Source organism: Streptococcus sp. DFI.7.26 (assembly GCF_022240605.1).
Classification (GTDB): domain Bacteria; phylum Bacillota; class Bacilli; order Lactobacillales; family Streptococcaceae; genus Streptococcus; species Streptococcus xiaochunlingii.
On the sequence record NZ_JAKOGN010000001.1, the window covers coordinates 402,715 to 460,385 of the forward strand.

Here is a 57,671-nt window from a genome sequence, read left to right on the forward strand (position 1 = left end):
GGGCAGTTGATATCGGAAGGAGCTACAAGTACCTCTTTCACTATTTGCCAATTGAGAAGGAGAAGGAGTTCTCAGCTCTGCTAAATCTATCTAGTATAGAGAAGGTCAGCCAGTCCTTATTTGCTACTATGAATGTTTTTGATCGAGAAGCGCAAAGCCTGGCCCAAAAGATGGGATTTGCCTATGATCTGAAAGTGGCTGAGAAGATGATGGCTTATGCTGAAGAGAGGTTAAACTAATATGTTAGAGAATGTATTTGCACTATTTTTTATGGGCTTCCCAGGTATACAAATTTTGCTATTGGTGTCTTCAATCTTTTTAGCTCTTCATAAAAATAAATTACATAAAAGGGTGTATGGATTATTTTTCCCGATTATTATGGTCATGTGTAATAGTTGGCTTATTTCAATAGATCGCACAGAGCTTTTTGATGATGCTTTAAGATTCCAATTCTTTCTAATTTCTTTTTGTTTTCCAATGCTCATCACAGCAGTAGTTTATCAGATTATTCGATTTTATTCTATCTATTCGTTATTCAGGTGGAAGATCATAGTGATTAGCATTTGTTATTTAATTGGTTTAGTCTTCCATATTGTGAATGCCATGTATTGGAATGAAGTTTTTCAAGGGGATCAACAAGTATTCAATGCTTTGCTTATTGGGACTGTCATTATTTCATTTCTTCCTTCCGTATATTTATTCATTGCTCAAAAAAATCAAACCAGCCCCTGCTAACTAAATTCTAATAGATTATAGCTTTAAACTACAGAAAGAATAGTTTAGTTACTTGTAGTAACTGAATTCCTTTTTCTAAAAAAATCTACTCAACATTCTTTGAAAGGAGTTGAACACGCCCTAAATACTGTGTGAAACTCTTGATCCATCATTCGATAACGTATTTAAAACTACAGAAAGGATAGTTTAGTTACTTGTAGTAACTGAACACGGGACTAAACCTTTCTACATCCTTTTATCTTTACACATACTCTACATTCTTTGAAAGGAGTTGAACACGCCCTAAATACTGTGTGAAAAAGATAAATTCTCTTGTGAGCATCGCTCACTGCAAGAATTTCCTATTTTCACTTTGTATTTTACGGGCTTTGTATCCTATATGAGTAATATCCAAAATATGTCTTTAGAGGACATCATGGGAGAGCGCTTTGGTCGCTACTCCAAATACATTATTCAAGAACGGGCTCTTCCTGATATTCGGGATGGCTTGAAACCCGTCCAACGGCGGATTCTTTATTCTATGAATAAGGATGGCAATACCCATGACAAGGGCTACCGCAAGTCTGCCAAGGCTGTCGGAAATATCATGGGGAATTTTCACCCTCACGGGGATTCTTCTATCTATGATGCCATGGTCCGTATGTCTCAAGACTGGAAGAACCGCGAGATCCTAGTCGAAATGCACGGAAACAATGGCTCCATGGACGGTGATCCACCAGCGGCCATGCGTTATACGGAAGCGCGTTTGTCTGAAATTGCGGGCTATCTTTTGCAAGATATCGAAAAGAACACAGTGCCGTTTGCCTGGAACTTTGACGATACAGAAAAAGAGCCAACTGTTTTGCCGGCGGCCTTTCCAAACCTTTTGGTCAATGGAGCTACAGGAATTTCAGCTGGTTACGCGACAGATATTCCGCCACATAATCTCGCTGAAGTCATCGATGCTGTGGTCTACATGATCGACCATCCATCTGCCAATGTAGACAAACTCATGGAGTTTTTACCTGGACCTGATTTCCCAACTGGTGCCATTATCCAGGGACGGGATGAGATCAAGAAAGCCTATGAAACAGGTAAGGGCCGGGTGGTTGTTCGCTCTAAGACAGAAATCGAGCAACTCAAAGGCGGCAAGCAGCAAATCGTCGTTACCGAAATCCCTTATGAGATCAACAAGGCGGTCTTGGTCAAGAAGATCGACGATGTCCGTGTTAACAACAAGGTGGCCGGTATTGCGGAAGTCCGGGATGAGTCTGACCGAGATGGTCTTCGTATTGCCATTGAGTTGAAGAAAGATGCCAATGCTGATCTAATCTTGAACTACTTGTTCAAGTATACAGACTTGCAGGTCAACTACAACTTCAATATGGTGGCGATTGATAACTACACACCACGTCAAGTGGGGATCGTACCGATTCTCTCTAGCTACATTTCTCACCGTCGGGATATCATTGTCGCTCGCTCGCGCTTTGATAAGGAAAAGGCAGAACGACGCCTCCACATCGTAGAGGGCTTGATCCGCGTCATTTCTATCCTTGATGAAGTGATTGCCTTGATCAGAGCTTCTGATAACAAGGCAGATGCTAAGGAAAACCTCAAGGTCAGCTACGATTTCACCGAAGAACAAGCAGAAGCTATTGTCACCTTGCAATTGTACCGCTTGACCAATACGGATATCGTGACTTTGGAAGAAGAGCATGCCAGTCTCAAGGAGCAAATCGCGACCTTGGCAGCCATCATTGGGGATGAACGGACTATGTTTAACCTCATGAAGAAGGAATTGCGTGAAGTCAAGAAACTCTTTGGCAATCCGCGTCGTAGTGAGTTGCAAGACACTGCTAAAACGATTGAGATTGATACAGCCAGTCTGATCGTTGAAGAGGAAACCTTCGTCAGTGTGACCCGTGCTGGTTATATCAAGCGAACCTCTCCTCGTTCCTTCAATGCGTCGACAGTGGAAGAAGTCGGTAAGCGGGACGACGATGAATTGATTTTCGTAGAGCCTGCTAAGACCACCCAGCATCTTTTGCTCTTTACCAACTTGGGAAATGCCATCTATCGACCTGTTCATGAATTGGCAGATACCAAGTGGAAGGATATCGGGGAGCACCTTAGTCAGACCTTGACCAATTTCGAGCAAGAAGAAGAGATTCTTTTTGCGGAGATTGTGGATCAGTTTGAAGGAGTGACCTACTTTGCAGCTACCCAACAAGGCCAAATCAAGCGTTTTGAACGCAAGGAATTGAGCCCATGGCGGACCTATCGTTCTAAATCAACTAAGTACGCTAAACTGAAAGACCAAGAGGACCGTATCGTAGCGGTTGCACCAGTGGTCCTCGAGGACATCATGATCATTACCAAAAATGGTTATGGGTTGCGTTTCAATATTGAAGAGGTTCCAGTCGTAGGGGCCAAGGCAGCAGGAGTTAAAGCCATTAACCTCAAAGATGGAGATCAAGTGGTAGCCGTCTTTAAGTCAAAGACGCCAAGTATGTACATTCTGACCCAGCGAGGCAGCCTCAAACGAATGTCACAAGATGATATTCCTGTGACCAGCCGTGCCAAACGTGGCCTACAGGTCCTGCGTGAACTGAAGTCTAAACCACACCGCGTCTTTAAGGCAGGTCCAGTCTTCACTGACCAGGGCGATTTTGATCTCTTTACGAGTCAAGAAGAAGTGGGAGAGCAGGATCAAATCCTTCAGATTACCTCCACAACAGGTCAGGTGACAGAAGTGGATGTTACCCAACTCAGCTTGTCAGAACGAACTAGCAATGGTTCTTTTGTCAATGATCAAATTTCTGATCAAGAAGTCTTTACTGCTAGAATTAAATAAAAATAAAATTAGCCAGTTTATGGCTAATTTTTTTGCTTGATAAATTTTCTGAAAATTGCAAATTTCACTTGAAATTCTCATGAAATGGTGTAAAATAGAGTACATGAATAAAGTCATCCTTTGTGGTGGCTCTTGCTATTTAGCAAGTCTTGAATGGAAGAAGGAAAACAGACATGACAGTATCACTTGATTGGGAAAATCTTGGATTTTCTTATATGAAATTACCTTACCGCTACATCGCCTATTACCGTAATGGTGCTTGGGAAAAAGGAGAACTATCCGAAGATGCCACTCTTCATATTTCTGAATCTTCTCCGAGTTTGCACTACGGACAGCAAGCTTTCGAGGGTCTGAAAGCCTACCGGACAAAAGATGGCAGCATTCAATTGTTCCGTCCAGATGAAAACGCCAAACGCCTTCAACGGACTGCAGATCGACTTTTGATGCCACAAGTTCCAACGGATATGTTTGTGGAAGCTTGTAAGGCAGTAGTGCGTGCCAATGAAGAATATGTCCCACCATATGGAACAGGTGGAACCCTCTATCTTCGTCCATTGTTGATTGGAGTCGGAGATATCATTGGAGTGAAGCCAGCAGAGGAATACATCTTTACGATCTTTGCTATGCCAGTCGGAAACTACTTCAAGGGTGGCTTGGTTCCAACCAACTTCTTGATCCAAGATGACTATGACCGGGCAGCTCCTCATGGGACAGGTGCAGCGAAAGTCGGTGGAAACTATGCCGCTAGCCTCTTACCTGGTAAATTAGCTAAGTCTAGAAACTTCTCAGATGTGATCTACTTGGATCCTGCAACCCACACCAAGATTGAAGAAGTGGGATCTGCTAACTTTTTTGGGATCACAGCTGATAATGAGTTTGTAACACCACTTAGCCCATCTATTCTGCCATCCATTACCAAGTATTCCTTGCTCTATCTTGCAGAGCACCGTCTTGGTTTGACACCAATCGAAGGGGATGTCCCAATCGATAACTTGGACCGCTTTGTTGAAGCAGGTGCTTGTGGAACTGCCGCAGTTATTTCCCCAATCGGGGGAGTTCAGCACGGAGATGACTTCCATGTCTTCTATTCAGAAACGGAAGTAGGGCCGGTTACCCGCAAGCTTTATGATGAATTAACGGGCATCCAGTTTGGTGATATTGAAGCACCAGAAGGATGGATTTTCAAAGTAAACGATTAAAGGAATGATCAGAGGGATGAGGACTCCCTCTTTTTCTTAGGAAGAAGATACTAGTAAAAAAAATAATTTAATCATGAAACATTTTCGGCTTGCAAGCATGTGAAAATTTTTGTAAAATAAAGGGGTTGAAATGAGGTAGAAGAATGAGTAAGAAAGATAAAAAAATTGAAATCCAAATTTCTGATAGCAAGGTAGTTGTTGGAAAAGATACCTTTGATGGCTACCAATTAGCGATTGGGAAGAAGGCTATTGCTGAGATTGCTGATATGGGAGCTCAGTTCGCTCTAGTGAAAAACGGAGCAGTAGAAAGTCTTTATAAATCCCTGGAAAAAGCAGTGGAAAGTGCCATCGAAAATTATAATTTGAACAAATAAGGGGTTGCATTTTCATGAAATCAATGGTATAATTGTGTCTGTTGATTTGCTTGGAGAGATAGCGAAGAGGCTAAACGCGGCGGACTGTAAATCCGCTCCTTCGGGTTCGGGGGTTCGAATCCCTCTCTCTCCATTAGCGTTCATTGTGACGATGATAAAGTGACTAATGTCAGCGCTCTTTTTGGGGTATAGCCAAGCGGTAAGGCAAGGGACTTTGACTCCCTCATGCGTTGGTTCGAATCCAGCTACCCCAGTTCTAGGTAATATCAGATAAGGTGGTAAAATATCTACTCAGGTATTTTATTTCTTTATATGAAGAAGTCGTTGTAGATCATTTTGATTTCGTTGCGAGTGCTTGCTTAGGAAAAATAATTATAAGTATGTCAAGTTTAGAAAACTTGATTGTTGGAGGATTTTTTAGATGAATGAATTTGAAGATTTGCTAAACAGTGTTAGCCAAGTTGAGCCAGGTGATGTTGTTACTGCTGAAGTTTTGACAGTTGACGCTACACAAGCTAACGTTGCAATCTCTGGAACTGGTGTCGAAGGTGTCTTGACTCTTCGCGAATTGACAAACGATCGTGATGCTGACATCAACGACTTGGTAAAACCAGGTGAAACACTTGAATTGCTTGTTCTTCGTCAAGTAGTTGGTAAAGATACTGATACAGTAACTTACCTTGTATCTAAAAAACGTTTGGAAGCTCGCAAAGCATGGGACAAATTGGTCGGACGTGAAGAAGAAGTTGTTACTGTTAAAGGAACTCGCGCTGTTAAGGGCGGACTTTCAGTAGAATTTGAAGGACTTCGTGGATTTATTCCAGCTTCAATGCTTGATACTCGTTTTGTACGTAACACTGAACGTTTCGTAGGTCAAGAATTTGATGCTAAAATCAAAGAAGTTGACGCAAAAGAAAACCGCTTCATCCTTTCTCGTCGTGAAGTTGTTGAAGCTGCATCAGCTGCAGCTCGCGCTGAAGTATTCGGTAAATTGAACGTTGGTGACGTTGTAACTGGTAAAGTTGCTCGTATCACTAGCTTCGGTGCTTTCATCGACCTTGGTGGTGTTGATGGATTGGTTCACTTGACTGAATTGTCACACGAACGCAACGTTTCACCTAAATCAGTTGTAACTGTTGGTGAAGAAATCGAAGTGAAAGTCCTTGACTTGAACGAAGAAGAAGGTCGCGTATCCCTTTCATTGAAAGCTACAACACCTGGACCATGGGATGGCGTAGAACAAAAATTGGCTGCTGGTGATGTTATCGAAGGTACTGTTAAACGTTTGACTGACTTCGGTGCATTCGTTGAAGTATTGCCAGGTATCGATGGACTTGTTCACATCTCACAAATTTCACACAAACGTGTTGAAAATCCAAAAGATGTGCTTAAAGTTGGACAAGAAGTAACTGTTAAAGTTCTTGAAGTAAATGCTGCTGATGAACGTGTATCACTTTCTATCAAAGCTCTTGAAGAACGTCCAGCTCAAGAAGAAGGCGAAAAACAAGAAAAACGTCAACAACGTCCACGTCGTCCAAAACAAGAAAAACGTGACTTTGAACTTCCAGAAACTCAAACTGGATTCTCAATGGCTGACTTGTTTGGTGATATTGAATTGTAATCAACATAAAAAGCTTGCTTAGGCAAGCTTTTTTTACTTGTAAAATGATCGATTTTTTGATATACTATCATAGTTGCCACCCTTAGTGTAATGGATATCACGTAAGATTCCGGTTCTTGAGATGGGAGTTCGATTCTCTCAGGGTGGATGACGATAGGAGAGCCTTAAGGCTCTCTTTTTTTATTTTTGGATGAAGAAAGATAGCAGTGGGTTTTTAAGAGTAGGATTGGGCTCTCAGGGCTCTCTAGGATGTCATAATAATGAGATCAAGAAAACACCATGTCCTAAGACATGGTGTTTAACGTTTTGTTTAGTTTTTAGAAGCTGCTTGGAATTCTGGGTTCTTCCATGCTTCATCGATAATCGCTTGCAATTCTTTTGCAGATGCTTGCATTTTTTGTGTTTCAGCGTCGTTCAATGGGATGTTTACTGGACGAACGATACCGTGCGCACCAACGATCGCTGGTTGACCGATAAAGACGTTCTCAACTCCGTATTGTCCTTCTTGGAAGACTGAAAGTGGAAGTACAGCATTTTCATCATCAAGGATGGCACGAGTAATACGAGCAAGGGCAACAGCGATACCGTAGTAAGTAGCCCCTTTCTTGTTGATGATTGAGTAAGCAGCATCACGTACTGAGATGAAGAGATCTACAAGGTCAGCTTCGTCCAAGTCACGGTTTGCTTGCAACCATTGTTCCAATTTCACACCGGCAACGTTGGCATGTGACCAAACAGCGAACTCTGAGTCACCGTGTTCACCCATGATGTAGGCATGGACTGAACGAGCGTCAACACCAATCTTTTCAGCAAGTGCTTGACGGAAACGAGCTGAGTCAAGAGAAGTACCTGAACCGATAACACGTTCTTTAGGGAAACCTGAGAATTTCCAAGTAGAGTAAGTCAAGACGTCAACTGGGTTAGCAGCTACAAGGAAGATACCGTTAAAGCCTGAAGCAACAACTTGCTCAACGATTGATTTGTTGATGGCAAGGTTTTTACCAACAAGGTCAAGACGAGTTTCACCTGGTTTTTGAGGAGCACCCGCAGTAATAACAACGAGGTCAGCATCCGCACAGTCTTCGTACTTAGCAGCATAAATCTTCTTAGGAGAAGTGAAGGCAAGAGCGTGGCTAAGGTCTTCAGCATCACCAACCGCTTTTTCAAACAATTGAGGAATTTCGATGATACCTAATTCTTGAGCGATACCTTGAGTAACAAGTGCGAAAGCATAAGATGAACCTACAGCGCCGTCACCAACAAGGATAACTTTTTTATGTTGTTTAGTTAATGTCATTATTCTAAACGTCTCCTTCTATTTTTTGGGGTTTCCCCATTCGCATTTATTCTACCACTTTTACTTTTCTTTGTCACGGTTTTACGCCTATTTTGGACGATGTAAACGTTTTTACTATTGTGTTCCGAAGGAGAAAAAAAGTGCTAAATGTGTTATAATAGTATGGTGAATTAATTAAAGAGAGGCATTGTTTTAATGCAGGATAATAACTTAGTTGATGTTAACTTAACATCTGAAATGAAGACCAGTTTCATCGATTACGCTATGAGTGTTATCGTGTCTCGGGCTCTTCCTGACGTGCGAGATGGTTTAAAGCCAGTTCATCGTCGGATCCTTTATGGAATGAATGAACTTGGGGTTACACCAGATAAACCACATAAGAAATCTGCCCGTATTACTGGGGATGTTATGGGTAAATACCATCCACACGGGGACTCTTCTATTTATGAGGCTATGGTTCGGATGGCTCAGTGGTGGAGCTATCGTTACATGCTTGTAGATGGGCATGGGAACTTTGGTTCTATGGATGGTGATGGAGCCGCGGCCCAACGGTATACGGAAGCTCGTATGAGCAAGATTGCTCTTGAAATGCTTCGGGATATCAACAAGAATACAGTTGATTTCACAGATAACTATGATGCCAGTGAACGCGAACCAAACGTCCTTCCAGCTCGCTTCCCTAACTTATTAGTCAATGGAGCGACAGGGATTGCGGTAGGGATGGCGACAAATATCCCTCCACACAACCTCGGTGAGTCGATTGATGCTGTCAAGCTAATGATGGACAATCCTGACGTGACAACGCGCGAACTGATGGAAGTCCTTCCTGGACCAGATTTCCCTACCGGTGCCTTGGTCATGGGCAAATCGGGTATTCATAAGGCCTATGAAACAGGAAAAGGCTCGATTGTCTTACGGTCTCGGACGGAAATTGAAGAGACCAAGACAGGGCGCGAACGCATTGTCGTTACAGAATTTCCTTATATGGTCAACAAGACCAAGGTGCATGAGCATATCGTTCGTTTGGTTCAAGAAAAACGAATCGATGGGATTACAGCAGTTCGGGATGAGTCTAACCGGGAAGGGGTTCGTTTCGTCATTGAAGTGCGCCGCGATGCTTCAGCAAATGTCATCTTAAACAACCTCTTCAAGATGACCCAAATGCAAACCAACTTTGGTTTCAACATGTTGGCTATCCAAAATGGTGTCCCTAAGATTCTCTCTCTTCGTGAGATTTTAAGATCTTATATTGAGCACCAAAAAGAAGTGGTGACTCGTCGGACTATCTTTGATAAAGAGAAGGCGGAAGCTCGTGCCCATATCTTGGAAGGTCTCTTAATCGCTCTCGATCACATCGATGAAGTGATTAAAATCATCCGTAATAGTCAGACAGATGCAGAAGCACAAGCAGAATTGATGAGTAAATTCAAGCTTTCTGAGCGTCAAAGTCAGGCTATCTTGGATATGCGTCTTCGTCGTTTGACTGGTTTGGAACGTGACAAGATTCAAAGCGAATACGATGATCTCGTTGCCTTGATTGCTGATCTTGCTGATATTTTATCCAAGCCAGAGCGTGTAGTTGCGATTATCAAGGAAGAATTGGACGAGGTCAAACGGAAGTTTGGAGATCCACGTCGGACAGAATTGATGGTAGGAGAAGTTCTATCACTAGAAGACGAAGATTTGATCGAAGAAAGCAATGTTTTGATTACTCTCTCTAACAAGGGTTACATCAAGCGATTGGATCAAGATGAATTTACTGCTCAAAAACGTGGGGGACGTGGTGTTCAAGGTACAGGGGTCAAAGATGATGACTTTGTCCGTGAATTGGTTTCTACCAGCACCCATGATCGTTTGCTCTTCTTTACCAATAAGGGACGGGTTTACCGTCTGAAAGGCTATGAAATCCCTGAATACGGCCGTACAGCTAAGGGACTTCCAATTGTTAACTTGCTCAAGTTAGATGACGGAGAATCCATTCAGACCATTATTAACGTCGCTCAGGATCGTAGTGAAGATGCTTATCTCTTCTTTACAACCCGCTCAGGTTTGGTAAAACGGACCAGTGTAGCTGAGTTTGCCAATATTCGTCAAAATGGCTTGAAAGCTCTTAACCTCAAAGATGAGGATGAGCTGATCAATGTCTTCCTCACAGACGGAAATACAGACGTGATCATCGGGACTAAATTTGGTTATTCTGTCCGCTTCAATGAGTCTGTTGTACGGAACATGGGGCGTTCGGCAACTGGGGTTCGAGGTGTCAACCTTCGTCCAGGTGACCAAGTGGTCGGTGCAAGCGTCATTACAGATCAAGATGAAGTATTGATCATCACTGAAAAGGGATACGGTAAACGTACGCGTGCTGATGAATATCCAACAAAAGGACGTGGTGGTAAAGGGATTAAAACTGCTAATGTGGCTGATAAGAATGGTCCTCTAGCCGGTCTCATGACTGTCAAAGGAGATGAGGATTTGATGATTATCACCAATACAGGTGTCATGATTCGTACCAGCGTTGCCAATATTTCTCAAACTGGACGTTCGACCATGGGTGTGAAAGTGATGCGTCTGGATCAAGATGCCCAAATCGTAACCTTTACAACGGTTCAAGCTGACGAAAAAGATGAGTCAGACACTGAAACTGAAAGTGAAGGGTAGGATAAAAAATGGCTTCAAGAAGAAAAAAGAAGAAAACAAGCTTACGCAATCGCTTGATTAATATCTTTGCTACTTTACTAATCCTTTTGTCTATTGCCTTGATCTTTAATGCTCCGATTCGGAACATGATCATGGTGTGGCATACCAATCAGTATCAAGTCAACAAGGTATCGAAAAAGACCATTGATAAGAATAAAGATGCCAAGACTAGCTTTGATTTTAAAGAAGTCAAATCGCTTTCTACAGAATCTGTTATCAATGCCCAGTGGCAGGCGCAGAAGTTGCCTGTTATTGGGGGGATAGCAATTCCTGAGTTAAAGATGAACCTTCCGATTTTTAAAGGCTTAGATAATGTGGGACTCTATTATGGGGCAGGTACCATGAAAGAGGACCAGGTTATGGGGGAAAGGAATTACTCCTTGGCTAGTCACCATGTCTTTGGTTTGACAGGGGCAAATGAAATGCTCTTTTCCCCGTTAGAACATGCCAAAGCTGGAATGAAAATCTATATCACTGATAAGGAAAAGGTGTATACCTATGTCATCAATTCTGTTGAGACAGTGACACCAGATCGGGTCGATGTCATTGCAGATCGTGAAGGGGTTAATGAAATCACCTTAGTGACTTGTGAGGATGCCGCAGCAACTTATCGTACGATTGTAAAAGGTACTTTGGAAACTTCAGTAGATTACTCAAAAGCACCAAAAGATATACTGGAAGCTTTCACAAAATCTTATAATCAAATGCAATTATAATCAATTTAAAAAGAGGTCCTTGACCTCTTTTTTCTGTTGATTTTCTGCCAACTTGTAAGAGGATAGTCATAAAATGTTACCTGACTGACATATTTTTGCATGCTTTCTATTTTATAATAGAAGAGTGATAGAAAGAAACTTGGAGGAATCGAATGCGCACAGAAGATATCTATACTTTGTTAAGAAACTTCTGTGCCTTACTGGTCAATGATTTCCCTAAAACAGGGCTCATTACCAAGGGGATCTACGAAGTTGAACAGGTCTTCGAAACCATTAAAAACCTTCCTGATGATCAAGAACACTTAGTTCGATACGAAATTCGTCAATTTCTTGCGTCTTTGGAACAAGTGCAAGAGGGCTATCGAATTAACTTCTCAAATGAAGAAACTCGAATTCTTGAAAACTTAAGAGAAGTAGTTTGTCCAATTTAATTTATACAGAATCGTCCTTTTTCCTCCTCAATTGCGAATTATTAATTGAGGAGGTTTTTTATGTATCATATTGTATTTCAAGAATCAGGTCTCTTACCTAGAGAACGTTTGCTAACAGAAGGACCTGATAAGCTCAGTCATCAAGAATTGCTGTCCATCTTATTACGGACGGGGAACAAAAATAAACCAGTCTACGAGATCGCACAGGACCTGCTGGGCTCACTAAAGAGTTTAAAAGAACTGGCTAGTATGAGTTTTCAGGAGTTACAGGAAGTTCCAGGAATTGGGAAAGTTAAAGCCATTGAGCTGTTAGCTGCTATTGAACTAGGGAAACGAATACAGACTTCTGAAGTGATTGAAACGGAACAAATCATGAGTAGTCAGAAGCTGGCAAAAATGATGCAACAAAAAATAGGCCATGAGAAACAGGAACATTTATTGGCCTTGTATCTGAATACCCAAAATCAAATTATCCATCAGCAAGTGATTTTTATCGGAACAGTCAATCGTAGCATTGCAGAACCAAGAGAAATCTTGCACTATGCCATCAAGCATATGGCGACATCCTTAATCTTGGTTCACAACCACCCGTCTGGGATCATTCATCCCAGCAAGAATGATGATGGTGTCACCCAACAAATGATTGAAGCCTGCAATTGTCTAGGAATTGTTTTTCTTGACCATCTGATTGTCTCAACCGATGACTATTATAGCTACAGAGAGGAGACAGACTTATTGGTATAAAAAAAGAGAGTGGGACAGAAATCGGTAATTCGTTAGAATTCGATTTCGTCGTCCCACCTTCGCACAGTTGAGTAGGGCTGTAAAAGCTGATAAAATCAGCGTAGTAGAGCCCACTCAACCACTGCGTCTTGCTCGATCATCCAAAGACAATTGAGAGGCTAGGACTTTTGTCCCAGCCTCTTTGCTTATTATGTATTCTTGCGCATAAAGTAGAGAAGGGTTTGCAATTCACTGGTTAGATCGACATATTGGACTACCACATCTTTTGGAACTGTTAGGTGTACAGGAGAAAAGCTCAGGATTCCCTTGATACCAGCTTCAACCAGTAAATCTGCAACTTCTTGAGATTTTACACTTGGAACGGTTAAAATGGCTGTTTGAATCTCTTGTCCCTCAAGTTTTTCTTTTAGTGTGGAGATGCCGTAAATCGGAATACCATCTTTACTTTTAGTGCCGACTAACTTATGATCATCCGTATCAAATGCCATGACAATTTTCATTTTGTTTCGCTCATGGAAGCGATAGTGAAGAAGGGCACTTCCCATATTTCCAATTCCAACAATAGCTACATTGGTGATGGAGTTATCATTTAAGAGATCAGCAAAGAAGTTCATTAACTTTTTGACATCATAACCAAAACCACGTCGTCCTAGCTCTCCAAAGTAGGAGAAGTCACGACGAACAGTTGCGGAATCAATCCCGATGGCTTCAGCGATCTGTTTTGAATTTGCCCGCTCGATTTTCTCTGCATTAAAGCGTTTAAAAATACGGTAATACAAGGAGAGTCGTTTGGCAGTAGCACGAGGAATTGGATTAGTTTTATCTTGTTTCACAATATCACAACCTTTCAAATCTATTTTATAAAAAGTTTGTGAAAAAAGCAACTATCTTATACTAAAAAAACACCAAAATGGTGCTTTTCTTTGTTAGTTGGAATTTCTTAAACTCTGATCAAACTGAATCAGATAGCGATAGAAGTCACCGATTCTTCCAGTGAAAGGTAAAATTTGCCCCTTGTAGGTCACAGAAACAATCTGATAGGAATCTGGAAGGGTCACACAGCCTGAGAAGGCTAATAGACAGTGATCGATGTTGTCGTAGCTAACCTGACGTTCCTTTTGGTATGCATCCAAATAGGTGAGGACTACAGGACCATTGGTCATTACTTTTCAATCCTTTCAAAGATTTCACGTTCAACTAAACTGTCCATGAGGAAGTAGAATTTTTGTTGGATAATCTTGTTTTCTGGATTTTTGAAAATATTCACCAAACGAAGGCCTGACTTATCAGTAATGTTAATTTTAAATCCTGTTAAATCCTTATTGATGATAATTTTTAACTTAAAGCCATCTCCGCTATTTGGAATAGCTTCTAATAAACGATTTAATTCGTAGTTACCAACCTTTGTTTGTGCAAAAGTATTGTCGCGTAGGGTATATTTCTTGATATTTGGGTGGATTGCGTATGTGTAATCACAGTTTGTTAATGAGACAGATGTTTCAAATGCCATGTAATTCTCCTAAAATTTTATGAATGTTTGTAATAAAAATATCGACTTCATCAGAAGTATTGAATTCAGATAAACTAATGCGAATAGATTCCTTCAAGCGAGGTGAATCTTCGCCATAATAAGCTGCAAGGACGTGACTTGGCTGAACAGTCCCCGCAGTACAAGCAGAGCCAGTTGAGACTGAAATCCCTGCCATATCTAAACGAAGCAGTAAGATATCATTGCTGATACCAGGAAAGCCAATGTTCAAGACGTGAGGAAGTTTGGAATCTGTGCCATTCAGATAGAAATCTAGATCTTTTAAGCCAGTTAGGATTCGTTCAGATAAGCTTTGAATATACAGATAATTTGCGTCTAACTGATCAGTAGACTCTTTGAGGGATTGCGCCATTCCAGCAATTGAAATCAAGTTCTCTGTACTAGCTCGACGCTTGTCTTCTTGGTCACCCCCGTGTAAGAGATTGAAGAAGTCAGGCTTTTTAGCATAGAGAAGACCAACTCCCTTAGGCCCGTGAAATTTATGGGCGGATGCGGTTAGAAAATCAACTCCTAACTCTTCAGGGGCTACAGCAAGTTTACCAACGGCTTGAACAGCATCGACATGAAAAGCTGCAGGATGGTCTTTCAAAAGGTCTGAAATAGCCCTGATGGGTAAGAGATCGCCCGTCTCGTTATTGGCATACATAGTGGAGACCAAAATAGTATCGGGACGAAGAGCAGCTTGAATATCTTCTGGACGAATCATTTGATCGACGGGTTGAATAATGGTGACTTTAAAGCCAAATTCATCGACCAAGTACTCAATCGGTTCAAGAACGGCATGGTGTTCGATAGCCGTGGTAATAATATGCTTCCCTTTCTGTCTATGTTTGAGACAGTAGCCCTTTATAACAGTGTTATTGCTTTCGGTTCCCCCAGAAGTGAAGGTAATCTGTTGACTAGAGGTCTTTAAACAAGTTGCAACGCATTCCCTGGCATCTCTAAGAATCTTTTTTGCTTGGCGACCGTGGGAGTGGAGACTAGATGGATTTCCAAAGCTGGTTTCCATCGTTTCTGTCATCACCTTGATTACTCCTGGGCTTAGGGGAGTGGTTGCCGCATTGTCAAAATAAATCACGCCATCACCTTATTTCTTGTGGTATGCAAAGAGTGGACTAACTGGTTTACGCTCTTGGATACGAACAAGGGCCTCTCCAATTAATTCGCTTGCAGTAATGTATTTTACATTTTTTGGTTTTTGCTCTTTGGTTGCTACAGAGTCTGTAACTAAAATTTCTTTAATCGGTGCTTGGTCTAGTAATTCTGCAGCTCCTTTAACGAAAAGTCCGTGACTAGAAACAGCATAAATCTCAGTAGCGCCATCTCGTTGGACAATTTTTGCAGCTTCAGAGAAGGTTTTTCCTGTATTCAAAATATCATCGATCAGGATTGCTTTTTTACCTTTAACATCCCCAATGATGTAGCCCTCGTCACGGCTAGAGTCGTCTTGGGCGTAGTCGATGATAGCAATTGGGGCATCTAGATATTCTGCAAGATTTCGTGCGCGTTTCACTCCAGAATTTTTAGGGCTGACAACCACTACATCTGAACCGGTTAAACCTTGTTTGATATAGTGATCAGCAAATAGAGGAATCGTGAACAAGTTGTCTACTGGGATATCGAAGAAGCCTTGTACTTGAACCGCATGAAGATCGAGGGTTACAACACGGTCTACCCCTGCCTTGACAAGCATGTTGGCAACTAATTTTGCTGTAATTGGTTCGCGAGGAGCAGCAGTGCGGTCTTGACGAGCATACCCAAAGTATGGAAGGACCACGTTCACGGTATGGGCACTTGCTCGTTGGCAAGCATCTACCATGATTAACAATTCCATCAAGTGATTGTTCACTGGGAAGCTAGTAGATTGGATGATGTAAATATCATATCCACGCACACTTTCTTCGATATTAATTTGGATTTCACCATCTGAGAATTGACGTGAAGAAAGCTTTCCGAGTGGGATGCCAGCAACTTCTGAAATTTTTTGTGCAATTTCTTGGTTGGAGTTGAGTGCGAAGAGCTTCATATTGTTTTTTTCTGACATGTGTTTGATCCTCATTAAGATATTTTTGTCTAGTCTTATTTTAGCAAAAAAATTCAGTAATTTCAGCTTTTTAGCAAACTTTGGGCCAATCTTGCTACTTTACTTTTTGCAGGCTTGTATTCAATTTGTTTTTCCTTGAGAAATTCGTGAAAATAAGTTTCATCTGAGGCGTCATCCACCTCCATTTCTAATTCATAGTCCTCGATAGAGTTATAGCGACTACGGTCAAAAGCTAATAAACCTTTAGGGATTCTTTTCTCCCGTCTCTCTGTTTCTAGATTTCCCCAGACATCTAAAGCGGATAAAGGAATGTTTAAATCAGTGAGAAAGCTGGCAATCTCACCTTGAGGAAGTTTTTTCTTGGAGAGAAAGGCTTCTACTTGATCAAAAGTAAGGGCTTGATTGTATTCAAAATGTCCCGCATCTTGCGGTACTTTAAGGGTTAGCTCAGCCCGATCAGCTAAGGTACGAATTCGCAAGGCCATCCGATGATTCCGGATAGCATGGTCGGGCGTATCAATATAGTGATTGGTTTGTCGGATAGGTGGTTGGTCTTTGAAAAAGTCTTCTAGAGAATGGTACTCTTCCTCGGTTAGTAAGGTTTTAAATTCAATTTCTAAATGATTCATAGCTACGTCCTTTTCTTTCGTTTGCAAGCTCTTTATGATATAATAATAGATGTGTTTATTTTATACAAAAAACTTTGAGATGACAAGGTGATTCAATGGCGATTGATTGGGAAAATTTTTTAGATCCCTATATCCAAGCAGTTGGAGAATTGAAGATTAAACTTCGTGGGATAAGAAAGCAGTACCGCAAACAACAAAAGCATTCCCCAATCGAGTTTGTGACCGGTCGTGTGAAGCCGATTGAGAGTATTCTCGAAAAGATGGAACGCAGAAGTATTTCTGAAGAGAACCTGGCTCAAGATATGCAAGATATTGCTGGTCTGAGGGTCATGGTTCAATTTGTAGACGACGTAGATGAAGTCCTAGAAGTCTTGCGGAAGCGTCAGGATATGCGCGTGGTTCAAGAACGAGACTATATTCGTCACAAGAAATCAAGTGGGTATCGAAGCTATCATGTAGTGGTAGAGTATCCAGTAGATACCATTAATGGCTATGAAACGATTTTGGCAGAGATTCAGATTCGTACCCTGTCTATGAATTTCTGGGCCACCATTGAACACTCATTAAATTACAAATATAAAGGAGATTTTCCGGACGAGATTAAGAAGCGTCTTGAAGTCACCGCGAATTTGGCTTATCAACTCGATGAGGAAATGGGTGCCATTCGTGATGCCATTCAGGAGGCGCAAGCTCTTTTTGATCCAATGCATCGTAAATTAAACGATGGCGTCGGAAATAGTGATGATACAGATGAGGACTACAGGTAAAAAGGTTTCGATTATTCGAAATCGAAAACGCCAGAGCGAAGAGGTTTTTCAACAACTTCGTTATAAATTAAAAAAGAATAATTTTATCTTAACTGAGAAGCATCCGGATATCGTAATCTCTATCGGTGGGGATGGTATGTTGCTCTCTGCTTTTCATAAGTACGAGAGTCAATTGGATCGGGTTCGTTTTGTTGGGGTGCATACGGGGCATCTTGGATTTTATACGGACTATTTAGATGATGAGATTGACAAGTTGGTAGAAAATCTCAAGTTCGATACAGGTGCCAAGGTATCTTACCCAATCCTTAATGTCAAAGTGACTTTTGATAATGGGGATACGAAGATTATGCGAGCCCTTAACGAAGCGACAATCAAACGCAGCGATCGAACCATGGTTGCTGATTTAACCATCAATGGCGTTCATTTTGAGCGATTCAGAGGGGATGGCATTACGGTTTCGACCCCTACAGGTAGCACAGCTTATAACAAATCTTTGGGAGGAGCTGTGCTTCACCCGACGATCGAAGCGCTTCAAATTGCTGAAATTGCTAGTCTGAATAATCGTGTCTATCGAACTTTGGGGTCATCGATTATTGTTCCCAAAAAAGATAAGATTGAAATTACGCCTAGCCGGCCAGGTTTTCACATTCTCTCTGTTGATAATTCAACTTATTCCTATCGAAATATCGCCCATATTGAGTACCAGATTGATAACCACAAGATCAATTTCGTAGCGAGTCCAAGTCATACCAGTTTCTGGAATCGGGTCAAGGATGCCTTTATTGGAGATATTGACGAATGAGGTTCGAGTTTATTGCGGATGAACATGTCAAGGTTAAAACCTTTCTGAAGAAACATCAGGTTTCAAAAGGCTTATTGGCCAAGATCAAGTTTTCTGGAGGCCAGATTTTAGTCAATGGCGTCGAACAAAATGCCATTTATCTACTCGATATAGGAGATAAGGTAACGATTGATATTCCCTCTGAGGAAGGTTATGAAGCCTTGGAGGCCATTGATCGTGATTTGGAAATCTTGTACGAAGACGATCATTTCTTGATTATCAACAAACCTGCAGGAGTGGCATCCATTCCTAGCTCCCTTCATTCCAATACCATTGCGAACTTTGTCAAGGGATACTATGTTCGCCATCAGTATGAAAATCAGCTCGTTCATATTGTCACTCGTTTAGACAAGGATACTAGTGGGATCATGCTTTTTGCAAAACATGGCTATGCCCATGCTCGCTTAGATAAACAACTTCAAGCTAAGACCATTCAAAAACGTTATTTTGCATTGGTAAAGGGAAAAGGCGAGTTGGAAAGCAAGGGGGATATCATTGCCCCCATTGCGCGTGATGAAGACTCCATTATTACCCGAAAGGTAGCGAAAGGTGGCAAGTATGCTCATACTAGCTACCAAGTTGTTCAGTCTTTTGGTGATATTCATCTAGTGGATATCCAGTTGCACACAGGCCGGACCCATCAGATTCGCGTTCATTTTTCTCATATTGGTTTTCCACTTTTGGGAGATGATCTCTATGGAGGTTCGTTAGAAGATGGGATTCTTCGACAAGCCTTGCATTGCCATTCCTTGGCTTTCTATCATCCTTATTTGGAAGAGGAGCTCCGAATTGAAAGCTCGCTGCCAGATGATTTTAGCCAAGTTTTAAAACAGTTATCAAATTTTTAATTTTTTTCAAAGGAGAAACTCATGGAAGTTTTTGAAAGTCTCAAAGCCAACCTTGTTGGTAAGAATGCTCGTATTGTGTTACCAGAAGGGGAAGAGCCTCGTATTCTGCAAGCAGCAAAACGGATTGTAAAAGAAACAGACGTTACACCTGTCTTGCTTGGTAATCCAGATAAGATTCGTATTTACCTTGAAATTGAAGGAGTTTTGGAAGGATACGAAGTTATCGACCCGCATTCTTACGCAGGCTTTGATGAGATGGTAGCTTCTTTGGTAGAACGTCGGAAGGGTAAAATGACAGAAGAAGAAGCGCGTCAAATTTTGCAAGACGATGTCAACTACTTTGGTGTTATGTTGGTACATCTGGGAATCGTTGATGGTATGGTATCAGGTGCGATTCACTCAACAGCTGCAACCGTTCGTCCAGCACTTCAAATTATCAAAACTCGTCCGAATGTCAAACGCACTTCAGGTGCCTTCCTCATGGTTCGTGGATCTGAACGTTACTTGTTTGGAGACTGTGCGATTAACATCAGTCCGGATGCTGAAGGATTGGCAGAAATTGCCATCAACTCTGCTATCACAGCCAAGATGTTTGGCATCGATCCGAAAATCGCCATGTTGAGCTATTCAACTAAAGGTTCTGGTTTCGGTGAAAGTGTTGATAAAGTTGTTGAGGCAACAAAAATCGCTCATGAACTTCGTCCAGATCTAGAAATTGATGGAGAATTGCAATTTGACGCTGCTTTTGTACCAGAAACAGCAGCATTGAAAGCTCCAGGAAGCAAGGTGGCAGGACAAGCCAATGTCTTTATCTTCCCAGGTATTGAAGCAGGAAACATTGGGTACAAGATGGCAGAACGTCTTGGTGGCTTTGCCGCAGTAGGTCCAGTTTTGCAAGGGTTGAACAAACCAGTTAACGACCTTTCTCGCGGATGTAATGCAGATGACGTTTACAAATTGACCTTGATCACAGCAGCTCAAGCAGTGGAACAATAAGAATGATTGAAAGGCTTAGGAGTTTCCTAGGCTTTTATTGTAGAGTCAGAATCTCTAAACTAGAACCCATTCTATGGTATACTAGGAATATGATGGATTTAAAAGACTATGGGATTAATATGTGGGAGGAGGAAAAAATTGCCTCTTTCCGAGAAAAGTTATTAGCCTGGTACGATGCCAATAAACGGGATCTCCCCTGGAGACGGACGCAAGATCCTTATAAAATATGGATCTCAGAGATTATGCTCCAGCAGACACGTGTTGATACGGTTATTCCTTATTATGAGCGTTTTTTAGATTGGTTTCCGACGATTGCGGATCTGGCTCAGGCTCCAGAAGAAAAGCTCTTAAAAGCTTGGGAAGGCTTGGGCTATTACTCACGGGTCCGCAACATGCAGAAAGCTGCTCAGCAAATCATGGAGGTCCATGGGGGTGTTTTCCCATCAAGCTATGAGGCTATCTCTAAACTCAAGGGAATTGGACCTTATACAGCTGGTGCCATTGCTAGTATTGCCTTTAGCTTGCCAAAGCCAGCAGTGGATGGCAATGTCATGCGGGTTTTAGCTCGTTTGTTTGAGGTAGACTACGATATCGGAATCCCGACTAATCGCAAGATTTTTCAAGCCATGATGGAAGTCTTGATCGATCCAGAGCGTCCTGGTGATTTCAATCAGGCTTTGATGGATTTGGGCTCAGATATTGAATCCCCAGTCAATCCACGTCCGGAAGAGAGTCCTGTAAAAGAGTTTAGCGCGGCCTATCAGCATGGGACCATGGATCGCTATCCCATCAAGGCTCCAAAGAAGAAACCAGTACCCGTTTATTTAACATCCTTTATTGTCAAGGATAGTCAAGGGCGCTACCTGCTGGAAAAAAATGAGCGAGAAGGACTCTTGTCAGGCTTCTGGCATTTTCCCATGATTGAAGTGGATAGTCTATCTGAGAACCTGGGCCAATTGTCTCTATTGGATGAGAAAGAACAAGCAGAGGACAATCTAGAGATTCTCTCCTTTGAACAGGACTATGACTTGGTCATTGATTGGCAAGAGAGAACTTATCCCTTGGTCCAGCATGTCTTTTCGCACCGCAAGTGGCAGGTTCAAATCCAGTACGGATTGGTAAAAGAAGGAGAACAAGCAACCAGTGAATCAACTATTTGGTTAAAACCGGAAGAATTTTCGGCCTATCCTTTTGCCAAACCCCAGCAGAAGATTTGGACGACTTTTACAGAAAATGAAAATTGAGAGTGGGACAGAAATCGGTAATTCGTTAGAATTCGATTTCGTCGTCCCACCTCCGCACAGTTGAGTAGGGCTGTAAAAGCTGATGAAATCAGCGTAGTAGAGCCCACTCAACCACTGCGTCTTGCGCGACAATCCAAAAACAATTGAGAGGCTAGGACTTTTGTCCCAGCCTCAATTTTTTTATAGATGAGCGAATGCTTTGATTTCTTCTTCTGACATGGATGAGTCGCAACGAACGGTAACTTCACCGGCTTCGACATGTAAAAATCCAGGAACAGTTGGAATACCATAGGTAGAGCGGAAGGCTTGCAAGGCATCAAGTTGACTTGGTTCTTCACTATTAATGAAGTAGATATGGGCTTTAGTTTCGGCTACTACCGTTGCTAATTTAGCAGCGAACTTACGGCAATATGGGCAAGTCTTACGTCCAATAAAGAAGGTTGCTGTTTCTTTTTGGTCGATGGCTTCTTGCGCACGCGCAACAGTGGTTACTTCAAGATCTTTAATATCTTCTAAAAATTGTTCCATGAGATTACCTCGCTTTCTTATAAATCTAGTATGCCATAAAGGGCGAAAAAATGCTGTATTTTGATACGAAAAAAAGATGAGATTGGTTGATCTCATCTTTTGTGGTTGCTTATTTTACAAAGGCATTGATTTCAGCTTCGATGTTAGCAATTTTAGCTTGAGAATCTTCGTTGCTTTCACCAACAACGGCAATGTAGAACTTGATTTTTGGTTCTGTACCTGAAGGGCGAACGGCAATCCAAGAACCATCCTCAAGTGTGTATTTCAATACATCACTTGGAGGAGTTGTCAAGGCTGTTACAGTGCCATCAGCGGCAGTAGATGTTTGTGCTTTGAAGTCTTCAACGATAGCGATGGCAGTTCCATTGAATTCTTTTGGACCGTTTTCACGGAATTTCGCCATGATCGCTTTGATTTGCTCAGCACCGTCAACACCAGAAAGTGTAACAGAGATTGTCTTTTCAGCATAGTAGCCGTACTCTTTGTAGATTTCTTCGATACCGTCAGCAAGTGTCAAACCACGAGAGCGGTAGTAAGCAGCAAGCTCAGCAACGACAAGGACAGCTTGGATGGCATCTTTATCACGTACGAATGGCTTAATCAAGTAACCGAAGCTTTCTTCAAATCCCATCATGTAAGTGTGATTGTGTTTTTCTTCAAATTCTTGAATTTTTTCAGCGATAAATTTGAAACCAGTCAGAACGTTGAACATAGTTGCGCCGTAGCTTTCAGCAATCTTCGTTACCAAGTCAGTTGATACGATAGATTTGCATAGGGCTGCATTTTCTGGAAGTGTGCCAGCATTTTTGTGGGCTTCCAATATGTATTTAGCCATGATAGCACCGATTTGGTTACCTGAAAGGTTAAGGTAGCTACCATCTTTTTGAAGGACTTCAACACCGACACGGTCAGCGTCAGGGTCTGTTGCAACAAGAACATCAGCACCAACTTGGCGACCAAGTTCTTCTGCAAGAGCAAAGGCTGCTTGACTTTCTGGGTTTGGAGATTTAACCGTTGAGAAGTCTGGGTCTGGAGTTGCCTGAGCTTCTACGACTTGTACAGAGTCAAATCCTGCCTGCGCAAGAGCGCGACGAGCCAACATTTCACCAGTACCGTGAAGTGGAGTGTAGACAATCTTCATGTCTTTACCGAACTCTTCGATCAAGGCAGGGTTAATGTTAACATCTTTGACTTCTTTGAGGTATTCAGCATCAATAGCTTCACCGATGACTTCAATCAAACCAGATGCTTTTTCAGCTTCTACATCCGCAACTTCTACAGCGAAAGGATTGTCAATGGCACGGATATAAGTTGTCAATGCGTCCGCGTCGTGTGGAGGCATTTGACCACCATCTTCACCGTAAACCTTGTATCCATTAAACGGAGCAGGGTTGTGGCTAGCAGTAATCATAATCCCTGCGAAGCAGTTGAGGTGACGAACAGCAAATGAAAGTTCTGGAGTTGGACGGAGACTTTCAAAGACATAGGATTTAATACCGTGTTTTGCAAGAACGGCTGCTGATTCAAAGGCAAATTCTGGAGAGAAGTGACGGCTATCGTAGGCAATGGCTACACCACGTTCTTTTTCATTTCCACCTTTAGATTCAATCAAACGAGCCAAACCTTCAGTTGCTTGACGGACTACATAGATGTTAATACGGTTTGTACCCGCACCAATCAATCCGCGCATACCAGCAGTACCGAATTCAAGGTTTGTGTAAAAGGCATCTTCTTTTGTTTTTTCATCCATGCTTTCCAAATCACGATGAAGGTAATCTGGTAGGTCAGCGAAATCAGCCCATTTTTGGAAGTTTTCTTGATAAGTCATAGTGCAACTCCTTATTTCTATAAATTAATCGCTTACATTATAGCATTTTTTTTCTGAAAAAACTAGATTCAATAGCAATTGTTTTCAAATTTATATGCTGAGTGTCCACAAAAAAATCACACCTCCATTTGAAAAGTGTGATAATCGAAAATGACTTATAATGAATTCTTAACTTTTGAGAGAGGTGGGATGATCGCTAGTGTCAGAATGACTGTCGCAAGGACCTCAATCAATGAGTTGGTGGTTAAAACAGCGCCGAGGAAGGCTTGGATACCACCTGGATAATTTTTTGAAAAGAAGATGAAAATACCTGAAAGCACAAAGAAAGTGTTGGTGAAAGATCCAACCGCGGCAGCGATTGCCAGTCCGGATTTATTATGGATCAACTTGTACACAAAGTAAGGGGTGATCCCAATGAGGATACGAGGAACCAGCACAATAATCAGAGAGTAAATGTTCCCTTTTTCAACAAAGGGACTGAATAAATAACTACTTGGTAGCTGAACAATGGTGTTGATGGTGAGGCTAAAGAGTCCCATTAAAAGTCCTAAGGTCCCACCAATACGAGGTCCATAAAGAATGGAGGCAATGACAACTGGGATATGGACGAAGGTCGGTGGAATTAGAAAGGGGAAGAATTGGAAGATCATGGTTGATGTAAAATGAATGGTCACCATGATAGCGAAGAAAATAGAAATTTGTGCAATGGATGAAGAAGATTTTCTCATGAGAGCGACTCCTGTATAATAGTTAGAATGGTTTCGATGGAAGCTAAAGCACCAGATCCCTGATCGCCACAAGCTAGTAAAGCTTCGCGCGGTGGGATGATTTGGTAGCCGTAGCTTTTTAGGGTTTCAAGATTGTTTTGTGTAGCGGGGTGGTCCAGCATCTTGGTATTCATAGCGGGTGCTAGGAATTTCTTCACCTCAGATGGTAGGGCCAAAGCAGTGCTGGTAACAATAGTATCTGCAAAGCCGTGGGCTAATTTTGCAATGGTATTGGCACTAGCAGGTGCGACTAGAAAAAGATCGGCCTCTTTCCCCAAGTCAATATGTTGGATTTGTTTTGGATCGTCTTCTGTCATGACCTCTACCAGGACAGCTTGTTTGGAGAGGACCTGAAGTGTTAGAGGGGTAATAAAAGCTGTAGCTGCAGGAGTCATGAGAACCTTAACCTGGTGACCGAGCTTGGTCAATTGACTGGTGAGATCCGCCGCCTTATATGCAGAAATACTTCCTGTAACAGCTAGTAGAATATTGGCCATAGGTTTTATCCTTTGTTCCTAATGTGATGGTAGATTTTTTGAGCTATATCCAATTTCGTTTCGGCTATTTGAATAGCATCTTTCGTAACTAAATAAGCCTGATGCTTTCCGTCTTGAATTTCGCTTAAGTCATTGGCAACAATCATTTCTGCCTGATTCTTTTCGAGGCTTGCGCGAGCAACGGATAGGAGTTGATCCTGAGCTACATCAACCAGCAGTTTAAAGCCAATCAAGCGTATGTCTGGATTCCAAGTTTTTACTAGAGAAATCAACTTAGGATTTTTCTTCAAAAAGAGAACTTGGTAGTCGTCGTCTGAGGTGATTTTCGACTCTTGATTAGTGCGATGAAGAAATTGTTCCAGATCGCTAGCCTCTTTTACATCTTCCAATCCAACCATATAGACTGGACTATAATCTGAAACCGCCATGGCATGAATGAGCACTTGGTGTTTAGGAGTTTGTTCTTCTAGAACTAGCTGAAGTTCGGCGACGTTTGCCGTTAGAATCATTGTTAAAAGGGGGTGTTCTTTTGGACGAACAGCCGTTGGACTGGTAACCAGAGTCACAGGGAAGCCAGCGTCAAGAAACCGCTCAACGATCATTTTTCCTAACTGACCAGTAGAATGATTGGTTATTGAGCGAACTTGATCGATTTTCTCGCTGGTTCCTCCAGAAGTAATCAAAATATTCATAGGTTTATTTTACAAGAATTTTATATTTTAGTAAAGCCAGGAACACGGCTCATACGATTGTTGGTCAAGGGGATGCAAAGGCGGTAGAGTAGACGATGAAGGGACTAATAGTTATTTCATATAGAAGGGTATAAGAAATTAGAATGAAGGCTGATAAGGTCCATTTTAAAGGCAAAAACCGAACGAATAGAAAAAGTTTGACATTTAAAATATATATCCTCGCAAAATTTCTGTATAATAGGATTATAAAATAGTGAGGAGATTCAGATGAAGACAGATATCGAAATTGCACAAAGTATTGAATTGAAACCAATCACAGATGTAGTAGAGAAATTGGGCATTCAATTTGATGACTTGGAACTCTATGGAAAGTACAAGGCAAAATTAACCTTTGACAAGATCCAAGCCGTTCAGAAGGAAGAACCAGGAAAACTCATCTTGGTAACAGCCATTAACCCGACTCCAGCTGGAGAAGGGAAGTCTACCATCACCATTGGTTTGGCAGATGCATTAAATAAAATTGGAAAACAAACCATGATTGCCATTCGCGAACCTTCTTTAGGTCCTGTTATGGGGATTAAAGGTGGTGCAGCTGGGGGAGGCTATGCTCAAGTACTCCCAATGGAGGATATCAACCTTCATTTCACGGGTGACATGCATGCCATTACAACAGCAAATAATGCTCTTTCAGCATTGATTGATAATCATTTGCATCAAGGAAATGAGCTAGGCATTGACCAACGTCGGATTATCTGGAAACGGGTAGTGGACTTGAATGACCGTGCTTTGCGACACGTATCGGTTGGTCTCGGTGGACCGCTCAATGGGATTCCTCGTGAAGACGGGTTTGATATCACCGTTGCTTCTGAGATTATGGCCATCCTTTGCTTGGCGACAGATATTGAAGACTTGAAACGTCGTTTGGCTAATATTGTGATCGGTTACCGCTATGATCGTAGTCCAGTTTATGTCCGTGATTTGGAAGTGGAAGGGGCGCTTGCCTTGATTCTGAAAGATGCAATCAAGCCAAACTTGGTCCAAACCATCTATGGAACGCCAGCCTTTGTTCATGGTGGACCTTTTGCTAATATTGCTCATGGATGTAATTCTGTTTTAGCTACCTCAACCGCTCTTCGTTTAGCCGATTACGTAGTGACAGAAGCAGGTTTTGGGGCGGATTTGGGAGCTGAAAAATTCTTGGATATCAAAACACCAAATCTTCCTGTTAGTCCATCTGCAGTGGTGATTGTCGCAACGATTCGTGCTTTGAAGATGAATGGTGGAGTTGCCAAAGATGCTCTTTCTGAAGAAAATGTAGAAGCTGTTCGTTCAGGTTTTGCGAACTTGGAGCGCCACGTAGAAAATATGCGTAAATTCGGAGTTCCTGTAGTAGTGGCTATTAATGAATTTGTCACAGATACAGAAGCTGAAATTGCAGCTCTGAAAGAACTCTGTGCTTCTATTCAAGTTCCTGTTGAATTGGCGAGCGTTTGGGCTGATGGTGCTGATGGAGGATTGGCCCTAGCAGAAACAGTAGTGGAGACACTTGAAACAAGTCCAGCCAACTACAATCGTCTTTATGATAATGACCTTTCTGTTGAAGAAAAGATCACTAAGATTGCCCAAGAAATTTACCGGGCCGACAATGTTGTCTTTGAGAAGAAAGCCAAAACTCAGATTGCTCAGATCGTGAAAAATGGCTGGGACAAGTTGCCAGTTTGTATGGCTAAGACCCAATATAGTTTCTCAGATGATCCAAGTCTCCTCGGGGCGCCGTCTGGTTTTGACATTACCATTCGCGAATTGGTACCTAAGACTGGTGCAGGCTTCATTGTTGCTTTGACAGGTGAAGTGATGACTATGCCTGGATTACCAAAACGTCCTTCTGCTTTGAACATGGATGTAGCAGAAGATGGTACTGCTTTAGGATTGTTCTAAAAAAATATATAGAGGTTGTCGGACAACCTCTATTTTTTTGCTTTTGGGGTATAATAGAGAGATAGAAAGCGAGAAGACCATGCTGAAGATAAGACCCGTCACCCTTGAAGATGCTTCTGAACTTGTCAGGATTTATGCCCCTTATGTTGAGAAAACAGCCATCACTTTTGAATACCAGGTTCCGACGATTGAGGAATTTGAAAGGCGTATCGAAAAGATCCTTCAACGTTTTCCCTATTTAGTAGCTGAAGTAGACGGTCAAGTCCTTGCTTATGCCTATGCCTCAACCTATTATGATCGATCAGCATATGATTGGGCGTTGGAAGTATCCGTCTATGTGGATCAAGATCATCGTGGGCAAGGACTGGGTACTCGTTTGTATGAGGCGTTAGAGATGGAGTTAGAGGCGCGTGGTTATCTACGTTTCTTAGCTTGCATTGCCCTGCCAAATCCAGCTAGTATCGCCCTCCATGAGAAACGTGGCTATGTGAAAGTTGCTCATTTTCCTAAAATTGGCTATAAATTTGATCAATGGCATGATATTGTCTGGATGCAAAAGACCATCGAAGGGCCTGTGAAGCCCCTAATGTAAAAAATAGAAGGAGCTTAGCTTTGCTCAATTTCTTTTAAGTTATTTAAAAGGAAGTCTAGAATGAGCCTCTTGACAGCTTGTGGACGTTCATGGTACACTAAGTCTATGCGATGAGTCGATTGGCTCTTAGGAGTCTTTTGCGCTGAGGAGGTCTACATTCAATTGTAACGCAGGAGCGGACCTTGAACAGTTGTGTGAACCGGCTGTTCTCATCGAAAGATGCCTCGATCCCTTACCGTTTGGTAGGGGATTTTTTTTGTAAAAATTCATTGTAAGCAAATACATAAATTTGTTTGCCTCTTATGACTACCGGTGATATAATGATGTAAATAAATGGATTCATTTGTGTTTGAAAGGAGATGGTTATAGTGTATGATCAAAACAGTCCAAACAACAAGTGGTCACAAGAAACGTTTCAACGGATCAGTGAACTGGAAAAATTAGAACAATATCAGGCTAAGTTGCTCATTATGAAGGAACAAATGAAGAATAATATTCATTGGAGAAACGCCACTATTCTTGGTGGTATTCTAGCTTTTCTCTCCTTCCAACTTGTTAGATGGCGAGCAGCGATTGTTATCATTCTTCTTGTAGTGGTGTTTTATTATTTACCAGCATACAAAAAACGAAAAGCCTTATTCGGAGATCAGGTTCGATCCAATGAAGAGATTTATATTACAGATTTTCTTTGTCCCATCCTGAAAGAAGTTTTTCCTCAAGCGGAGCTAACTCTGACAGCTGACTACCCAATGAATGTCCTGCAGGTCATTAGTCCGAGATCGACTAAGTTTGATCTCTTTCATCAATTGTCTTTCCATGATGAAAAGAATCTCGTAGTAGCCAATCTCTATGCTTATCATATTGAGACGCGAACAAAGAGAGACTCTAGTGGGGAAACTCATACGGTCAGAGAAGAAGTTGAAGATTTTGCTGGTCAGATTTTTTCTTTAAAAGCTCCTATCTCATTTCCAGGGCACTTGAGAGTTGTTCCAACCAAGAAATCTTTGTTTTTAAAAAGAGAACTAAAAGGTGCCTATCCGGGTGCTGGACCTAATGAAGTCCAAATTGAAACAGAAGATATCCAAAACAATGAAAATTACAATATCTATTGTACAGATGAACTGGCTGCTCGAAAATTCTTAAAACCCAAGATCCTAGAATGGTTTGATCAGCAAATTTCTCAAAATGCTATGTGTGTTTATTTAGTACAAGATACACTCTATATTTCCTTATATATTAACCGCTACCTTTTCCCAACACCGAATAGAAAAGATGCAATCGAAAGTCTTTCTATTGCTGCAGAGTATCAAAAACTCTGTAGGGAGATTGATCTCATTGATGAATTAACCAATATATTTAAAGGAGAATAACTATGTTAGGATTATTTATTGCCATTGTCGTTTTTGCTCTTGTCATTGTTATGTGGTTTATCGGTGAAAGCAATCGCTTGAATCGTTATCAGGTCATGATTGAAGAAGCAAAGAGAACGGTTGATATAATTCTTGTCAAACGCTACGATACCATTTCTGAAATGTTGAAGGTGGCTAAGGCCTATGCCAAACATGAAGAGAAAGTCTTTACCGAATTAGTAGCCCTTCGTCAAGGTGCGTCAATCCAAGAATCTAACCAAGTCATTGCCAATCAAAACGATGTTTTGGCACAAATCCGAGCAGTAGGTGAGAATTATCCAGATCTCTTATCTTCTAACCAATTCTTGGCCTTGCAAAAAGAAATTGCAGATGAAAATGAAGATTTGGCAGCTTCTAAACGCATTGTTAATAGTAATATTAGCCAAATCAACCAAGCCATAGTAACCTTCCCAACTTCACTAGTGGCGGGTATCAAAGGGATGCAACAGGTGCCATTTTTATTGGAAGACACACAAGGAAAGAAGGATTTGAATGATTTGGATTATGAAATCCATTAATTTTCAATAAAAGCTATTCTATATCTAGAAACTATCCCGGTCTTAGATCGGGATTATTTTGTTTTTATAAGTGTAAAATACACTTTTCATTTGTAGGGAAAAATAGTATAATAGATAAAATTCACAAATTTTTAGAAAATTCCGAAAGAGGTTTTATTATGGGATATACAGTTGCTGTTGTTGGTGCTACAGGTGCCGTTGGTGCACAAATGATCAAAATGTTGGAAGAATCAAGTCTTCCAATTGATAAGATTCGCTACCTTGCATCTGCGCGTTCTGCAGGGAAGGTCTTGCAATTCAAAGGGCAAGACGTGACCATTGAAGAAACAACTGAAGAGGCTTTTGCAGGAGTAGATATCGCTCTCTTCTCGGCTGGAGGATCAACTTCAGCTAAATATGCACCATATGCTGTTAAAGCTGGTGCGGTCGTAGTAGATAACACTTCTTACTTCCGTCAAAATCCAGATGTACCATTGGTTGTTCCTGAAGTAAACGCTCATGCTCTTGATGCCCATAACGGGATCATCGCCTGCCCTAACTGTTCAACGATTCAAATGATGGTAGCTCTTGAACCAGTTCGTCAAAAATGGGGCTTGGACCGTATCATCGTTTCAACTTATCAAGCTGTTTCAGGTGCTGGTATGGGAGCCATTCTGGAAACTCAACGTGAATTGCGTGAAGTATTGAATGATGGAGTGGATCCACGTGATTTACATGCGGAAATCTTGCCATCAGGTGGCGATAAGAAACATTACCCAATTGCCTTCAACGCCCTTCCTCAAATCGACGTCTTCACCGATAATGACTATACATATGAAGAAATGAAGATGACGAACGAAACTAAGAAAATCATGGAAGACGATAGCATCGCTGTCTCAGCAACCTGTGTACGTATTCCAGTCTTGTCAGCTCACTCAGAGTCTGTCTACATTGAAACCAAAGAAGTAGCACCAATCGAAGAAGTGAAAGCTGCTATTTCTGCCTTTCCAGGTGCAGTTCTGGAAGATGATGTGGCTCATCAAGTATACCCACAAGCTATCAATGCGGTTGGTTCTCGCGATACCTTTGTTGGTCGTATCCGTAAAGACTTGGATGCTGAAAAAGGGATTCACATGTGGGTGGTTTCTGATAACCTTCTTAAAGGAGCTGCTTGGAACTCAGTTCAAATTGCAGAAACCCTTCATGAACGTGGACTCGTGCGCCCAACAGCTGAGTTGAAGTTTGAGTTGAAATAATTCATTAACTAAATAAAGTGTATAGGGGACAGCTATCAACTTTTGGTGCTGTCCCTCTTCCCTATGGTTGTCTCAAAAAGGAGTATGTATGTCTTATCAAGATTTAAAAAATTGTAGAATGATCACTGCCTTTATCACTCCCTTCCATGAAGATGGTTCGATAAACTTCGAGGCCATTCCTCCACTCATCGAACATCTCTTGGCTCATCACACAGATGGGATTCTTTTAGCTGGTACCACAGCGGAAAGCCCAACTCTAACGCACGATGAAGAATTGGAACTTTTTGCAGCGGTGCAAAAGGTAGTCAACGGACGGGTTCCTTTGATTGCTGGTGTCGGGACCAATGAAACTCGCGACTCGATTGAGTTTGTAAAAGAAGTGGACCAATTTGGTGGTTTTGCTGCTGGATTAGCGATTGTCCCTTATTACAACAAACCTTCTCAAGAAGGTATGTACCAGCATTTTAAGGCTATTGCAGATGCTTCTAACTTGCCAATCATAATCTATAACATTCCTGGGCGCGTGGTTGTCGAAATGACACCCGAAACCATGCTTCGTTTGGCAGAACATCCAAATATCATTGGGGTGAAAGAGTGTACAACCCTTGCCAATATGGCTTATTTAATTGAGCACAAACCAGAGGAGTTCCTCATTTATACAGGAGAGGATGGAGATGCTTTCCATGCCATGAACCTAGGGGCAGATGGTGTGATTTCAGTAGCTTCCCATACCAATGGGGATGAAATGCACGAAATGTTCCAAGCCATTGAGAATAATGATATTAAAAAAGCGGCGGCCATTCAGCGCCAATTCATCCCAAAAGTCAATGCTCTCTTCTCTTATCCAAGTCCAGCTCCAGTTAAAGCAGTCTTGAACTATATGGGCTTTGAAGCAGGTCCGACTCGTTTGCCATTAGTTCCGGCTCCTGCTGAGGAAGCGAAGCGCATTATCAAGGTTGTAGTGGATGGGGATTACCACGCGACCAAAGAAATTATTACTGGAGTTCTTCGTCCGGATTATTGATGTCTTAGATTCTTGACAAATTCCCTATTTATTAAGATAATAGAAGTATACTGACGATCAAGGAGAATAAGATGGAAGTCATTAAACGTAGTGGTGAAGTTGTAGAATTTGACCCAGATAAAATCTACCAAGCTGTTTTGAAGGCAGCACAAACAGTTTATGTCTTGACGGATGATCTTCGCCAAAACTTGGCGCAAGTGACCAAGAAAGTTGTTATGGACTTGGAAGAAGCGAAAGTGGAACGTGCGACGATCAGCATGATCCAATCAATGGTTGAGCACCGTTTACTTGGTGCTGGTTATATTACCATTGCTGAACACTATATTTCTTATCGTTTGCAACGCGATTTGGAAAGAAGTGGTTATGGAGACCACATCGCTGTTCACTTGCACTTTGAGCAAATTCGCTAAACTAAACCACTAGTTAGTAAATCACTCGTGGAGTAAATACCATAGAGTCTAACCACCCTTCATAGGGTGGTTTTGACTGTCTAGCAATTTATTTTTCTTGAAAGGGCTATATTTATGCAGAATCCAACCATCTTTACCTACCTTAATAGGGATTTCACTGCTATTCCACTTTTTGATGGCTTAAGCGTTGATGGTATATCTCAAGGGAGTCAGGCAGATTTGCATCTGGCTGATGATTATCAGTCCCCTTCTATTGCTGTCTTCCGTTTTCTTGATGATCAATGGTTTCTTGATTGTTTGTCTGGGATGATTGAGATGGATGGTGTGATCTATCAGAAAAATCAACGTGCTCTATTAAATCATCGTTCCATTATCCACCTTTGTGATGCTGACGGCCATGTTTTTCGCTCAAAATTCATCATTGTAGAAATGCAATCCCTAGAATGGAAGACCATTGAAAAAGATGCATTTCCGGTGGATTTGTCCTCGCTTGCTAGGATTGATTGTGTATTTTTATCAAATCAGTTGGTTGTCAGACTAGGAAATCAGATCATTTACCAAGATCTTCAGTCAGCAGCTGCAGATCCATCTGTTTCAACTAGAGAGTGCCAGGACTTTTCTCATTCATCACTGAGGATTGCTATTCAAGATGTAACAGTCGGAAATCTCTTAAACCGTAAAACCATTCTTAAGGACATTCAGGTAGAATTTAAACCTAAGGAGATGATACTTATTCTGGGTGGTTCTGGTGCTGGGAAATCAACCTTTATGGAAGCAGTGACAGGACTTGTTTATTCAAATACCAGTGCTTATTTTAATGGAGTGGATTTATTAAGTGATGGGAAGAAACAAGGGGTGATCACCCTCGCTCCTCAATCTCCGGATGAGCATTACCGAATGGAAGATACGGTCTATAAGAATTTAGAAGATGCAGCCAAACTCTATGGCCCATCTGAATTAGCAGATAATCCTGAACTTCGAAAAGAAGAAGTCCTATCAGTTCTGAAAAAGTTGGATTTAGAATCGGTAAAAGGATCTAAGTGTTCTTCTCTTTCAGGTGGCCAGAAGAAAAAACTTACAATAGCAATGGAATACATCACACGCCCTGAGATTCTCTTTATGGATGAGCCGGATTCCGGTGTTGATGGGAGCATGGTCATGGAGGTCATGACCACACTGAGAGAGATTACGGATGAAGGAAAAATCTTATGTGTTATCACTCATACACCCGATCGTATTCGTCATCTCTTTGACAAGGTCATGGTGGTTGGAAAGAGTTCGGAAGGATGCGGAAGACTTTGTTACTTTGGATCTGTTGACAATGCGCTAAAAGTCTTTGCGGCTAATAGCTTAGAAGACATCGTCCATAAAATTTCAGGAGCTGAAAATGCAGCTCTTGTTGACCGATATGTGCTATGGTTTGAAAATGAAAGGAGAGGTGTCTATGCTGGATAAGAAGCAAGTCTCGATTTATTTTAGTAAATTCCTTCGACTCCTCATCAACAAAAAATCCCTATTTTTTGTATCAGAAGCGATTCTCCTTCCTTTCATCATTTCGATCGCTTTTAATGCTAATGAAGTTTTTAATAAATACCACATTACCAGAACTTCTTCGATCATGTTTATTTCTGCAGCTCTCTGGATTGGTCTCTTTAACTCAGTGACCAGTATTTGTAATGAGAGAAAAGTCATCAAGTTTGAGTACCAAATTAAAGGCTTGTCCTTACCTTCTTATGTAGCGGCACGTGTATTAACAGAGTTGGTTCTTTGTTTAGCCGAAGCTGTCTTAATGATAGGAACCATTGTTATACTTTATCCACATGCTCAAGGAAATGGAAGTCAGATAGTTCTTTTTGGGGTTACTTTGTTCTTGGTGATTTTTACTTCCGATATGTTGTCCTTATTGATTTCGGCATTTGTCAAAAAATCGTCCCAAGCGATGACAGCCATGCCGCTAGTATTGATGGTTCAACTGCTGTTTTCAAATTTTCTCCAATCTTTGGATGAAAAAATACCATTTTTAGTGTGGATCTCACATGCAACGATTACGAGATGGGGAACAACGGCCTTCTTTCGGATTGCAAACATGAACAATTTGGTCCCGTCTCAAGGTCATACTGACTGGCAAGTTTATCAAAAAGATGGGGTAGGAACCTATGCTTATGATTTACTTGCGATTCTTGGAAATTGGGGAGTCTTGATTGCTTTTTCAGCTCTATTTATGGTCGCAACTTCCCTAGTATTGACTTCTGTCCGTAAGGACGCTCGATAAAAAATAAGGAGATGATTTATGAAAAACTGTACCAATTGCCAGGCACCCATCAATGCTGGTGATGCCTTTTGTTCTAAATGTGGTGCTAAAGTTCAAGTAGCTGCCAAAGCTGAACCAAAAGCTGTTGCTTTTCAACCAAAGACAGTTCAATTAGGGCCAAGTCCAACTCAAGCCCCAGAACCTAAAAAACCAAAAAGAAACATTAGAGGAATTTTAGCAGGGATTTTTGTCCTTCTTGCTGTCATTGCTGTTTCAAGTTATTTCCTATTGAACCGTGGAAGCAGTGACACCATTAATTTAGAGGATTATGTAAAGCTGGAAATCAAAGGGAATGATGGTGAAGGATTTATTGTTGAGAAGTCAGTTAGTTTAAATAAGGAAAATTTAGACCGGGATATCAAGAAGAAACTTAAAGCGGATCACTCCAAAACGGAGAGTTCAAATTACAATATTGATCAGTTAGTTTCAAAAGTAGAATTTAGCGTTTATAAAGGGGATGAGCTGATAGATGTAAAAGAGCGAAAGAACCTAAACAACCACGATAAAATTACGGTTAAATTACTTTACGATAAAAGTGATCTTGAAAACATGATACCTGGCCTTCACTTTACTGGTACATCTGTAACTCAGGAGGCAGATCTAATCCCGCTTGTAGGTGTTGACCCCTTTAAGGGTTTTTATCCAAAAATCAAGGGCATTTCTCCAAATGGAACTTTATCAAAACCTTCTCAATTTGAAGGAAAAGATGTAGAAATTGTTGCAAAGGCAACCGCTAAATATGGTTTCCCATTTGATTATTATCTGAATGGAAAAGAAGTTTCAAGTAATGATCCCATTGCAGTTGGATATGAAATTGAAATTCGTCTCAATGAAAGTGGTAAAAATGCGTTGAAAGAAAACGGTCAAACTGTTGAGAAAGGAAAAGACAGTATAAAATACAAGGTCACTTTGGCTGATTTTGAGGAAGGGGCTTATGTGACTTCCTTGTCAAAAGTGGATGAGGATACACAAGAAGCCATCTCTAAGAATGTAGAGGATGCAGCAAAGGCTTATGTGGCTGATCGCAATTACAAAGTCCTTCCAAAATTTGAAGGGATGGCTTTTGCGACAATAAAAGATGGAGTTGACTGGGGAGGTACATTTGATTCCAAAATCCCACAGCTAATCTATGTATACTCTATTACCAATACCTCCTATGGTAAAACAAAAACAAGTTATATTGTAATTTCGAAAATTACAGTTATTGAACAGGTTGAAAATCATGGGAAAGACAATGCTCATGAAAATCCTGGAAAAACTATTCAGACTTTTGAAAAAGATTCTAAGAAGTATGATTTTCAAAACTTTTCTGATCAGAATGATTTGAAGAACTCCTTTACTAGAAATATAGATACTTTTACCTATACAATGGACGATCAATTGAAATCGTTGATTAATTGGACGGAATAGAAAAAAATGAAGTTACCTAGGTAGCTTCATTTTTTGTATTCTCATTTGACGCTGAGAATTCAATAAAACATGTTATAATAGAAAAGACTGAACTGGAAAGGAATGGAGAACATGGCAACTATTCAATGGTTTCCTGGACACATGTCCAAAGCTAGAAGACAAGTACAAGAAAATATTAAATTTGTGGATTTTGTGACAATTTTGGTGGACGCTCGTTTGCCTCTATCAAGTCAAAATCCTATGTTAACAAAAATTGTTGGTGACAAGCCTAAGTTGATGATTCTGAACAAGGTAGACTTGGCCGATCCTGTCGCTACAAAAGAATGGCAGGAGTATTTTGAGTCGCAAGGAATCAAAACCTTGGCTATCAACTCCAAAGAGCAATCTACGGTTAAGAAGGTTACAGATGCTGCCAAGTCTTTGATGGCCGATAAAATTGCTCGCCAGAAAGAACGGGGGATTCAAATCGAAACCCTTCGGACCATGATTATTGGGATTCCCAACGCTGGTAAATCAACGCTGATGAACCGCCTAGCAGGGAAAAAGATTGCGGTTGTTGGAAATAAACCAGGAGTGACCAAGGGGCAACAGTGGTTGAAAACCAATAAGGACCTCGAAATCTTGGATACCCCAGGGATTCTTTGGCCAAAATTTGAAGATGAAGATGTAGCTCTAAAATTAGCTTTAACGGGTGCCATTAAGGACCAGTTATTGCCAATGGATGAGGTGACTATTTTTGGTCTTGAGTATTTTAAATCCCATTACCCAAAAGAGTTACAAGAACGCTATAAACAAATGGATTTGGAGCAGGAAGCGCCAGAAATCATTATGGAGATGACTCAACGCTTAGGCTTCCGAGATGATTACGATCGCTTTTACAGCTTGTTCGTCAAGGATGTACGTGATGGTCGTTTGGGTCACTATACCCTTGATCGTGTAGGTGAAGTGGATGCCAACGATTAAAGAAATCAAAGAGTGTTTGGCAACGATTAATAGGCTGGATCATCCCTTATTTGAAGAGTTGATCCTTGATGGTCGAGCGGGCGTTCAAGCGGCTATCAGCAAACGAAAACGCGAACTCCAAAAACAAGTGGACGAAGACTTGCGTTTAGAAAAAATGCTAGCCTATGAGAAAGAACTCTATGCTCGAGGGATTCATCTTATTGCAGGTGTGGATGAAGTAGGGAGAGGCCCTTTGGCAGGTCCTGTCGTCGCAGCAGCCGTTATTCTGCCGGAAAATTGTAAGATTCCAGGTTTAAACGATAGTAAGAAAATTCCAAAATCGAAGCACTATGCTATTTATCAAGCGGTTTTAGACCAGGCTCTCTCTGTCGGGATTGGGATAAAAGATAATCAGGTCATTGATCAGGTTAATATTTATGAAGCAACCAAATTAGCCATGCTAGAGGCTATTCAAGAATTGGATCCTCAACCTCAACACCTCTTGATTGATGCTATGAAATTGGCTCTCCCTATTTCTCAGACATCCATCATCAAAGGAGATGCTAATTCTCTGTCTATCGCTGCGGCTTCTATTGTGGCGAAGGTGACACGAGATCAGATGATGGCAGCCTATGACCAAGAGTATCCAGGTTATGATTTTGCTCAGAATGCGGGGTATGGGACAAGCAATCATCTTGAGGGCTTGGAAAGACATGGGGTCACTCCTATCCATCGCCGAAGCTTCGAACCCATTAAGTCCATGACGGATGTTGATTAGGAGGGAAGGAAATGCTATTAGCCTTTGACATTGGCGGGACCTTTATTAAATATGCCTTAGTGGATGAAGCCTATCAGGTGAGTGATTCCTCTAAAGTTCCGACACCAGCTACTATTGAGGAATTCTGGGAAGCTCTTGAGCGCGTGATTTGCTTGTTCCAGAATCGAATCACTGGGATCGCCATCTCTTGTCCGGGTGAAATCAATAGTCGACTGGGATTTGTCTTCAAAGGTGGCCTCATTCCTTATTTAAGGAATATTCCTTTAGCTTCTCGTTTAAATAAGACTTTTCAAGTCCCTGTGACCGTCCTCAACGATGGGGATGCTGCAGGCTTGGCAGAAGCACGAATTGGAAACCTCCAGGATTGTGATTGTGGCGCAACCTTTGTTTTAGGAACTGGGGTAGGCTTAGCCTTGACTTCCAACGGTTCCTTAATTTCCACCTGGAATCTCAAGGATTATCTTCGTTGGCCAAGCTTAGGGGAGAAGCAAATGACTCCTGAACAAAAGCAATATCAGACCGAGATTTTGAGACATGGGATTTCCAGTTTGGTTCAAAATTTAGGCTCTGCAGTCAATTTTGTGGCTAATGCTAGTCGGCTCTTAGAATTGCCTGAAGAAGATGGAGTTCAAGTTTTTGAAGTCCTTGAAGCTGGTCATCATGAGGAATTGCAAGACTTATTTGCTTCTTATTGTCGGGAAATTGCGATCCTAATCTATAACCTTCAGTCTTTGGTTCGGCTTGAAAAAGTGACGATTGGTGGGGGAATTAGTAGTCAACCCCTTCTTTTAGAAGAGATTAACCATCAGTATAAAAGCCTGATGGAGGAAAGTGGGGAGCAACGATTTTCTTTAGTGGAGATTCAAGCAGCTCGTTACCACAACTCAAGTAATCTTTTGGGGGCAGTTTGTCATTTTAACATCTTAGAAAATCATTAAAAAGTTCTATTTTTAGAGCTTTTTTTGTTTTCTTTTACGAATATTATAAATAGATAGTAGAAATTGAGGTTTACAAATGAACAAATATGAACTTTATAAATTAAAGGTTGCTGGCCTATCAAATTTACAGGTTTTTAACATTGTCAATTACTGGGAAATGAATGGGGAGTGGCCCTCTTTAGAATTAATGGCAAAAATTGCAGGTTGTCGCAATCAAACACTATTTATGGAACGGTATATCCGGATTGATGACAAGGTCTTGAGAGAAGAGTTCAAGGAGTTCGATTCGATTTCCATTATGGATCCGGAATACCCTGAAGAACTTCTCTGGATGCATAACCCACCTGTTTTGTTGTTTTACTCAGGCAATATTGATCTTCTTAAACAGCCAAAGATTGCGGTCGTAGGAAGTCGATCCTGTAGTCGCACAGGGATTCAATCCGTCGAGAAAATCATTAACGAGTTAAATAATGAATTGATTGTGGTGAGTGGATTAGCCAAGGGGATTGATGCTGCAGCCCATTATGCTGCTATTCGAAATGGAGGAAAAACAATTGGAGTGATTGGGACTGGCTTAGATGTCTTCTATCCTAGATCCAATAAACAATTGCAGAAGTACATGAGTGGGAACCATTTAGTTCTTACCGAATACGGTCCAGGTCAAGGTCCTCAGAAACACCATTTCCCAGAGCGCAATAGGATTATTGCTGGGCTTTCTAGAGCAGTGATTGTGGCGGAAGCGCGGATGCGGTCTGGAAGTCTGATCACATGCGAGCGTGCTATGGAAGAAGGGCGAGATGTCTTAGCTATTCCTGGTTCAATCTTGGATGGACGTTCAGATGGCTGTCACCACCTCATTCAAGAAGGTGCAAAGCTGGTCACCAGTGGAAAAGATGTCCTAGATGAGTTTGAATTTTAAAATGAGTTTTCCTATAGGAGAACTTCACGGTTGACATCCCGAAAAAAATAGTTTACACTCTATGAGGTTTATTACAAAATAGAGGTAAAAAAGTGGCTACTAAAACAAAAAAGAAAACCACAACAACTAAAAAGAATTTAGTCATCGTGGAGTCTCCTGCGAAAGCTAAGACGATTGAAAAGTATCTTGGTAGAAATTATAAGGTCATGGCCAGCGTGGGTCATATTCGTGACTTGAAAAAATCTACCATGTCTATTGATTTTGATAACAATTACGAACCAGAGTACATCAATATTCGCGGAAAAGGTCCTTTGATTAATGATTTGAAAAAAGAGGCTAAAAAAGCCAAACAAGTCTTTCTCGCAAGTGACCCGGACCGTGAAGGAGAAGCTATTTCTTGGCATTTGGCGCATATTCTTCAGTTGGATAAGGAAGATAAGAACCGTGTTGTTTTCAACGAAATTACCAAGGATGCGGTAAAAAATGCCTTTCAAGAACCCCGTAAGATCGATATGGATCTGGTAGATGCTCAACAAGCACGTCGTGTCTTGGACCGGATTGTCGGCTACTCCATCTCACCAATTCTATGGAAAAAGGTGAAGAAGGGACTTTCGGCTGGTCGGGTGCAATCCGTTGCTCTTAAATTGATTATTGACCGGGAAGAAGAAATCAATGCCTTCCAACCAGAAGAATATTGGACAATTGATGGAACCTTTAAAAAGGGGACCAAGCAATTCCAAGCCAATTTCTATGGAATGAATGGCAAGAAGATGAAGCTTCAAAACCAGGAGGATGTGAAAGCCGTTCTTTCACATCTCGATGGGAAAGAGTATATCGTTGAAAAGGTAGAGAAGAAAGAGCGCAAACGCAATGCGCCGCTTCCTTACACAACTTCTTCCATGCAGATGGACGCAGCCAATAAGATTAACTTCCGTACACGTAAGACCATGATGGTGGCCCAGCAATTGTACGAAGGAATCAATATTGGATCTGGTGTTCAAGGTTTGATCACGTATATGCGTACGGATTCGACTCGGATTAGTCCAGTCGCTCAAAATGAAGCAGCTAGCTTTATCGTTGATCGATTTGGAGACAAGTATTCTAAGCATGGTAGTCGGGTTAAGAATGCTTCTGGTGCTCAAGATGCTCACGAAGCCATTCGTCCTTCTAGTGTCTACAATACGCCTGAGAAAATTGCCAAGTACCTAGACAAGGATCAGCTTAAGCTCTACACCTTGATCTGGAATCGTTTTGTGGCTAGTCAGATGACGGCAGCTGTTTTTGATACCATGAATGTCCGTTTGGGGCAAAATGGGGTTCAATATACAGCAAATGGTAGTCAGGTGAAGTTTGACGGCTATTTGGCGATCTACAATGATTCGGACAAAAATAAGATGCTACCGGACATGGAAGAAGGGGACACCGTCACTCAGGTCAACAGTAAACCTGAACAGCACTTTACCCAACCACCAGCTCGTTATTCTGAAGCGACCTTGATTAAGACTTTAGAAGAAAACGGTGTTGGTCGTCCTTCAACCTATGCACCGACCATTGAGACCATTCAAAAACGCTATTATGTGAAGCTTGTAGCCAAACGCTTCGAGCCAACCGAATTAGGAGAAATCGTCAATAAACTGATCGTTGAATTCTTCCCAGATATCGTCAATGTAACCTTTACCGCAGAGATGGAAGGGAAGCTGGATGATGTCGAACTCGGGAAAGAACAGTGGCAAAAGGTCATTGATTCCTTCTACCAACCCTTTAAAAAAGAAGTAGCAAAAGCTGAAGAGGAAATGGAAAAAATCCAAATCAAGGATGAGGCTGCTGGATTTGACTGTGAGGTTTGCGGAAGTCCGATGGTCATCAAGTTGGGTCGATTCGGTAAGTTCTTCGCTTGTAGCAATTTCCCTGATTGTCGCCATACCCAAGCTATCGTTAAGGAAATTGGAGTGGAGTGTCCAGATTGTCACCAAGGCCAAATTATCGAGCGTAAAACCAAACGGAATCGTCTCTTCTATGGCTGCAATCGCTACCCAGACTGCGAATTCACCTCTTGGGATAAGCCAATCGGCCGTGACTGTCCGAAATGTGGTCACTATCTAGTTGAGAAAAAAGTTCGTGGTGGTGGTAAGCAGGTCGTATGTAGCAACGGCGACTATGAAGAAGAAAAAGTGAAATAATCTTTTAGAATCATTCGATGTCTATTATAACGGCAATTTTTAAAAATGTCTGTTATAATAGACATTTTTGTTTTTTTTCGTTATAATAGACACAAGGAGGTGGGCTTATGTATCTTGCTTTGATTGCAGATGTCATTGATTCCAAAATGGTTCAAGAGCGTTTTGACCTGCAAAAACAGTTGGAAAAAACGCTTCAAAAGATCAATGAGCTTTTTAAAAACTGCCTAGCATCGGCTTTTACCCTAACTTTGGGGGATGAGTTTCAAGCGCTTTTAAAAGTGGAGGCTCCGGTTTTTCAAATCATTGATACCCTGCGTTCAGAACTAAAGCCGACTCAACTTCGTTTCGGGATTGGTCTCGGGGAGATTTTAACGGATATTGATCCTTTACAAAGTATCGGTGCGGATGGGCCAGCCTATTGGAATGCACGCAGCGCCATCAATCTGGTCCATCAGAAAAATGACTACGGCAATACCCAGATCTATTTTTCAAGTGGGAAGGAAAAGCAAGACTTCTTTGTGAATGCCCTCATCGCTTCCGGTGAAGCTATTCGTTCGGGTTGGCGTGGCAGTCAGGAAGAAATCCTGCTAGATCTTCTTAAGAGATGTGTATATAGTGAGAATTTTAGCCAGCAGGATTTGGCCCAATCGCTAGCCATCAACCCGAGTGCTCTCTCTAAACGGCTGAAAAGTAGTAGTATCCGTGTTTACTTACGGGGGCGAGCAGCAGCACTAGCTAGTATTCAAAGTTTAGCGTAAGGAGAGGCTTATGACAGGATTATCTAATATCGTAACAAATCCATACTTGCTTCTCTTGTTGAGTTGTCATTTGTTGTCGGATTATTATTTTCAAAGCCAAAAGATGGCGGACCACAAGGACCAGGATAAGAAGGTGCTCGGCCTTCACATTCTGTATGTAGCTCTGCCTTTATTCGTCGTTTCCCTCTGCCATCTGGATTTGTGGTGGATTTGCTTGATCATTTTGTTGACTCATGCGGGAATAGATTTCTTGAAACCGATCGTGCAGCAACAATTGAAACTACCAACCACCTGGACTTTTGCCTTGGATCAAGTCTTGCATGTCGGTATCATTAGTTTCCTAGTCCTTTGGGGAGCTAAAAATGGCACGACTTATTTGCCTATTGACAGTTTAAAGTTAATCTTTTATGTCCTCCTAGTGGGAAAACCGACCAATATCGTCTTTAAAATTCTTTTTGCTAATTACCAGCCGACGATGGAGGAGAAAATGGATACCATCACTGGGGCTGGTTCCATGATTGGCTTCTTAGAGCGGTTGATTATCGGTGCCTGTCTTGTCTACGGCCAATTTGCTTCTATCGGACTGGTCTTTACGGCCAAATCTATCGCCCGCTACAATAAAATTTCGGAGAATCCAGCCTTCGCAGAGTATTATTTAATCGGGTCCTTGTTCAGTATCCTATCAGCCCTCTTTGCTGCTTGGTTGTGTCTATAAGAAAACAAATAACAGACTTAGGTCTAAGACAGGAAGGAAACCCTCCCTGTCTTTTTACTTGGCTTTCTGGTATAATGGACCAAGTAGAAAATTAGAAAGATTTGTGGGTGTCTAACAGCTTAGTGGGATGTTTGGATACCCAAAGAGGTATTAGTGTCATGTCTCAATCTTATATCAATGTTATCGGTGCTGGCCTTGCTGGCTCTGAAGCAGCTTACCAGATTGCCCAACAGGGTATTCCGGTCAAGCTTTATGAAATGCGGGGAGTAAAATCTACTCCGCAACACAAAACAGATAACTTTGCTGAGTTAGTGTGTTCCAACTCTCTTCGTGGGGATTCTCTCACCAATGCTGTCGGGCTCCTCAAAGAAGAAATGCGCCGTCTAGGTTCTGTCATCCTTGAAGCAGCTGAAGCGACCCGGGTACCAGCCGGTGGAGCACTGGCAGTGGACCGAGAAGGTTTTGCTAGCCGGGTGACGGAGAAGGTGTCCCAACACCCTCTCATTGAAGTGATTCGCGATGAAATTACTGAATTGCCGACAGATGCCATCACAGTGGTCGCAACGGGGCCTCTAACCAGCGATGCCTTGGCAGAAAAGATCCACGTGCTTAATGGTGGCGATGGCTTCTATTTCTATGATGCAGCAGCTCCAATCATCGATGTCAATACCGTCGATATGAACAAGGTTTACCTCAAGTCTCGTTATGACAAAGGAGAAGCGGCTTATCTCAACTGTCCCATGACCAAACAAGAGTTTATGGACTTCCATGAGGCTTTGGTGAATGCGGAAGAAGCCCCGCTCAACTCTTTTGAAAAAGAAAAGTATTTCGAAGGTTGTATGCCAATTGAAGTCATGGCCAAACGAGGCATCAAAACCATGCTCTATGGTCCTATGAAACCAGTTGGTCTCGAATATCCAGATGACTACAAAGGACCTCGTGACGGGGAGTTTAAGACCCCTTATGCGGTAGTCCAATTGCGCCAAGACAATGCAGCTGCTAGCCTCTACAATATCGTTGGCTTCCAAACTCACCTTAAATGGGGCGAGCAAAAGCGGGTCTTCCAAATGATTCCTGGTTTGGAAAATGCGGAGTTTGTGAGATATGGCGTCATGCACCGTAATTCTTACATGGACTCTCCAAATCTGCTTGAACAGACTTACCGTTCTAAGAAGCAAGCCAACCTCTTCTTCGCGGGGCAAATGACAGGAGTAGAGGGCTATGTCGAGTCAGCGGCTTCAGGTTTGGTGGCTGGGATCAATGCGGCACGTCTTTTCAAAGGAGAAGAAGTAGCGATTTTCCCAGAAACAACAGCCATCGGAAGTCTCGCTCACTATATTACCCATGCCGACAGCAAGCATTTCCAACCCATGAATGTCAACTTTGGAATTATCAAGGAGCTGGAAGGCCCACGCATTCGAGATAAGAAGGAACGGTATGAGAAAATTGCCGAACGTTCTTTACAAGATCTGGCTACATTTATTGGAAAATAAAGTCAATCAATGAAAAAGTTTGGAGAAATCCAGACTTTTTCTTATAAAAATGGTATAATAAATAAAAATTTAGAATATAGAGAGTTTTCTGACAATGAATAAATCCTACTTTTATTTAGAGATGAAGACACACGAGTTGAAAGTGCCTTATACCGGAAAACTCCGTCGTGTGCGAGTCTTATTACCTAAGAATTATGAAACAGATACAGATCGTCGCTACCCTGTGGTTTATTTCCACGATGGGCAAAACGTTTTGTATAGCAAGGAAGCCTATGCAGGTCATTCCTGGAAAGTCATTCCAGCCATCAAGCGAAATCCAGACATTAGTCGCATGATTGTCGTTGCCATTGATAACGATGGTTTGCAACGGATGAACGAGTACTCTGCCTGGAAGTATAAGGAGTCTAATATCCCTGGTATGCAATTTGGTGGTAAGGGTGTCGAGTATGGGGAGTTTGTCATGGATGTCGTCAAGCCCTTTATCGATCAAGAATATCGAACCTTTCCTGATAGAGAACATACAGCCATGATTGGATCTTCTCTTGGTGGGAATATCACCCAGTTCTTGGGCTTAGAGTACCAAGACCAAATCGGTTGTCTGGGAGTTTTCTCTTCTGCCAATTGGTTGCACCAAGAGGCCTTTGATCGCTATATCGAGAGGAAGAAGCTTTATGCAGATCAACGGATCTACATCTATGTTGGTACTGAAGAGGCGGATGATACAGATAAAACGTTGATGGCGGGGAATATCAAGCAAGCCTATATTGACTCATCCCTTCGGTACTATCATGACGTTATTCAACAAGGTGTTGCTTTGGAAAATATCGCCATTCGGATTCAATCTGGGGCTATTCACCACGAAGAAGCCTGGGCTGAGCATTTACCAGAATGCCTTCGCTTTTTAGCTGAAAATTGGGATTAATAGCCTGTAAATAAAGAAATAAAGAGAAAGAGGGAACTTATGAATATTGAACATTTAAGCCACTGGAGTGGCCAACTTAACCGCGAAATGTATCTAAACCGCTATGGACATGCAGGGATTCCTGTTGTTGTCTTTGCTTCATCAGGTGGAAGCCATAACGAGTACTATGACTTTGGTATGATTGATGCTTGTGCTCAGTTTATCGAAGAAGGACGAGTTCAATTCTTCACCCTTTCGAGTGTCGATAGTGAGAGCTGGCTTTGTGATTGGAAAAATCCTCATGATCGAGCAGAGATGCACCGTGCTTATGAACGTTATGTGATTGAAGAAGCCATTCCTTTCATCAAGCACAAAACAGGCTGGTTTGATCCGATGATGACAACTGGTTGCTCTATGGGAGCCTACCACGCCCTTAATTTCTTCTTGCAACATCCAGATGTCTTCAACAAGGTGATTGCCTTGAGTGGTGTCTATGATGCTCGTTTCTTTGTTGGTGAGTTTGGTGGTGACGAAGCGATTTATCAAAACTCGCCATCTGATTATATTTGGCATCAAAATGACGGCTGGTTTATTGACCGTTACCGTCAGGCGGAAATTGTCATTTGTACCGGTCTTGGAGCTTGGGAACAAGATGGCCTACCATCTTTCTACAAACTAAAAGAAGCCTTTGACCACAAAAATATTCCTGCATGGTTTGCTGAATGGGGACACGATGTAGCCCATGATTGGGACTGGTGGCGCAAGCAAATGCCATATTTCTTAGGACAAATGTATCTATAAGTCAAAAAGGGAGGAGACCTCTATGAATTATCTTGTTATTTCACCTTATTATCCACAAAATTTCCAACAATTCACCATTGAACTAGCTAACAAAGGAATCACTGTCTTGGGGATTGGTCAAGAGCCGTATGAACAGTTAGATGAGCCTTTACGCAATAGTTTGACAGAGTATTTCCGTGTAGAAAATATGGAAGACTTAGATGAAGTGAAGCGTGCAGCAGCCTTTCTGTTCTATAAACACGGCCCAATCGATCGCATCGAGTCTCACAATGAATACTGGTTGGAATTGGATGCGGCACTTCGTGAGCAATTTAATGTCTTTGGTGCCAAACCTAAAGATTTGAAGAAAACCAAGTTTAAATCAGAAATGAAAAAACTCTTCAAGAAAGCAGGAGTTCCTGTCGTTCCTGGTGCTGTGGTAAAAGCAGAAAAAGATATCGACAAGGCTGTGAAGAAGATTGGGTTGCCATTGATTGCCAAGCCTGATAATGGAGTAGGTGCAGCAGCGACCTTTAAACTTGAAACACCAGAAGATGTCGATCATTTTAAAGCAGAATGGGATGGACATACGGAGTACTTCTTTGAGAAATTCGTCACTTCTAGCGAGATTTGTACCTTCGATGGTCTGGTCGATCGCGATGGTAACATTGTCTTCTCAACTACTTTTGACTATGCCTATACGCCACTTGACTTAATGCTCTACAAAATGGACAATTCTTATTATGTCCTCAAAGAGATGGATCCAAAATTGCGTCAGTATGGGGAAGCGATTGTTAAAGCCTTTGGCATGAAGGAACGTTTCTTCCACATTGAGTTCTTCCGTGATGGGGATGACTATATTGCAATCGAGTACAATAATCGTCCAGCAGGTGGCTTTACGATCGATGTCTACAATTATGCTCATTCCATCGACTTGTACCGAGGTTATGCAGCTATTGTAGCCGGAGAACCTTTCCCAACTTCTGAATTTGAGCCTCTTTATTGCTTGGCGACTTCTCGCCGTGCCAATGCAGCCTATGTCCTTTCAGAGGAAGAAGTTTTGGCCAAATACCAAGACCAGTTCCGCGTGAAGAAGGATATGCCTGCAGCCTTTGCAGAGCTTCAAGGGGACTACCTCTACATGTTAACAACTCCAAGCCGTAAGGAGTTGGAACAAATGATTCGTGACTTTGGTCAACGCCATCAATAAGATGATTCCGATAGGGCTTTCCTATCGGTTTTTTTGATGTGACCGGCTTATCATGTGAAAGTTTGTGAATCTTTTATATAACAGTTTGTAAAATCATTTCTATCAGTATGTTAGGCGATTTAGTTTGTGAAAGGAAATGAGCAAATTCTTTGACAGTGCTTACATTTTTGGCTAGAATGAAAGAGAATGAATAAATGCTAAGAAAGGCGAAATAATGGCAACATTAGACAAAAGTCTCTTATTGGAAATGTTCCGTAAAATGGAAGAAATCCGTCGCATGGACTTAAAAATTGCACAGTTAGTAAAAAAAGGGAAAGTGCCAGGAATGACGCACTTTTCTGTTGGTGAAGAAGCAGCAAACGTTGGAGCGATGCTGGCTTTAAATGATGACGATTTGCTGACATCTAACCACCGTGGTCACGGTCAAGCGATCGCTAAAGGTATCGATCTGAATGGCATGATGGCTGAAATCCTTGGCAAGTATACTGGTACTTGTAAAGGAAAGGGAGGCTCTATGCATATCGCTGACCTTGATGCCGGTAACCTCGGTGCCAACGGTATCGTCGGTGGTGGTATGGGGATTGCTGTAGGGGCTGCACTTACTCAACAAATGCATAAAACTGGTAAGATTGTTGTCTGCTTCTTTGGGGATGGTGCAACCAATGAAGGTGTCTTCCACGAAGCGGTCAATATGGCTTCTATCTGGAATCTTCCAGTAATTTTTTATTGTATTAATAATGGTTATGGAATCTCTGCTGACATCAAGAAAATGACAAATGTGGAGCACATTCATGAGCGTAGTGCTGCTTACGGCATTCCAGGAATGTTTATTCCTGATGGTAACAACGTCATTGATGTCTATGAAGGATTCCAAAAAGCTGTTGAACACGTCCGCTCCGGTAAAGGTCCTGTCTTGATCGAAAGTGTCACCTATCGTTGGCTTGGTCACTCTTCATCTGACCCCGGTAAATACCGGACTCGTGAAGAAGTCGAAAAGTGGAAGAAGAAAGATCCAATCGAAAACCTTCGCAAGTATCTCCTTGAAAATGAAATTGCGAGCGCAGAAGAATTGGATCAGATTCAAGAAGAAGTGAAAGAAGCCGTTGAAGCTTCAGTGAAATTTGCGGAAGAAAGCCCATTCCCTCCACTCGAATCAGCTTTCGAAGATATTTACGCAGACTAAGGGGGAGTAGAGAATTATGGAAACAAAATTAATGTCTTTCCGCGATACCATTATCCTTGCTATGTCTGAGGAAATGCGTCGCGACGAAAATGTATTGTTGATGGGGGAAGATGTCGGAGTTTTCGGTGGAGACTTCGGAACTTCTGTAGGGATGCTAGAGGAGTTCGGTCCAGAACGTGTTCGTGACTGTCCGATTTCTGAGGCTGCTATCTCAGGTGCAGCAGCTGGTGCAGCCATGACTGGACTTCGTCCAATCGTTGATATGACCTTCATGGATTTCTCAGTGATTGCCATGGATGCTATCGTCAACCAAGCTGCGAAGACGCGCTACATGTTTGGTGGAAAAGGGCAAGTACCGATGACCGTTCGCTGTGCTGCTGGTAACGGAGTTGGTTCTGCAGCTCAACACTCCCAATCTTTGGAATCATGGTTCACCCATATTCCTGGTTTGAAGGTTGTTGCTCCAGGAACTCCAGCGGATATGAAAGGACTTCTCAAGTCTTCTATCCGTGATAACAACCCAGTGATCATTCTTGAATACAAATCAGAATTCAACCAAAAAGGGGAAGTGCCTGTTGATCCCGACTATACCATTCCACTTGGTGTAGGAGAAATCAAACGTGAGGGTACTGATGTCACTGTCGTAACTTACGGGAAAATGCTTCGTCGTGTCATGCAAGCAGCTGAAGAATTAGCTGAAGAAGGCATTTCAGTAGAAGTAGTAGACCCACGTACCTTGGTTCCACTTGATAAAGAGATTATTATTAATTCTGTTAAGAAAACAGGAAAAGTCGTCCTTGTCAATGACGCCCATAAAACAAGTGGTTATATCGGTGAAATCTCAGCTATCATTTCTGAATCAGAAGCATTTGATTATCTGGATGCACCCATCCGTCGTTGTGCGGGGGAAGATGTGCCAATGCCTTACGCACAAAACCTTGAAAATGCAATGATTCCAACAGTTGAAAGCATCAAAGATGCCATTCGTAAAACGTATAATAAAGAATAAGACATAATTTAAATTATGTAGTATCTATTGAATCAGACGTAGAAACTTTGTATCTTTAAGATGCAAAGTTCTCTGCGTCCTTGATATCTTAGATTAGAGCACGGGCTAAAAGCTCGGAAAAAAGATAAATCTCCTTGACTTCATCGAAGTCTGCGTTGATTTCCTATTTTTCTGTCGCTTTTAAACGCCCTTTGCATCATAAAATTGAACTCGGGCTAAAGTCTGTGTGAAAAAGATAAACTTTCCTAGAAACTAAAGTTTCTTCGTCAAGTTTCCTATTTTCACTTTGACTTTTGACGCCCTTAGTATCTTATAATAGAATAGGAGAGGTCATGGCTGATGATAAGCTAAGAGCGACTCCTGCGGCTAGAAAATTAGCGGATGATCTAGGGATCAACCTCTATGATGTTTCTGGTTCAGGCGCAAACGGTCGTGTCCACAAAGAAGACGTGGAAACATATAAAGACACAAATGTGGTTCGCATTTCACCACTTGCAAAACGAATTGCTTTAGAACACAATATTGCTTGGCAAGAAATCCAAGGAACTGGTCATCGTGGCAAGATCATGAAGAAGGACGTCCTTGCTTTCCTTCCTGAAAATATCGAGAATGAGACCATTAAGTCACCTGCTCAAATTGAGAAGGTGGAGGAAGCTCCAGATAATGTGACACCTTATGGTGAGATCGAGCGGATTCCGATGACACCAATGCGGAAGGTGATCGCTCAACGGATGGTGGAATCTTACTTGACAGCACCAACCTTTACTTTGAACTATGACGTTGATATGTCTCAAATGTTGGCCCTTCGTAAGAAAGTATTGGATCCAATCATGGAAGCCACTGGCAAGAAAGTCACTGTAACAGATTTGCTTTCTCTAGCAGTTGTTAAGACCTTGATGAAACACCCATACATTAATGCGTCATTGACGGAGGATGGCAAAACCATCATCACTCACAACTATGTCAACTTAGCGATGGCAGTTGGGATGGACAATGGGCTGATGACACCGGTTGTCTATAACGCAGAAAAGATGACTTTATCAGAGTTGGTGGTAGCCTTCAAGGACGTTATCGGACGTACCTTGGATGGTAAGCTTGCTCCAAGCGAATTGCAAAATTCAACCTTTACTATCAGTAACTTGGGGATGTTTGGTGTTCAATCTTTTGGACCAATTATCAACCAACCAAACTCTGCCATTCTTGGGGTTAGCGCAACGATTGAAAAACCAGTTGTAGTTAATGGTGAAATCGTCATTCGTCCAATCATGAGCTTGGGCTTGACCATTGACCACCGCGTTGTCGATGGTATGGCTGGTGCCAAATTCATGAAAGACTTGAAAGCCTTGATTGAAGACCCGATTTCAATGTTGGTCTAATCAACGAGAGAGAATAGAAACAAGAAAAAGAGGGAAATAAAATGGCCTTAGAAGTAATTATGCCAAAAGCCGGCGTAGATATGACCGAAGGACAAATCGTTCAGTGGAATAAGAAAGTCGGCGAATTTGTAAAAGAAGGAGAAGTGCTCCTTGAAATCATGACAGATAAAGTCAGCATGGAATTAGAAGCAGAAGAAGACGGTTACTTGATCGCTATCTTGAAAGGGGACGGAGAAACTGTTCCTGTAACAGAAGTAATCGGTTACCTTGGTGAAGAAGGGGAAAACATCCCTACAGCTGGAGCAGCAGCACCAGAAGCAAGTCCAGCACCAGCTGCAGCAAGTGCTTCAAACGATGACAATAAGAGCGATGACGCTTATGATATCGTAGTGATTGGTGGTGGTCCTGCTGGTTACGTATCTGCTATTAAAGCAGCTCAACTAGGTGGTAAAGTTGCTCTTGTTGAGAAATCTGAACTTGGTGGAACATGCTTGAACCGCGGATGTATCCCAACTAAGACTTACCTCCACAACGCTGAAATCATCGAAAATATTGGTCATGCGGCAAACCGTGGTATTATCATTGAAAATCCAAGTTTCTCAGTGGATATGGATAAACTTTTAGAAACTAAATCTAAAGTTGTTAATACCCTTGTTGGTGGTGTTGCGGGTCTTCTTCGTAGCTACGGAGTGGATGTTCATAAAGGAATCGGTACTATCACTAAGGATAAGAATGTCTTGGTCAACGGTTCTGAATGGCTTGAAACCAAGAAAATCATCCTTGCTGGTGGTTCAAAAGTAAGCAAAATCAACGTTCCTGGTATGGAGTCTTCTCTTGTAATGACGAGTGATGACATCTTGGATATGAATGAAGTCCCAGAAAGCCTTGTGATTATTGGTGGTGGGGTTGTCGGTATCGAACTTGGTCAAGCCTTCATGACCTTTGGTTCTAAGGTTACAGTCATCGAAATGATGGACCGCATCGTGCCAGCCATGGATGCGGAAGTATCTAAGAACCTTCGTTTGATCCTTGAACGCAAGGGAATGACAATCTTGACCGATACGAAACTGCAAGAAATCATTGAAGAAGATGGCAAACTCCGTATCAAGGTTGAAGGAAAAGACGATATCATCGCAAACAAAGCTCTTCTTTCAATCGGTCGTGTTCCAGATCTTGAAGGAATTGGAGAAGTTGAATTTGAATTAGACCGTGGTCGTATCAAGGTCAATGAATATATGGAAACATCTGTTCCAGGTATCTATGCGCCAGGTGATATCAATGGTACGAAGATGTTGGCCCACGCTGCCTTCCGTATGGGTGAAGTAGCGGCTGAAAATGCCCTTAAAGGAAATCACGCTGTTGCTAAATTGAACTTGACTCCTGCAGCTATCTACACACTTCCTGAAGTTGCGGCTGTTGGTTTGACAGAAGAACAAGCTCGTGAGAAATATGATGTCCAAATCGGTAAATTCAACTTTGCGGCTAACGGACGTGCCATTGCATCAGATGCGGCTCAAGGATTTGTTAAAGTCATTGCAGACAAGAAATATGGTGAAGTTCTTGGGGTTCACATCATTGGTCCAGCAGCTGCTGAATTGATCAACGAAGCTTCTACCATCATTGAGATGGAAATCACTGTAGAAGAAATGCTCAAGACCATCCATGGGCACCCAACCTTCTCAGAAGTGATGTACGAAGCCTTTGCGGATGTACTTGGAATGGCCGTCCATTCACCTAAGAAAAAATAAAAATAGATAGACTAGACTGGAATTATTTTCCAGTCTCTATCGTATTAGAAGGTATCTTATGAAATACATTATCAATCATTCAAACGACACTGCTTTTAATATTGCTTTGGAAGAATATGCCTTTAAACACCTTTTAGATGAGGATCAAATCTTCCTTCTTTGGATTAACAAACCATCGATTATTGTTGGTCGTCACCAAAATACCATCGAAGAAATTAACCGTGACTATGTACGCGAAAACGGAATTGAAGTAGTCCGTCGAATCAGTGGTGGTGGCGCTGTTTACCATGATTTGAACAACCTAAACTATACCATCATTTCAAAAGAAGATGAAAACAAGGCCTTTGACTTCAAGAGCTTCTCTACTCCAGTGATCAATACTTTAGCTGAACTTGGTGTTAAAGCTGAATTTACAGGCCGTAACGACTTAGAAATCGACGGTAAGAAATTCTGCGGAAATGCCCAAGCCTATATCAATGGTCGGATCATGCATCATGGTTGCCTTCTTTTTGATGTTGATTTGTCTGTCCTTGCCAATGCTCTCAAGGTGTCTAAAGACAAGTTTGAGTCCAAAGGGGTTAAATCCGTCCGTGCTCGAGTAACTAATATTATCGATGAGCTGCCAGAAAAGATCTCTGTTGAAGAATTCCGTGACCTGCTTTTGGACTACATGAAGAAAGAATATCCTGAGATGACAGAATATGTCTTCTCAAATGAAGAATTGGCGGAGATCAACCGTATCAAGGAAACCAAGTTTGGTACCTGGGATTGGAACTACGGAAAGTCTCCTGAATACAATGTTCGTCGTGGGACTAAATTCCCTAGCGGTAAGGTTGAAATCTTTGCGAATGTTATTGAATCCAAAATCCAAGACATCAAGATTTATGGAGACTTCTTTGGTATCGAAGACGTAGCAGCAGTAGAAGATGTCCTTCGTGGTGTCAAATACGAACGCGAAGATGTTCTTAAAGCCCTTCATACCATTAATTTAGGTCGTTACTTCGCAGGAATCACTGCAGAAGAAATTGCTGAGGCTGTGGTGGAATAAAGTCAAAAGAGATTCGCAGAAGCGGATCTCTTTTTTGAAACTAGTTTCACATAGAAATTATTGTTTTACTAAGGATTTTGTAGTATAGTAAAGGTGGAAAAGTGTATTCGCTTACAAAGAATATAACTATAATTTATAAAACTCAGGAATTACGAAACAACGAAAATGATTGACTAGCTAGGTATTACTTTCCTTTTCTGCTTTAGAAAGTGTGATGATATGAAACGTGTATTTATTATTTTATCAAACCTTTTCATCTCTAGCTTTTTGATTTGGATTGCCTTTATTTCTCCAAATACGGTTATCCACAGCAGTCTTCCGGTAGTAGCTGTGCTGAGACGAGAAAAGAGCGTCACATATGAAGAGTTATCTTCCAGTTTAGACCGTTTGGCAAGGGAAAATCATAGTATAATTGCCCGTCAGATACAAAGAACAGATTCTAAAGGGCAGGTTGTTTTCACCTATGATATCTACGGAGAGGGAAAGCTTCCTCTTGGAATTAAAAGAGAGAAGAAAGAACTGGCTGCCAATGAAAGCCTGGTAGTGAATTATTATGTATTAACAGGTGATTTAGAAACTGAAAAGCTGGATCAAACGCTTCATACTCTTGGTTTCTCACAAACTTTTATAGAGAAACCAAATCCTCTGCAGACCTTTATTGCCTTTTTTGGCTCAGGTTCACAATCACTTGCCTTGGTTATTTTTATTATTAGTTTTAGCGCTTTGACGATTATACAAAAAACACTTGAAATGAGAAGCGCTGGGATTCGATATATCTCAGGAATGAGACGCTTGCAACTTTTTGGACATTCCTTAAAAGATGATAGTATAGAGTTGCTTTTGGGATGTATTGGCGCAAGTATAATGGGTGCTGTTCTGATTTATTGTTTTCAATTGACACCTTTTTCCTATTCCATCGTCATTTCCAGTAGTATTATTTACAATGGCATTTTACTAATTTTGTCTGTTTTCTTATCCTTCCTCTTTGCATATAGTATTCAAACGATTCATTTAGTCCCCCTTTTAAAAGGGAAGGTTCCATTGAAGCGCATTTTGGTTTTCCTCTTTATTTGTCAATTTCTCGCTGTGGCATTAATTGGTCTTGCGATTCATCGAATCAGTATTTATGGATCAGTCTGGCAAACTCACCAAGAGGGAAGTGAGGCTTGGTCAAAACAGTCGAATTGGGTCCAAATTGGTACAAATCGAGAAGATTTTTCACAGAATACAAACAAAGAGACGCAAATTGAGAACAGAGCAAAATGGTCTAAGCTCATCGAGTCTGGTATTGAAAATGGTGGTCTTTTAGCTTATCATAATCTCGTATTTTTTAGTTCAAAAGGAGTTATGACGGATCCTAGTACAGGTAAAGAGTTTTCAATCACAGATTACGATCCACTTGCACGAACTCTCTATGTAACTCCAAATTACCTCGAAATCCAAGGTGTTCCAGTTTCTCCTGAAGAAAAAGATCACTTAAATCACTTACAAGCAGGAGAATTTGGTCTCTTACTTCCGGAAAAATTAAAAGGTCGAGAAGAGGAGATGATCAAGCGATATGAAGATTATCTATCTCCTCGAGATGATCAAGGAAATATCACCTTATCAATGAAGGCGAAGGTAACGTATATTCCGAATCATCAAAAACGCTTTATCTACAACAACACACCAATCAGCTATAAACAATTCTTTACAGATCCTGTTTTAGTGGTTATTCAACCTGAAAGTTTTGGAGGCTATGAGAATCCATATTTCACCCACCTAAATTCCTACCTTTATTTTAATGGACTTCAGAATAGTAAGAAGCTAGTCGCTGAGTATAATCTTGAAAAAAGTGTTAGTCAGTACGACTATGCAGTGGACGTTTACCAGCAAATGGCCCAATTCATCCAAATAGAAAATCTCATGATAATTGCAGGAGGAGTCTTTGGTATAGCAACTTCTATTCTTCTTTTTAACACCATGAATTTCCTATATTTTGAAGAGTTTAGAAAACAAATCTTCTTGAAGAAGATTGCAGGTCTGGGTTTTGTAAACATTCACCAAATGATTTTGCTCTCAGAAAGTAGCCTCTTGCTATTAGGAAGCCTCTTGGTATTCCTTCTCACTCAAGAATGGTGGATTGCTCTTGTCACTCTCTTGCTATTTATTACTAATGCTTGGTTCATTCTTCTGTATCGGTCTCATAAAGAAGACCACTTGTTAGCCACTGTACTGAAAGGAGCCTAATATGATTAGCGTAGAACATTTAACCAAATCATTTGGCCAACGAACGGTCTTTCAAGATTTGAGTTTGCAATTTACAGAAGGTAAGGTCTATGCTCTGATCGGAAATAGTGGGTGTGGTAAAACAACCTTGCTTAATATCTTGGCGAAGATAGAGCCTTATGAAAAAGGGAATATAAGCTATCAAGGGCAAGAACTGAAACAGATCAAACAGCATCACTTTTTTAAGCATGAATTAGGCTATCTCTTTCAAAACTTTGGCCTACTTGAAAACGAGACGATCGCTAAAAATTTAGATTTGGGATTGATTGGGCAAAAATTAACGAAAAAAGAGAAGAAGCAGCAAAAAGAAGAAGTGCTCAAAAAAGTAGGATTGGCTTACCTTTCTCTGGATCAAAAGATTTATGAATTATCTGGTGGCGAGGCACAACGTGTCGCATTGGCTAAAGTTATTTTAAAAGATCCACCTTTGATTTTAGCGGATGAATTAACTGCAGCACTTGATCCAGAAACCTCTCAAGAGGTGATGGACTTACTCTTAACGTTAAAGAATCAAGAGCGTATAATCATTATCGCAACCCATAATCCAGTGATTTGGGAAAAAGCCGACGAAGTGGTAAAACTCAACTAGTCTATGGCTGAAGAATGGTAGGATCTTCTGTATTATCTTTTATAGTTAGCTATTCATGAGGTAAGAGCTATTGAAGAAAAAAGATTATGTCAAACAAAAATGTTTAAGATTT

General features: G+C 41.5%; 55 protein-coding genes and 3 tRNA genes (1 of these 58 running past the window's edge). 46 read left to right on the forward strand and 12 right to left on the reverse strand.

Annotated features, from left to right (window positions below; translation table 11 throughout):
* From L0M85_RS02045 to L0M85_RS02085, 9 genes are all read left to right on the forward strand, one after another.
* Positions 1-239 carry the final stretch of an aminoglycoside 6-adenylyltransferase gene (locus tag L0M85_RS02045; protein ID WP_238656349.1) on the forward strand. Its footprint begins 574 nt before the window's first position, so the window shows 239 of its 813 coding nt (coding positions 575-813); its start codon lies off the left edge, out of view; its stop codon occupies positions 237-239.
* 1 nt (position 240) lies between these two features.
* On the forward strand, positions 241-735 hold the full coding sequence (locus L0M85_RS02050; protein ID WP_238656350.1) for a hypothetical protein: 495 nt from the start codon (positions 241-243) through the stop codon (positions 733-735).
* 379 nt (positions 736-1,114) lie between these two features.
* The gene (gene parC / locus L0M85_RS02055) at positions 1,115-3,568 is read left to right on the forward strand and encodes a DNA topoisomerase IV subunit A (protein WP_238656351.1); all 2,454 of its coding nucleotides are present in this window, start codon (positions 1,115-1,117) and stop codon (positions 3,566-3,568) included.
* A gap of 173 nt (positions 3,569-3,741) precedes the next feature.
* Positions 3,742-4,767 carry a branched-chain amino acid aminotransferase gene (locus L0M85_RS02060; RefSeq protein ID WP_125336146.1) on the forward strand — a complete coding sequence of 342 codons (1,026 nt, stop codon included), beginning with the start codon at positions 3,742-3,744 and terminating at the stop codon, positions 4,765-4,767.
* A gap of 143 nt (positions 4,768-4,910) precedes the next feature.
* Positions 4,911-5,141, forward strand: coding sequence for a DUF2969 domain-containing protein (locus tag L0M85_RS02065; RefSeq protein ID WP_048715920.1), 231 nt, complete (start codon positions 4,911-4,913; stop codon positions 5,139-5,141).
* Between the two features lie 52 nt (positions 5,142-5,193).
* A tRNA-Tyr gene (locus L0M85_RS02070) sits at positions 5,194-5,274 on the forward strand.
* A 49-nt stretch (positions 5,275-5,323) separates the two neighbouring features.
* A tRNA-Gln gene (locus L0M85_RS02075) sits at positions 5,324-5,395 on the forward strand.
* Positions 5,396-5,562: 167 nt separating this feature from the next.
* Positions 5,563-6,762: a 30S ribosomal protein S1 gene (gene rpsA / locus L0M85_RS02080; protein WP_006596419.1), complete on the forward strand. Its 1,200-nt coding sequence runs from the start codon at positions 5,563-5,565 to the stop codon at positions 6,760-6,762.
* Positions 6,763-6,838: 76 nt separating this feature from the next.
* Positions 6,839-6,910 (forward strand) — tRNA-Arg (locus L0M85_RS02085).
* A 162-nt stretch (positions 6,911-7,072) separates the two neighbouring features.
* On the opposite strand, the gene L0M85_RS02090 is transcribed toward L0M85_RS02085, so the two are convergent.
* Complete coding sequence (locus tag L0M85_RS02090) at positions 7,073-8,059, reverse strand: L-lactate dehydrogenase (RefSeq protein ID WP_048689936.1); 987 nt, start codon at positions 8,057-8,059, stop codon at positions 7,073-7,075.
* Between the two features lie 195 nt (positions 8,060-8,254).
* Between L0M85_RS02090 and gyrA the strand changes: the two genes are divergently transcribed.
* From gyrA to radC, 4 genes are all read left to right on the forward strand, one after another.
* Positions 8,255-10,717, forward strand: a complete 2,463-nt coding sequence (gene gyrA / locus L0M85_RS02095) for a DNA gyrase subunit A (RefSeq protein ID WP_238656352.1) — start codon at positions 8,255-8,257, stop codon at positions 10,715-10,717.
* 8 nt (positions 10,718-10,725) lie between these two features.
* Positions 10,726-11,472, forward strand: a complete 747-nt coding sequence (locus L0M85_RS02100) for a class A sortase (protein ID WP_048715926.1) — start codon at positions 10,726-10,728, stop codon at positions 11,470-11,472.
* 152 nt (positions 11,473-11,624) lie between these two features.
* Positions 11,625-11,903 (forward strand): porphobilinogen deaminase, encoded by a 279-nt coding sequence (locus L0M85_RS02105; protein WP_238656353.1) that lies wholly within the window; start codon positions 11,625-11,627, stop codon positions 11,901-11,903.
* A gap of 60 nt (positions 11,904-11,963) precedes the next feature.
* Positions 11,964-12,647, forward strand: coding sequence for a DNA repair protein RadC (gene radC, locus L0M85_RS02110; protein ID WP_156676355.1), 684 nt, complete (start codon positions 11,964-11,966; stop codon positions 12,645-12,647).
* Between the two features lie 188 nt (positions 12,648-12,835).
* Here the strand turns inward: radC and L0M85_RS02115 are convergent, their stop codons facing one another.
* The 6 genes from L0M85_RS02115 to L0M85_RS02140 form a co-directional block, all read right to left on the reverse strand.
* A complete protein-coding gene (locus L0M85_RS02115) occupies positions 12,836-13,480 on the reverse strand; it encodes a redox-sensing transcriptional repressor Rex (protein WP_238656354.1) in 645 nt (214 codons plus the stop codon).
* Positions 13,481-13,573: 93 nt separating this feature from the next.
* Positions 13,574-13,810, reverse strand: a complete 237-nt coding sequence (locus L0M85_RS02120) for a DUF4649 family protein (protein ID WP_238656355.1) — start codon at positions 13,808-13,810, stop codon at positions 13,574-13,576.
* Positions 13,810-14,157 (reverse strand): DUF1831 domain-containing protein, encoded by a 348-nt coding sequence (locus L0M85_RS02125; protein ID WP_048689998.1) that lies wholly within the window; start codon positions 14,155-14,157, stop codon positions 13,810-13,812. Before L0M85_RS02125 ends, L0M85_RS02120 begins: the two co-directional genes overlap by 1 nt.
* The gene (locus L0M85_RS02130; RefSeq protein ID WP_238656356.1) at positions 14,147-15,274 is read right to left on the reverse strand and encodes a cysteine desulfurase family protein; all 1,128 of its coding nucleotides are present in this window, start codon (positions 15,272-15,274) and stop codon (positions 14,147-14,149) included. Before L0M85_RS02130 ends, L0M85_RS02125 begins: the two co-directional genes overlap by 11 nt.
* Positions 15,275-15,283: 9 nt before the next feature.
* Positions 15,284-16,240, reverse strand: a complete 957-nt coding sequence (locus L0M85_RS02135; protein ID WP_238656357.1) for a ribose-phosphate diphosphokinase — start codon at positions 16,238-16,240, stop codon at positions 15,284-15,286.
* Between the two features lie 62 nt (positions 16,241-16,302).
* Positions 16,303-16,869 (reverse strand): CYTH domain-containing protein, encoded by a 567-nt coding sequence (locus L0M85_RS02140; protein ID WP_238656358.1) that lies wholly within the window; start codon positions 16,867-16,869, stop codon positions 16,303-16,305.
* A 95-nt stretch (positions 16,870-16,964) separates the two neighbouring features.
* Between L0M85_RS02140 and L0M85_RS02145 the strand changes: the two genes are divergently transcribed.
* From L0M85_RS02145 to mutY, 5 genes are all read left to right on the forward strand, one after another.
* The gene (locus tag L0M85_RS02145; protein ID WP_061563942.1) at positions 16,965-17,636 is read left to right on the forward strand and encodes a GTP pyrophosphokinase family protein; all 672 of its coding nucleotides are present in this window, start codon (positions 16,965-16,967) and stop codon (positions 17,634-17,636) included.
* Positions 17,620-18,438, forward strand: coding sequence for an NAD kinase (locus L0M85_RS02150; protein WP_281281320.1), 819 nt, complete (start codon positions 17,620-17,622; stop codon positions 18,436-18,438). The genes L0M85_RS02145 and L0M85_RS02150 overlap by 17 nt, the downstream gene beginning before the upstream one ends.
* Positions 18,435-19,325 carry an RluA family pseudouridine synthase gene (locus L0M85_RS02155; protein ID WP_238656359.1) on the forward strand — a complete coding sequence of 297 codons (891 nt, stop codon included), beginning with the start codon at positions 18,435-18,437 and terminating at the stop codon, positions 19,323-19,325. The genes L0M85_RS02150 and L0M85_RS02155 overlap by 4 nt, the downstream gene beginning before the upstream one ends.
* 21 nt (positions 19,326-19,346) lie before the next feature.
* The gene (gene pta / locus L0M85_RS02160; RefSeq protein WP_048690020.1) at positions 19,347-20,321 is read left to right on the forward strand and encodes a phosphate acetyltransferase; all 975 of its coding nucleotides are present in this window, start codon (positions 19,347-19,349) and stop codon (positions 20,319-20,321) included.
* An 89-nt stretch (positions 20,322-20,410) separates the two neighbouring features.
* The gene (gene mutY / locus L0M85_RS02165) at positions 20,411-21,565 is read left to right on the forward strand and encodes an A/G-specific adenine glycosylase (protein ID WP_238656360.1); all 1,155 of its coding nucleotides are present in this window, start codon (positions 20,411-20,413) and stop codon (positions 21,563-21,565) included.
* A 180-nt stretch (positions 21,566-21,745) separates the two neighbouring features.
* Here the strand turns inward: mutY and L0M85_RS02170 are convergent, their stop codons facing one another.
* From L0M85_RS02170 to L0M85_RS02190, 5 genes are all read right to left on the reverse strand, one after another.
* Positions 21,746-22,093, reverse strand: a complete 348-nt coding sequence (locus tag L0M85_RS02170) for a PedC/BrcD family bacteriocin maturation disulfide isomerase (protein WP_061563945.1) — start codon at positions 22,091-22,093, stop codon at positions 21,746-21,748.
* Positions 22,094-22,202: 109 nt separating this feature from the next.
* The gene (locus L0M85_RS02175) at positions 22,203-23,921 is read right to left on the reverse strand and encodes a phospho-sugar mutase (protein WP_156676361.1); all 1,719 of its coding nucleotides are present in this window, start codon (positions 23,919-23,921) and stop codon (positions 22,203-22,205) included.
* Positions 23,922-24,076: 155 nt separating this feature from the next.
* Complete coding sequence (locus L0M85_RS02180) at positions 24,077-24,649, reverse strand: ECF transporter S component (RefSeq protein WP_125329433.1); 573 nt, start codon at positions 24,647-24,649, stop codon at positions 24,077-24,079.
* Positions 24,646-25,185, reverse strand: coding sequence for a phosphopantothenoylcysteine decarboxylase (coaC, locus tag L0M85_RS02185; protein ID WP_125336134.1), 540 nt, complete (start codon positions 25,183-25,185; stop codon positions 24,646-24,648). Before coaC ends, L0M85_RS02180 begins: the two co-directional genes overlap by 4 nt.
* Positions 25,186-25,190: 5 nt before the next feature.
* Positions 25,191-25,877 carry a phosphopantothenate--cysteine ligase gene (locus L0M85_RS02190; protein WP_238656361.1) on the reverse strand — a complete coding sequence of 229 codons (687 nt, stop codon included), beginning with the start codon at positions 25,875-25,877 and terminating at the stop codon, positions 25,191-25,193.
* Between the two features lie 267 nt (positions 25,878-26,144).
* Between L0M85_RS02190 and L0M85_RS02195 the strand changes: the two genes are divergently transcribed.
* The 28 genes from L0M85_RS02195 to L0M85_RS02330 all read left to right on the forward strand — a co-directional run bounded on the left by L0M85_RS02195 (position 26,145) and on the right by L0M85_RS02330 (position 57,559).
* The gene (locus tag L0M85_RS02195; protein WP_125329430.1) at positions 26,145-27,815 is read left to right on the forward strand and encodes a formate--tetrahydrofolate ligase; all 1,671 of its coding nucleotides are present in this window, start codon (positions 26,145-26,147) and stop codon (positions 27,813-27,815) included.
* 79 nt (positions 27,816-27,894) lie between these two features.
* Positions 27,895-28,407 (forward strand): GNAT family N-acetyltransferase, encoded by a 513-nt coding sequence (locus L0M85_RS02200; RefSeq protein WP_238656362.1) that lies wholly within the window; start codon positions 27,895-27,897, stop codon positions 28,405-28,407.
* A gap of 359 nt (positions 28,408-28,766) precedes the next feature.
* Positions 28,767-29,777: a DUF3137 domain-containing protein gene (locus L0M85_RS02205; RefSeq protein ID WP_238656363.1), complete on the forward strand. Its 1,011-nt coding sequence runs from the start codon at positions 28,767-28,769 to the stop codon at positions 29,775-29,777.
* Positions 29,778-29,779: 2 nt separating this feature from the next.
* On the forward strand, positions 29,780-30,334 hold the full coding sequence (locus L0M85_RS02210) for a LemA family protein (RefSeq protein WP_048690473.1): 555 nt from the start codon (positions 29,780-29,782) through the stop codon (positions 30,332-30,334).
* A gap of 158 nt (positions 30,335-30,492) precedes the next feature.
* Entirely contained in the window at positions 30,493-31,569 is a 1,077-nt protein-coding gene (locus L0M85_RS02215; RefSeq protein WP_238656364.1) for an aspartate-semialdehyde dehydrogenase, read from the forward strand.
* Between the two features lie 88 nt (positions 31,570-31,657).
* The gene (gene dapA, locus L0M85_RS02220; RefSeq protein ID WP_129269112.1) at positions 31,658-32,593 is read left to right on the forward strand and encodes a 4-hydroxy-tetrahydrodipicolinate synthase; all 936 of its coding nucleotides are present in this window, start codon (positions 31,658-31,660) and stop codon (positions 32,591-32,593) included.
* A gap of 71 nt (positions 32,594-32,664) precedes the next feature.
* Entirely contained in the window at positions 32,665-33,003 is a 339-nt protein-coding gene (locus L0M85_RS02225; protein WP_006597242.1) for an ATP cone domain-containing protein, read from the forward strand.
* Between the two features lie 114 nt (positions 33,004-33,117).
* Positions 33,118-34,458, forward strand: coding sequence for an ABC transporter ATP-binding protein (locus L0M85_RS02230; RefSeq protein WP_238656365.1), 1,341 nt, complete (start codon positions 33,118-33,120; stop codon positions 34,456-34,458).
* Positions 34,448-35,275, forward strand: coding sequence for an ABC transporter permease (locus L0M85_RS02235; protein WP_048690481.1), 828 nt, complete (start codon positions 34,448-34,450; stop codon positions 35,273-35,275). Before L0M85_RS02230 ends, L0M85_RS02235 begins: the two co-directional genes overlap by 11 nt.
* An 18-nt stretch (positions 35,276-35,293) precedes the next feature.
* Positions 35,294-36,724, forward strand: coding sequence for a zinc ribbon domain-containing protein (locus L0M85_RS02240; protein WP_238656366.1), 1,431 nt, complete (start codon positions 35,294-35,296; stop codon positions 36,722-36,724).
* A 111-nt stretch (positions 36,725-36,835) separates the two neighbouring features.
* Positions 36,836-37,687 carry a ribosome biogenesis GTPase YlqF gene (gene ylqF, locus L0M85_RS02245; protein ID WP_048690485.1) on the forward strand — a complete coding sequence of 284 codons (852 nt, stop codon included), beginning with the start codon at positions 36,836-36,838 and terminating at the stop codon, positions 37,685-37,687.
* Positions 37,674-38,444: a ribonuclease HII gene (locus L0M85_RS02250; protein WP_238656367.1), complete on the forward strand. Its 771-nt coding sequence runs from the start codon at positions 37,674-37,676 to the stop codon at positions 38,442-38,444. The genes ylqF and L0M85_RS02250 overlap by 14 nt, the downstream gene beginning before the upstream one ends.
* An 11-nt stretch (positions 38,445-38,455) precedes the next feature.
* The gene (locus L0M85_RS02255) at positions 38,456-39,382 is read left to right on the forward strand and encodes an ROK family protein (protein ID WP_238656368.1); all 927 of its coding nucleotides are present in this window, start codon (positions 38,456-38,458) and stop codon (positions 39,380-39,382) included.
* Between the two features lie 76 nt (positions 39,383-39,458).
* On the forward strand, positions 39,459-40,301 hold the full coding sequence (dprA, locus tag L0M85_RS02260) for a DNA-processing protein DprA (protein ID WP_238656369.1): 843 nt from the start codon (positions 39,459-39,461) through the stop codon (positions 40,299-40,301).
* Positions 40,302-40,393: 92 nt separating this feature from the next.
* Positions 40,394-42,481, forward strand: coding sequence for a type I DNA topoisomerase (gene topA / locus L0M85_RS02265; RefSeq protein WP_238656370.1), 2,088 nt, complete (start codon positions 40,394-40,396; stop codon positions 42,479-42,481).
* A gap of 107 nt (positions 42,482-42,588) precedes the next feature.
* Complete coding sequence (locus L0M85_RS02270; RefSeq protein WP_238656371.1) at positions 42,589-43,239, forward strand: SatD family protein; 651 nt, start codon at positions 42,589-42,591, stop codon at positions 43,237-43,239.
* Between the two features lie 10 nt (positions 43,240-43,249).
* Positions 43,250-43,954, forward strand: coding sequence for a DUF3307 domain-containing protein (locus tag L0M85_RS02275; RefSeq protein WP_238656372.1), 705 nt, complete (start codon positions 43,250-43,252; stop codon positions 43,952-43,954).
* Between the two features lie 158 nt (positions 43,955-44,112).
* Positions 44,113-45,447: a methylenetetrahydrofolate--tRNA-(uracil(54)-C(5))-methyltransferase (FADH(2)-oxidizing) TrmFO gene (gene trmFO, locus L0M85_RS02280; protein WP_238656373.1), complete on the forward strand. Its 1,335-nt coding sequence runs from the start codon at positions 44,113-44,115 to the stop codon at positions 45,445-45,447.
* Positions 45,448-45,541: 94 nt separating this feature from the next.
* Complete coding sequence (locus L0M85_RS02285; RefSeq protein WP_238656374.1) at positions 45,542-46,369, forward strand: alpha/beta hydrolase; 828 nt, start codon at positions 45,542-45,544, stop codon at positions 46,367-46,369.
* 39 nt (positions 46,370-46,408) lie between these two features.
* Complete coding sequence (locus L0M85_RS02290; RefSeq protein ID WP_048690507.1) at positions 46,409-47,149, forward strand: alpha/beta hydrolase-fold protein; 741 nt, start codon at positions 46,409-46,411, stop codon at positions 47,147-47,149.
* 22 nt (positions 47,150-47,171) lie between these two features.
* Positions 47,172-48,338, forward strand: a complete 1,167-nt coding sequence (locus tag L0M85_RS02295; protein WP_238656375.1) for an ATP-grasp domain-containing protein — start codon at positions 47,172-47,174, stop codon at positions 48,336-48,338.
* Between the two features lie 214 nt (positions 48,339-48,552).
* Positions 48,553-49,521 carry a thiamine pyrophosphate-dependent dehydrogenase E1 component subunit alpha gene (locus tag L0M85_RS02300; protein WP_129269131.1) on the forward strand — a complete coding sequence of 323 codons (969 nt, stop codon included), beginning with the start codon at positions 48,553-48,555 and terminating at the stop codon, positions 49,519-49,521.
* A gap of 16 nt (positions 49,522-49,537) precedes the next feature.
* Complete coding sequence (locus L0M85_RS02305; RefSeq protein WP_023026810.1) at positions 49,538-50,530, forward strand: alpha-ketoacid dehydrogenase subunit beta; 993 nt, start codon at positions 49,538-49,540, stop codon at positions 50,528-50,530.
* A 332-nt stretch (positions 50,531-50,862) separates the two neighbouring features.
* Complete coding sequence (locus L0M85_RS02310) at positions 50,863-51,906, forward strand: dihydrolipoamide acetyltransferase (RefSeq protein WP_238656376.1); 1,044 nt, start codon at positions 50,863-50,865, stop codon at positions 51,904-51,906.
* A gap of 41 nt (positions 51,907-51,947) precedes the next feature.
* A complete protein-coding gene (gene lpdA, locus L0M85_RS02315; RefSeq protein ID WP_238656377.1) occupies positions 51,948-53,654 on the forward strand; it encodes a dihydrolipoyl dehydrogenase in 1,707 nt (568 codons plus the stop codon).
* A gap of 58 nt (positions 53,655-53,712) precedes the next feature.
* Complete coding sequence (locus L0M85_RS02320; RefSeq protein ID WP_238656378.1) at positions 53,713-54,702, forward strand: lipoate--protein ligase; 990 nt, start codon at positions 53,713-53,715, stop codon at positions 54,700-54,702.
* 219 nt (positions 54,703-54,921) lie between these two features.
* The gene (locus tag L0M85_RS02325) at positions 54,922-56,931 is read left to right on the forward strand and encodes a DUF1430 domain-containing protein (RefSeq protein WP_238656379.1); all 2,010 of its coding nucleotides are present in this window, start codon (positions 54,922-54,924) and stop codon (positions 56,929-56,931) included.
* A gap of 1 nt (position 56,932) precedes the next feature.
* On the forward strand, positions 56,933-57,559 hold the full coding sequence (locus L0M85_RS02330) for a putative bacteriocin export ABC transporter (protein ID WP_238656380.1): 627 nt from the start codon (positions 56,933-56,935) through the stop codon (positions 57,557-57,559).
* The last annotated feature ends 112 nt before the right edge of the window (positions 57,560-57,671 follow it).

Excerpts from the sequence above, each read along its gene's own strand:
- L0M85_RS02050 (WP_238656350.1), top strand. The coding sequence starts at position 241 with ATGTTAGAGAATGTATTTGCACTATTTTTTATGGGCTTCCCAGGTATA.
- parC (WP_238656351.1), top strand. The coding sequence starts at position 1,115 with ATGAGTAATATCCAAAATATGTCTTTAGAGGACATCATGGGAGAGCGC.
- L0M85_RS02060 (WP_125336146.1), top strand. The coding sequence starts at position 3,742 with ATGACAGTATCACTTGATTGGGAAAATCTTGGATTTTCTTATATGAAA.
- L0M85_RS02065 (WP_048715920.1), top strand. The coding sequence starts at position 4,911 with ATGAGTAAGAAAGATAAAAAAATTGAAATCCAAATTTCTGATAGCAAG.
- rpsA (WP_006596419.1), top strand. The coding sequence starts at position 5,563 with ATGAATGAATTTGAAGATTTGCTAAACAGTGTTAGCCAAGTTGAGCCA.
- L0M85_RS02090 (WP_048689936.1), bottom strand. The coding sequence starts at position 8,059 with ATGACATTAACTAAACAACATAAAAAAGTTATCCTTGTTGGTGACGGC.
- gyrA (WP_238656352.1), top strand. The coding sequence starts at position 8,255 with ATGCAGGATAATAACTTAGTTGATGTTAACTTAACATCTGAAATGAAG.
- L0M85_RS02100 (WP_048715926.1), top strand. The coding sequence starts at position 10,726 with ATGGCTTCAAGAAGAAAAAAGAAGAAAACAAGCTTACGCAATCGCTTG.
- L0M85_RS02105 (WP_238656353.1), top strand. The coding sequence starts at position 11,625 with ATGCGCACAGAAGATATCTATACTTTGTTAAGAAACTTCTGTGCCTTA.
- radC (WP_156676355.1), top strand. The coding sequence starts at position 11,964 with ATGTATCATATTGTATTTCAAGAATCAGGTCTCTTACCTAGAGAACGT.
- L0M85_RS02120 (WP_238656355.1), bottom strand. The coding sequence starts at position 13,810 with ATGACCAATGGTCCTGTAGTCCTCACCTATTTGGATGCATACCAAAAG.
- L0M85_RS02125 (WP_048689998.1), bottom strand. The coding sequence starts at position 14,157 with ATGGCATTTGAAACATCTGTCTCATTAACAAACTGTGATTACACATAC.
- L0M85_RS02135 (WP_238656357.1), bottom strand. The coding sequence starts at position 16,240 with ATGTCAGAAAAAAACAATATGAAGCTCTTCGCACTCAACTCCAACCAA.
- L0M85_RS02140 (WP_238656358.1), bottom strand. The coding sequence starts at position 16,869 with ATGAATCATTTAGAAATTGAATTTAAAACCTTACTAACCGAGGAAGAG.
- L0M85_RS02145 (WP_061563942.1), top strand. The coding sequence starts at position 16,965 with ATGGCGATTGATTGGGAAAATTTTTTAGATCCCTATATCCAAGCAGTT.
- L0M85_RS02150 (WP_281281320.1), top strand. The coding sequence starts at position 17,620 with ATGAGGACTACAGGTAAAAAGGTTTCGATTATTCGAAATCGAAAACGC.
- L0M85_RS02155 (WP_238656359.1), top strand. The coding sequence starts at position 18,435 with ATGAGGTTCGAGTTTATTGCGGATGAACATGTCAAGGTTAAAACCTTT.
- pta (WP_048690020.1), top strand. The coding sequence starts at position 19,347 with ATGGAAGTTTTTGAAAGTCTCAAAGCCAACCTTGTTGGTAAGAATGCT.
- mutY (WP_238656360.1), top strand. The coding sequence starts at position 20,411 with ATGATGGATTTAAAAGACTATGGGATTAATATGTGGGAGGAGGAAAAA.
- L0M85_RS02170 (WP_061563945.1), bottom strand. The coding sequence starts at position 22,093 with ATGGAACAATTTTTAGAAGATATTAAAGATCTTGAAGTAACCACTGTT.
- L0M85_RS02175 (WP_156676361.1), bottom strand. The coding sequence starts at position 23,921 with ATGACTTATCAAGAAAACTTCCAAAAATGGGCTGATTTCGCTGACCTA.
- L0M85_RS02180 (WP_125329433.1), bottom strand. The coding sequence starts at position 24,649 with ATGAGAAAATCTTCTTCATCCATTGCACAAATTTCTATTTTCTTCGCT.
- coaC (WP_125336134.1), bottom strand. The coding sequence starts at position 25,185 with ATGGCCAATATTCTACTAGCTGTTACAGGAAGTATTTCTGCATATAAG.
- L0M85_RS02190 (WP_238656361.1), bottom strand. The coding sequence starts at position 25,877 with ATGAATATTTTGATTACTTCTGGAGGAACCAGCGAGAAAATCGATCAA.
- L0M85_RS02195 (WP_125329430.1), top strand. The coding sequence starts at position 26,145 with ATGAAGACAGATATCGAAATTGCACAAAGTATTGAATTGAAACCAATC.
- L0M85_RS02200 (WP_238656362.1), top strand. The coding sequence starts at position 27,895 with ATGCTGAAGATAAGACCCGTCACCCTTGAAGATGCTTCTGAACTTGTC.
- L0M85_RS02205 (WP_238656363.1), top strand. The coding sequence starts at position 28,767 with ATGGTTATAGTGTATGATCAAAACAGTCCAAACAACAAGTGGTCACAA.
- L0M85_RS02210 (WP_048690473.1), top strand. The coding sequence starts at position 29,780 with ATGTTAGGATTATTTATTGCCATTGTCGTTTTTGCTCTTGTCATTGTT.
- L0M85_RS02215 (WP_238656364.1), top strand. The coding sequence starts at position 30,493 with ATGGGATATACAGTTGCTGTTGTTGGTGCTACAGGTGCCGTTGGTGCA.
- dapA (WP_129269112.1), top strand. The coding sequence starts at position 31,658 with ATGTCTTATCAAGATTTAAAAAATTGTAGAATGATCACTGCCTTTATC.
- L0M85_RS02225 (WP_006597242.1), top strand. The coding sequence starts at position 32,665 with ATGGAAGTCATTAAACGTAGTGGTGAAGTTGTAGAATTTGACCCAGAT.
- L0M85_RS02230 (WP_238656365.1), top strand. The coding sequence starts at position 33,118 with ATGCAGAATCCAACCATCTTTACCTACCTTAATAGGGATTTCACTGCT.
- L0M85_RS02235 (WP_048690481.1), top strand. The coding sequence starts at position 34,448 with ATGCTGGATAAGAAGCAAGTCTCGATTTATTTTAGTAAATTCCTTCGA.
- L0M85_RS02240 (WP_238656366.1), top strand. The coding sequence starts at position 35,294 with ATGAAAAACTGTACCAATTGCCAGGCACCCATCAATGCTGGTGATGCC.
- ylqF (WP_048690485.1), top strand. The coding sequence starts at position 36,836 with ATGGCAACTATTCAATGGTTTCCTGGACACATGTCCAAAGCTAGAAGA.
- L0M85_RS02250 (WP_238656367.1), top strand. The coding sequence starts at position 37,674 with ATGCCAACGATTAAAGAAATCAAAGAGTGTTTGGCAACGATTAATAGG.
- L0M85_RS02255 (WP_238656368.1), top strand. The coding sequence starts at position 38,456 with ATGCTATTAGCCTTTGACATTGGCGGGACCTTTATTAAATATGCCTTA.
- dprA (WP_238656369.1), top strand. The coding sequence starts at position 39,459 with ATGAACAAATATGAACTTTATAAATTAAAGGTTGCTGGCCTATCAAAT.
- L0M85_RS02270 (WP_238656371.1), top strand. The coding sequence starts at position 42,589 with ATGTATCTTGCTTTGATTGCAGATGTCATTGATTCCAAAATGGTTCAA.
- L0M85_RS02275 (WP_238656372.1), top strand. The coding sequence starts at position 43,250 with ATGACAGGATTATCTAATATCGTAACAAATCCATACTTGCTTCTCTTG.
- trmFO (WP_238656373.1), top strand. The coding sequence starts at position 44,113 with ATGTCTCAATCTTATATCAATGTTATCGGTGCTGGCCTTGCTGGCTCT.
- L0M85_RS02285 (WP_238656374.1), top strand. The coding sequence starts at position 45,542 with ATGAATAAATCCTACTTTTATTTAGAGATGAAGACACACGAGTTGAAA.
- L0M85_RS02290 (WP_048690507.1), top strand. The coding sequence starts at position 46,409 with ATGAATATTGAACATTTAAGCCACTGGAGTGGCCAACTTAACCGCGAA.
- L0M85_RS02295 (WP_238656375.1), top strand. The coding sequence starts at position 47,172 with ATGAATTATCTTGTTATTTCACCTTATTATCCACAAAATTTCCAACAA.
- L0M85_RS02300 (WP_129269131.1), top strand. The coding sequence starts at position 48,553 with ATGGCAACATTAGACAAAAGTCTCTTATTGGAAATGTTCCGTAAAATG.
- L0M85_RS02305 (WP_023026810.1), top strand. The coding sequence starts at position 49,538 with ATGGAAACAAAATTAATGTCTTTCCGCGATACCATTATCCTTGCTATG.
- L0M85_RS02310 (WP_238656376.1), top strand. The coding sequence starts at position 50,863 with ATGGCTGATGATAAGCTAAGAGCGACTCCTGCGGCTAGAAAATTAGCG.
- lpdA (WP_238656377.1), top strand. The coding sequence starts at position 51,948 with ATGGCCTTAGAAGTAATTATGCCAAAAGCCGGCGTAGATATGACCGAA.
- L0M85_RS02320 (WP_238656378.1), top strand. The coding sequence starts at position 53,713 with ATGAAATACATTATCAATCATTCAAACGACACTGCTTTTAATATTGCT.
- L0M85_RS02325 (WP_238656379.1), top strand. The coding sequence starts at position 54,922 with ATGAAACGTGTATTTATTATTTTATCAAACCTTTTCATCTCTAGCTTT.
- L0M85_RS02330 (WP_238656380.1), top strand. The coding sequence starts at position 56,933 with ATGATTAGCGTAGAACATTTAACCAAATCATTTGGCCAACGAACGGTC.